The sequence below is a fragment of the Polyangium spumosum genome (genome assembly GCF_009649845.1).
Taxonomy (GTDB): domain Bacteria; phylum Myxococcota_A; class Polyangia; order Polyangiales; family Polyangiaceae; genus Polyangium; species Polyangium spumosum.
On record NZ_WJIE01000007.1, the window covers coordinates 1 to 57,671 of the forward strand.

At 69.8% G+C, this 57,671-nt stretch carries 42 protein-coding genes (1 of these 42 running past the window's edge); 21 read left to right on the forward strand and 21 right to left on the reverse strand.

The annotated features are described in order from the left end of the window. Nucleotides 1–195 precede the first annotated feature (195 nt). Nucleotides 196–1,512 carry an AAA family ATPase gene (locus GF068_RS24280; protein WP_153821847.1) on the forward strand — a complete coding sequence of 439 codons (1,317 nt, stop codon included), beginning with the start codon at nt 196–198 and terminating at the stop codon, nt 1,510–1,512. 886 nt (nt 1,513–2,398) lie between these two features. On the opposite strand, the gene GF068_RS24285 is transcribed toward GF068_RS24280, so the two are convergent. From GF068_RS24285 to GF068_RS24295, 3 genes are read right to left on the reverse strand one after another with little or no spacing between them, the layout of a single operon-like run. Next, nucleotides 2,399–3,310: an ABC transporter permease subunit gene (locus GF068_RS24285; RefSeq protein ID WP_153821848.1), complete on the reverse strand. Its 912-nt coding sequence runs from the start codon at nt 3,308–3,310 to the stop codon at nt 2,399–2,401. Continuing rightward, nucleotides 3,307–4,407: an ABC transporter permease subunit gene (locus GF068_RS24290; RefSeq protein WP_153821849.1), complete on the reverse strand. Its 1,101-nt coding sequence runs from the start codon at nt 4,405–4,407 to the stop codon at nt 3,307–3,309. Before GF068_RS24290 ends, GF068_RS24285 begins: the two co-directional genes overlap by 4 nt. Further along, on the reverse strand, nt 4,404–5,912 hold the full coding sequence (locus tag GF068_RS24295) for an ABC transporter ATP-binding protein (RefSeq protein WP_153821850.1): 1,509 nt from the start codon (nt 5,910–5,912) through the stop codon (nt 4,404–4,406). The genes GF068_RS24290 and GF068_RS24295 overlap by 4 nt, the downstream gene beginning before the upstream one ends. A gap of 95 nt (nt 5,913–6,007) precedes the next feature. Between GF068_RS24295 and GF068_RS24300 the strand changes: the two genes are divergently transcribed. Then, nucleotides 6,008–8,386, forward strand: coding sequence for a fused MFS/spermidine synthase (locus tag GF068_RS24300; RefSeq protein WP_338046549.1), 2,379 nt, complete (start codon nt 6,008–6,010; stop codon nt 8,384–8,386). A 46-nt stretch (nt 8,387–8,432) separates the two neighbouring features. Here the strand turns inward: GF068_RS24300 and GF068_RS24305 are convergent, their stop codons facing one another. Continuing rightward, entirely contained in the window at nt 8,433–9,182 is a 750-nt protein-coding gene (locus GF068_RS24305) for an OmpA family protein (RefSeq protein WP_153821852.1), read from the reverse strand. Between the two features lie 116 nt (nt 9,183–9,298). On the opposite strand from GF068_RS24305, the gene GF068_RS24310 reads away from it, so the two are divergent. Genes GF068_RS24310 through GF068_RS24320 form a run of 3 tightly spaced genes read left to right on the forward strand, consistent with a single transcriptional unit; the run spans nt 9,299 to nt 11,516 of the window. Further along, nucleotides 9,299–9,703, forward strand: coding sequence for a hypothetical protein (locus tag GF068_RS24310; protein ID WP_206079532.1), 405 nt, complete (start codon nt 9,299–9,301; stop codon nt 9,701–9,703). Nucleotides 9,704–9,725: 22 nt separating this feature from the next. Then, nucleotides 9,726–10,568, forward strand: a complete 843-nt coding sequence (gene larE, locus GF068_RS24315) for an ATP-dependent sacrificial sulfur transferase LarE (protein WP_153821853.1) — start codon at nt 9,726–9,728, stop codon at nt 10,566–10,568. Nucleotides 10,569–10,592: 24 nt separating this feature from the next. Continuing rightward, complete coding sequence (locus GF068_RS24320; protein ID WP_153821854.1) at nt 10,593–11,516, forward strand: MBL fold metallo-hydrolase; 924 nt, start codon at nt 10,593–10,595, stop codon at nt 11,514–11,516. A gap of 5 nt (nt 11,517–11,521) precedes the next feature. Here the strand turns inward: GF068_RS24320 and GF068_RS24325 are convergent, their stop codons facing one another. Then, nucleotides 11,522–12,229: a glycoside hydrolase family 16 protein gene (locus GF068_RS24325; RefSeq protein ID WP_153821855.1), complete on the reverse strand. Its 708-nt coding sequence runs from the start codon at nt 12,227–12,229 to the stop codon at nt 11,522–11,524. A gap of 171 nt (nt 12,230–12,400) precedes the next feature. Further along, the gene (locus GF068_RS24330; RefSeq protein ID WP_153821856.1) at nt 12,401–15,994 is read right to left on the reverse strand and encodes an FG-GAP repeat domain-containing protein; all 3,594 of its coding nucleotides are present in this window, start codon (nt 15,992–15,994) and stop codon (nt 12,401–12,403) included. Between the two features lie 122 nt (nt 15,995–16,116). Here GF068_RS24330 and GF068_RS24335 point away from each other — a divergent pair, with 122 nt between their 5' ends. Beyond that, nucleotides 16,117–17,115: a DNA polymerase III subunit gene (locus GF068_RS24335; RefSeq protein WP_338046550.1), complete on the forward strand. Its 999-nt coding sequence runs from the start codon at nt 16,117–16,119 to the stop codon at nt 17,113–17,115. Here the strand turns inward: GF068_RS24335 and GF068_RS24340 are convergent, their stop codons facing one another. After that, on the reverse strand, nt 17,116–17,733 hold the full coding sequence (locus tag GF068_RS24340) for a hypothetical protein (RefSeq protein WP_153821857.1): 618 nt from the start codon (nt 17,731–17,733) through the stop codon (nt 17,116–17,118). It lies immediately after the preceding gene. Then, entirely contained in the window at nt 17,730–17,876 is a 147-nt protein-coding gene (locus GF068_RS24345; RefSeq protein WP_153821858.1) for a hypothetical protein, read from the reverse strand. The genes GF068_RS24340 and GF068_RS24345 overlap by 4 nt, the downstream gene beginning before the upstream one ends. Nucleotides 17,877–17,960: 84 nt before the next feature. Between GF068_RS24345 and GF068_RS24350 the strand changes: the two genes are divergently transcribed. Further along, complete coding sequence (locus tag GF068_RS24350) at nt 17,961–19,178, forward strand: hypothetical protein (RefSeq protein WP_153821859.1); 1,218 nt, start codon at nt 17,961–17,963, stop codon at nt 19,176–19,178. Between the two features lie 30 nt (nt 19,179–19,208). On the opposite strand, the gene GF068_RS24355 is transcribed toward GF068_RS24350, so the two are convergent. The 4 genes from GF068_RS24355 to GF068_RS24370 form a co-directional block, all read right to left on the reverse strand. Continuing rightward, complete coding sequence (locus GF068_RS24355; RefSeq protein WP_153822244.1) at nt 19,209–19,799, reverse strand: Tll0287-like domain-containing protein; 591 nt, start codon at nt 19,797–19,799, stop codon at nt 19,209–19,211. A 22-nt stretch (nt 19,800–19,821) separates the two neighbouring features. Then, nucleotides 19,822–21,129: a cytochrome c3 family protein gene (locus GF068_RS24360; protein WP_153821860.1), complete on the reverse strand. Its 1,308-nt coding sequence runs from the start codon at nt 21,127–21,129 to the stop codon at nt 19,822–19,824. Between the two features lie 15 nt (nt 21,130–21,144). Continuing rightward, nucleotides 21,145–24,624: an FAD-dependent oxidoreductase gene (locus GF068_RS24365; protein ID WP_153821861.1), complete on the reverse strand. Its 3,480-nt coding sequence runs from the start codon at nt 24,622–24,624 to the stop codon at nt 21,145–21,147. Between the two features lie 262 nt (nt 24,625–24,886). Next, complete coding sequence (locus tag GF068_RS24370) at nt 24,887–25,606, reverse strand: hypothetical protein (RefSeq protein ID WP_153821862.1); 720 nt, start codon at nt 25,604–25,606, stop codon at nt 24,887–24,889. Nucleotides 25,607–25,667: 61 nt separating this feature from the next. Between GF068_RS24370 and GF068_RS24375 the strand changes: the two genes are divergently transcribed. Further along, nucleotides 25,668–27,569, forward strand: coding sequence for an ATP-binding cassette domain-containing protein (locus tag GF068_RS24375; RefSeq protein ID WP_338046551.1), 1,902 nt, complete (start codon nt 25,668–25,670; stop codon nt 27,567–27,569). 123 nt (nt 27,570–27,692) lie between these two features. Then, the gene (locus GF068_RS24380; protein ID WP_338046583.1) at nt 27,693–29,060 is read left to right on the forward strand and encodes a sigma 54-interacting transcriptional regulator; all 1,368 of its coding nucleotides are present in this window, start codon (nt 27,693–27,695) and stop codon (nt 29,058–29,060) included. Nucleotides 29,061–29,102: 42 nt separating this feature from the next. On the opposite strand, the gene GF068_RS24385 is transcribed toward GF068_RS24380, so the two are convergent. Then, on the reverse strand, nt 29,103–31,055 hold the full coding sequence (locus tag GF068_RS24385; protein WP_153821863.1) for a Hint domain-containing protein: 1,953 nt from the start codon (nt 31,053–31,055) through the stop codon (nt 29,103–29,105). A gap of 1,216 nt (nt 31,056–32,271) precedes the next feature. On the opposite strand from GF068_RS24385, the gene GF068_RS24390 reads away from it, so the two are divergent. From GF068_RS24390 to GF068_RS24425, 8 genes are all read left to right on the forward strand, one after another. Continuing rightward, nucleotides 32,272–32,823 carry a YtfJ family protein gene (locus tag GF068_RS24390; protein ID WP_153821864.1) on the forward strand — a complete coding sequence of 184 codons (552 nt, stop codon included), beginning with the start codon at nt 32,272–32,274 and terminating at the stop codon, nt 32,821–32,823. 123 nt (nt 32,824–32,946) lie between these two features. Continuing rightward, a complete protein-coding gene (locus GF068_RS24395; protein ID WP_153821865.1) occupies nt 32,947–34,422 on the forward strand; it encodes an ATPase domain-containing protein in 1,476 nt (491 codons plus the stop codon). Next, nucleotides 34,419–34,775 (forward strand): response regulator transcription factor, encoded by a 357-nt coding sequence (locus GF068_RS24400; protein ID WP_153821866.1) that lies wholly within the window; start codon nt 34,419–34,421, stop codon nt 34,773–34,775. The genes GF068_RS24395 and GF068_RS24400 overlap by 4 nt, the downstream gene beginning before the upstream one ends. 44 nt (nt 34,776–34,819) lie before the next feature. Beyond that, nucleotides 34,820–35,809 (forward strand): ABC transporter substrate-binding protein, encoded by a 990-nt coding sequence (locus GF068_RS24405; protein WP_206079534.1) that lies wholly within the window; start codon nt 34,820–34,822, stop codon nt 35,807–35,809. Nucleotides 35,810–36,055: 246 nt separating this feature from the next. Next, the gene (locus GF068_RS24410) at nt 36,056–36,760 is read left to right on the forward strand and encodes an STAS domain-containing protein (protein ID WP_153821867.1); all 705 of its coding nucleotides are present in this window, start codon (nt 36,056–36,058) and stop codon (nt 36,758–36,760) included. A gap of 11 nt (nt 36,761–36,771) precedes the next feature. Next, a complete protein-coding gene (locus GF068_RS24415; RefSeq protein ID WP_153821868.1) occupies nt 36,772–37,146 on the forward strand; it encodes a response regulator in 375 nt (124 codons plus the stop codon). Further along, the gene (locus tag GF068_RS24420) at nt 37,143–38,123 is read left to right on the forward strand and encodes a response regulator (protein ID WP_153821869.1); all 981 of its coding nucleotides are present in this window, start codon (nt 37,143–37,145) and stop codon (nt 38,121–38,123) included. The genes GF068_RS24415 and GF068_RS24420 overlap by 4 nt, the downstream gene beginning before the upstream one ends. Before the next feature lie 18 nt (nt 38,124–38,141). Next, nucleotides 38,142–40,868 carry an ATP-binding protein gene (locus GF068_RS24425; RefSeq protein ID WP_153821870.1) on the forward strand — a complete coding sequence of 909 codons (2,727 nt, stop codon included), beginning with the start codon at nt 38,142–38,144 and terminating at the stop codon, nt 40,866–40,868. A gap of 12 nt (nt 40,869–40,880) precedes the next feature. On the opposite strand, the gene GF068_RS44335 is transcribed toward GF068_RS24425, so the two are convergent. Beyond that, a complete protein-coding gene (locus tag GF068_RS44335; protein ID WP_206079535.1) occupies nt 40,881–41,618 on the reverse strand; it encodes a hypothetical protein in 738 nt (245 codons plus the stop codon). A gap of 162 nt (nt 41,619–41,780) precedes the next feature. Here GF068_RS44335 and GF068_RS44340 point away from each other — a divergent pair, with 162 nt between their 5' ends. Then, nucleotides 41,781–42,626 (forward strand): STAS domain-containing protein, encoded by an 846-nt coding sequence (locus GF068_RS44340; protein WP_206079536.1) that lies wholly within the window; start codon nt 41,781–41,783, stop codon nt 42,624–42,626. Nucleotides 42,627–42,658: 32 nt separating this feature from the next. Beyond that, on the forward strand, nt 42,659–45,784 hold the full coding sequence (locus GF068_RS24440) for a non-ribosomal peptide synthetase family protein (RefSeq protein WP_170319644.1): 3,126 nt from the start codon (nt 42,659–42,661) through the stop codon (nt 45,782–45,784). Here GF068_RS24440 and GF068_RS24445 read toward each other — a convergent pair. The 4 genes from GF068_RS24445 to GF068_RS24460 all read right to left on the reverse strand — a co-directional run bounded on the left by GF068_RS24445 (nt 45,733) and on the right by GF068_RS24460 (nt 51,230). Continuing rightward, entirely contained in the window at nt 45,733–48,060 is a 2,328-nt protein-coding gene (locus GF068_RS24445) for an OPT family oligopeptide transporter (RefSeq protein WP_153821874.1), read from the reverse strand. The two genes, GF068_RS24440 and GF068_RS24445, sit on opposite strands and share 52 nt — an antisense overlap. Before the next feature lie 22 nt (nt 48,061–48,082). Then, entirely contained in the window at nt 48,083–48,988 is a 906-nt protein-coding gene (locus tag GF068_RS24450) for an NAD(P)/FAD-dependent oxidoreductase (protein WP_338046552.1), read from the reverse strand. A 183-nt stretch (nt 48,989–49,171) separates the two neighbouring features. Beyond that, a complete protein-coding gene (locus GF068_RS24455) occupies nt 49,172–50,296 on the reverse strand; it encodes an NlpC/P60 family protein (RefSeq protein WP_153821875.1) in 1,125 nt (374 codons plus the stop codon). A 148-nt stretch (nt 50,297–50,444) separates the two neighbouring features. Beyond that, nucleotides 50,445–51,230 (reverse strand): alpha/beta fold hydrolase, encoded by a 786-nt coding sequence (locus tag GF068_RS24460; protein WP_153821876.1) that lies wholly within the window; start codon nt 51,228–51,230, stop codon nt 50,445–50,447. 198 nt (nt 51,231–51,428) lie between these two features. Between GF068_RS24460 and GF068_RS24465 the strand changes: the two genes are divergently transcribed. Continuing rightward, entirely contained in the window at nt 51,429–53,045 is a 1,617-nt protein-coding gene (locus tag GF068_RS24465; protein ID WP_170319645.1) for a response regulator, read from the forward strand. Here GF068_RS24465 and GF068_RS24470 read toward each other — a convergent pair. Further along, entirely contained in the window at nt 52,966–54,381 is a 1,416-nt protein-coding gene (locus GF068_RS24470) for an NTP/NDP exchange transporter (protein WP_338046553.1), read from the reverse strand. The genes GF068_RS24465 and GF068_RS24470 overlap by 80 nt on opposite strands. Beyond that, entirely contained in the window at nt 54,378–55,586 is a 1,209-nt protein-coding gene (locus GF068_RS24475) for a Mur ligase family protein (protein WP_170319646.1), read from the reverse strand. The genes GF068_RS24470 and GF068_RS24475 overlap by 4 nt, the downstream gene beginning before the upstream one ends. A 97-nt stretch (nt 55,587–55,683) precedes the next feature. Between GF068_RS24475 and GF068_RS24480 the strand changes: the two genes are divergently transcribed. After that, nucleotides 55,684–57,207 (forward strand): DUF2330 domain-containing protein, encoded by a 1,524-nt coding sequence (locus tag GF068_RS24480; protein WP_153821879.1) that lies wholly within the window; start codon nt 55,684–55,686, stop codon nt 57,205–57,207. Here GF068_RS24480 and GF068_RS24485 read toward each other — a convergent pair whose 3' ends face one another. Beyond that, on the reverse strand, nt 57,208–57,671 hold the 3' portion of the coding sequence (locus GF068_RS24485; RefSeq protein ID WP_153821880.1) for a hypothetical protein. The gene runs 178 nt beyond the window's last position; only the last 464 of its 642 coding nucleotides appear in the window; its start codon lies off the right edge, out of view; its stop codon occupies nt 57,208–57,210.

Consider the following 57,671-nt stretch of genomic DNA (forward strand, 5'->3'; position numbering starts at 1 on the left):
GTGGGTGGTCCCCCCGAACTCGGGCCCTGCGGGCCCTCGAACAGCAGGACCCCCCACCCACGCCCCGTTTTCTTCGCCCCTACCCCCGCGTCGTTCCGGGAGGGACTCCCGCGACTTCTGGGGGTTTTGGGGGAAGAGGGAGAGGCCGAGTTGACGGGTGGGGGCGAGGGCGGAAGGTAGGAGGCAGAGGCCGGGATGAAGCTCGTTGTCGAGAAGGTCGGGCGGATCGAGCGGGCGGAGATCGAGGTCCGGCCGCTGACGGTGTTCATCGGGGAGAACGGGACGGGGAAGACGTGGACGGCGATGGGGCTGTTTGCGTTGCTGAAGAACTCGTACGGCCGAGGGCGTAACGAGAAGCGGTCGACGGGGGATGTCGAACGGTTGCTCGTGGACCGCGCGAACGAGATCGTCGAGCAGGTAGAGAAGACGCCGGGGGAGAGCCTGTTCGAGGTTCGACGTTCGGAGCTACTCCGGATGTTGCCCGAGCAGGTCGAGGTCCGGCTGGATCGGATCGATGGGGAGAAGCTCGTAGGGGCGACGCTCGACGAACGAGCGCAGTTACGCCTCGCGCTCACGCAGCAGGCGCTGGTCCGGTATCCGGTGGATCTGCTCCTTCGGTTGAAGCTCTCGCCCCGACAGCTCTCGGCAACGCTCCTCGAAGGGGACGCCGAGCCCTTAGTCAGCACGAACTTCAGCAGTCCCGATCTGCGAGAGGCGGTTCAAAAGCAACTCGCGATCCTTCTCTTCGCCTGGATACGGCGCCTGCGCGTGCTGCCCGTGGAGCGGGATTTCTTGTCGCAGAAATTTGTGCAGCTCCTCCTCCACGGCCAAAGCATGCGGTTGTCCGTGGGGCAGCAGGCGTTCTGTGAGCTTCTGGGATTCGCCCAGGCACGAAGTGCGTCCTCGTCACGGGAGGATCCGGAGCTCGTGCGTCTCACGGGACAAGTGCTCGGGGGACGATTCAGGTTCGAATACCCCAGCGCCTCGCTCGTCTTCACGCCCCAAGAAGCGAACGCCCCGAGCACGATTCCGATCGCCGGATGCGCTTCGATGCAAAAGTCACTCGCCGGCCTCCAGTTCTTCCTCGAAACGGCCGAACGTGGTGACTTCTTGATCATCGACGAACCCGAGCTCAGCGCGCACCCGGAAGCCCAGGTGAAGCTCGTCGAGCTCTTCGCGCTGATGATCCGCCAAGGGATCCAGCTCGTGCTCATCACGCACTCGCCGTACATCATCGACCGCCTGTCCACGCTCATCGAGCTCGCGCGCCTCGACGAGGCGAAGCGGGCGCGTGTGGCGGACGCGCTCGCGTTGAAAAACGCAGGTGCTTACGTGAAACCGGACGAAGTGGCCGTCTGGCAGTTCAACAAGGATGGGAGCGTCACCAGCGTCTACGACGAGGAGAGCGGCTCCATCAACTGGTCGACGTTCACGCGGGTGACCAACCAGGAGAGCGTCACGGTCAACCGGATCCTCGACGAGGCTGACGACGGAGCTGGCGAGAGTGCTTGAAGCGCTGCTCTGGGACTGCTTCGAAGGTCCAAGCAAGTGCGAAGCCGATGGGCTCGCTGCCGCGATCCAAAGACTGCCCGCCCACACGGTCGCGCTCGGGTTCCGCCTCGACGGCTCGGCTTTCCGCAAAGCCGTAGGGCTCGCGGGTGATCGGTGCTGTGATCGCCTGCTCCTCGTTCTGCAAAGGCCTCCCGCGAAGGAGACGCGAGCAACGCTGCTCCTGATCGAGATGAAGGGAAGGAAACACGCGGATGCCCTCGAACAGCTGGAGACGACGCTCGACGCCCTGCGTAGCTACCTGCGGGATCGGCTCACGTCACACGCCTTCAGCCGAACGGACTTCATCGCGGTCGTGATCTCCGATCGCGCCTCCCAATCGGAAGAACGGACCGTCGAGGAGAAACACTTTCGACGTAAGCACGGGGCGCGTCTGTACACGCTTCGCGGACAGAGAGTCCGTCAAGGGCACCCGGCCCCGAGCGTCGACCTGACGGAGCTCCTCCGTCCCGTGACGGCGACCAGCTCCTGAGCGTCACTTTCCCACTGCACGACATGCCTCGAACGCGTTCGAGGAGCTCCCCACACTCTGTAGAGGGTGTCTCGAACGCATTCGAGGAGCTCCCCACACTCTGTGGAAGGTGTCTCGAACACGTTCGAGGAGCTCCCCACACATGGCCCGGGGTGGCTTCCACGCGTTCGAGGGACACCATCAGGTGTGCGAGACCGCTCTCGCACGCGCGCAAGACCATCCCCGCACGCTGCATCGGGTGTCTCGAACACGTTCGAGGAGCTCCCCACACATGGCCGGGGGTGGCTTCCACGCGTTCAAGGAGGATCGTGACACGCGGGCGGCCCCTCTTGCGCCCGTCCCCGCGCCTCGAGCGGCCTACTCCGTCGCGTGTTTCCCGAGCCCCTCCGGCGAGCCCGCGCGACGCGGCGCGAGCGCGAGCACGAGCAACGTCGCGACGTAGGGCAAGGTCTGGATGAGGTCGCCGATCGCCGTCTTGCGCGCGTCGTCCTGGAGGACGATCTGCAGCGCTTCGAGCACGCCAAACGCGAGGCACGCGAGCGCCGCGCGGCCAGCTCGCCAGCCAGAGACGACGACCGCGGCGAGCGCGATGAAGCCGCGGCCCGCAGACATGCCCGACTCGAAGCGCTGCTGGTCATACGCGAGGTGCGCGCCGCCAAGCGCGCAGATCGCGCCGGAGACCACGAGCGCGGAGAGGCGGACACGCGTGACCGAGATGCCCACACTCGCAGCCGCGACAGGGTTCTCGCCCGCCGCGCGCACGCGCAAGCCGAAGCGGGTGTTGCGGAGGAGGAACGGGGTCGCGGCGACCGCGGCGAGCGCGCAGAAGAAGACGGGATCGAGGAGGACGCGAAGGAGCATCGCTCCACCCGTCGCGCCCGTGGGGCCAAAGCGGAAGGCCTCGATGCCAGGAGAGTTCGAGGCGCTGTCGTAGAGGGCGCGAAGGCCCATGCGGGTCGCCGCGAGCGCGAGGAGGTTCAAGGCGATGCCGCTGATGACCGCGTGGATTCGCGCGCGCTCGGTGAGCTGGCCATGGCCGAGCGAGAGGAGGACGCCCGCGCCGATCGCCGCGACGAGGCCAAGCGTGGGGCTCTGCGTGGCGTGCGTGACGGCGACCGCAGTAAACGCCCCCGTGAGGAGGATGCCCTCGAGGCCAATCTGGATGACGCCCGCGCGCTCGGCCCAGACGCCGCCGATCGCAGCACAGGTGTAAGGCACGGCGATGCGGAGCGACTCGGCGAGCATGCCGAGGGAGAGGATCGAGCTCACGAGCGGGCCTCCTCCGAAGCTGGCGTGGAGACGGGTTTGTCGTTCGGGGACTCGGGCTCGTCCTTCGCGACGGGCACGCGCCTCGATGCGACGCGGCTCGCGACCGCGACGAGGACGATGAGCGTCGCCTCGAGGACGTCCATGGCCTCCTTCGGGACACGCGCGTTCACCACGAGGCCGGCTTGCTCGAGCGTGCCGAGGAAGATCGCCGCGAGCACGATGCCGATCGCCTTGCCACGGCCGAGCATGGCGACCGCGATGCCACTCCAGCCCGCGCCCGCGCCAAGGCCGAGCTCGTAATACCCCTTGTACCCGAGCGCGGTGGAGGAGACGGCGAGCGCAGCGATGGCGCCGGAGAGGAGCATCGCGAGCAGCAAGCGCCGCTCGACGTCGATGCCCTCGGCACGGCAAGCCTCGGGGCGAAGGCCGACCCAGCGGATCTCACGGCCAGGCCGCGTGCGCTCGAGCAAGGCCATGCCGACGAAGACGGTGACGACCGCGAGAGGGAAAGCAAAACTCGCAGCGCTGCCCGCGAGCGAGGGAGCGACACGATCGAGGCGCGGGAGAGCCGCACCAGGCGCGATGTCCGCGGTGCGGAGCGACGCAGAGCCGAGCACCGTGGAGAAGGTCCACGGCAAGACCGCGTCCACGATGCGGTTGACCATGATCGCCGTGATGATCTCGTGCACGCCGCGGCGCGCGCGCAGGATCGCAGGGACAAACGCGACGAGCGCGCCGACCGCGGCAGCCGAGGCGAGCGCGATCGGCAAGGCGATCGGCATGGGAAGCGAGGCAGGCAGCCTCGACGCGACGAGCGCGCCGACGAGGCTCGCGAGCGCGAGCTGGCCCTCGGCGCCGATGTTGAAGAGGCCAGCGCGCAGCGCGATCTCGAACGCGAGGCCCGTGAAGAGCAGCGGCGTCGCCTTGAAGAGGACCTGTCCAAGGCCATACGGCGTGCCCCACGTGCCCTCGAACGCGAGGCGGAGCGCCGCGGCCGGCGCTTGTCCGAACGCGAAGGCGATGAGGTTGAAGAGGAGGACGCCGCCCGCAATCGAGAGGACGATCGGGAGGAGCACGCGCGCACGAAGGCCCTTCACGTGTCCTCCATGCCGAGCATGGCCCGGCCGATGACGTCGTCGGAGGTCTGGGGCGGGAGGTCGGCGACGATGCGGCCGCGGTGCAAGACGAGGATGCGATGCGAGAGGCGCCGGAGCTCGTGCAGGTCCGCGCTCACGACGAGCACGCCGAGGCCCATCCCGGCAGCCTTGACGACGTGGCCATGGATCGTCGACGCCGCGCCGACGTCGACGCCGCGGGTCGGCTGTCCAAGGACGACGAGCGCGCGCTCGGGGCTCGCCTCGATCCGATCGAGCGCGCGCGCCACGACGACCTTCTGCTGGTTGCCGCCGGAGAGATCACCGACGCGCCGCGCAGGATCGGGAGGGCTCACGCCGAAGCGCTCGATGCGCCGCGTGACGAGCGCAGCCTCCGCGACGGGGCCGTCGATCTCGCCGAGCTCACCGAGCACGAGGTTGTCCCCCGTGGACGCGTCGAGCATGAGCCCGTCCGCGTGGCGATCCTCGTGCACCACGGCGATGGCGCGGCGACGCGCGCGGAGCTCCTCCGCGGATCGAGCGGCCAAGAGGCGCGCGCCGCCGAGGACGATCGACCCCGCCGCGCCCGGCTCGAGCCCCGCGATGGCGCGGACGAGCTCGCGTTGCCCGTTGCCCTCGATGCCCGCGACGCCCACGATCTCGCCCTTCTTCACGGTGAACGAGAGGCCGTCGAGCACACGCTTGCCCGCGGCGTCGACGAGCACGAGGTCCTCGAGGGAGAGCGCGACCTCGGCCTCGTCCGAGAGCGCAGGCGGGCTCGCCTCGGGCGGCGGCTCTCCGCCCATGATCGCCCGCGTGAGCTCGTCTTCGAGCCGCTGCGGATCCTCACGCTCGTCCACGAGGATCGGCCGCGTGAGCACGGTCCTGCCGCGCCGCATGATGGTCACGTGGCCAGCGAAGCGGAGGACCTCGTCCATACGATGCGTGACCACCGCGATCGTCGCGCCTCCTTCGGCGAGGGCGCCGAGCGTCGTGTAGAGCTCCTCCGCTTCGAGCGGCGAGAGCACCGCGGTCGGCTCGTCGAGCAGGATCGCGCGGGCGCCGCGGTAGAGCACGCGCAGGATCTCCAGGCGCTGGCGCTCGCCGACCGCGAGGTCGGAGGTGCACGCGTCGAGGTCCACCCGGAGGCCCGTCTTTTCCATGAGCGCGCTCGCCTCAAGCCGCGCACGAGCGAGGTCGAGCCGACCGAACGAGCGCGTAGGTTCATGCCCGAGGACGAGGTTCTCCAGCGCCGTGAACGCGGAGACGAGCATGAAGTGCTGGTGCACCATGCCAATCGCCGCGGCACTTCCTTCGATCCGCACGTCCCCCGAGACACGCGGGGCGAGGCCCACCGCCGCCTTGAGCAGCGTGGATTTGCCGGCCCCGTTCTCCCCGAGGATCGCGTGGATCACGCCGGGCTCGAGCTTGACCGTGGCGGATCGGACGGCCCAGCAGTCGCCGTAACGGACGGCGACGTTCTCGAGCTCGATCACGGGGCCACGCATCGCGCCGAGGATACCCCGGGCCACGCGCGCCGGGATCCACGCCGATGCGTTTTTCGCGCCGTGCGCTCCCGGCCCCTTCGACTATCGTCCGCGGCGTGCGCCCTCGGTTTTCCCTCGTCGTGACGCTCTTCCTCGTCTCCGGCTCGACCGGGCTGCTCTACGAGGTCGCGTTCGGCAAGCTGCTCGGTTACGTCTTCGGCGCGACCGCGTACGCCGTGAGCACGGTGCTCGCCGCGTTCATGGCAGGCCTCGCGCTCGGCGCGCACCTCGGCGGAAAACGCGCGAGCCGGATCGAGCGCCCGCTCGTCGCCTACGGGGTGCTGGAGATCGTCGTCGGCCTCGTCGTCGCCGCCTCGCCCGCCGCGCTCGAGGCGCTCACCGCGGCGTACGTCCACGTGGCGCAGCGGGCCCCGGGCTCACTCGCGATCCTCACCGCGGCGCGCGGCGCGCTCACCGCGCTCGTGGTGATCGTTCCGACGGTGGCGATGGGCGCGACGCTCCCGATCCTCTCACGCGTCGTCGCCGGCGAGGTGGGCGCCGAGAGCCGGCGCCGCCTCTCGTTCCTCTACGCCATCAACACGGCCGGCGGCGCGATGGGCGCGCTGACGAGCGCCTACCTCGTGCTGCCCGCGCTCGGCGTACGAGGCACGATCTGGGCTGCAGCGCTCGCGAACGTGACGATCGGCGTGACCGCGATCGTCGTGGGCCGACGTGGCCCCGCGGCCGCGCAGAGCGAGACGAACGAGACGAACGAAGCCAAGGCGGAGCGCACGAAGGAGCCGGCACCCGCCGCGGAGCACGGTGCTTACCGCGAGGGGACGGCGCTCGTGTTCGCGTTCGCTTCGGGCTTCATCGTGTTCGCGGCCGAGGTCGTGGAGACGCACCTGCTCGCGTTGCTCATCGGCAACAGCGCGTATGCGTTTGGCCTGATGCTCGCCGTCTTCCTCGTCTGCCTGGCGATCGGCGCGGCGCGCTCCCCTGCCCTCGCCGAGAAGCGCGGCGATCGCGCGCTCGCGCTTGGCCTCGGCGCCGCCGCGATCTCGCTCGCCGTCACGATGCCGCTCTGGGCCGAGCTGCCGCGCCTCTTCCTCTTCGCCGGCAAACACGTGCACTCGTGGGCCGGACGCGAGATCGTCCGCGCCCTCGCCGCGCTCCTGATCCTCGTGGTGCCGACGGTCTTCCTCGGGACGACGTTCCCCCTGCTGCTCCACCGCGTCGCGTCGATGCGCGACGTCGGCGCGCGTGTCGGGCGGTTGACCGTGGTGAACACGGTCGGCACGATCTTCGGCTCGATCGTCACGGGTTATTTCATCCTGCCGGCGCTCGGCTCGCAGGGCACGCTGATCGGCGTGGTCGTGGCGCTCGCGATGGCCTCGGTGCTCGCGTCACGCGTGGCGGGCGGGGAGAAGGGGTCGCCAGCGTCGCGGTTCGCGCTGCCCGCGGCCGCGATCGTCGTCGTCGTCGTGCTGCCGCGCTGGGACATGGCGCGGATGACGAACGGCGCGAACGTGTACTTCTCCGCGGGCCCGCCGCCCGATCGGATCGAGATGGTGCGCGAGGACGTGCACGGCGGCGTGACCACGGTCGCGCGGCGCGGCGAGGTGCTCACGCTCTACACGAACGGCAAGTTCCAGGGCGACGACGGGCCGGAGATGGCCGCGCAGCGCAGGTTCGCGCACTTCCCCTCGATGTTCCTCCGCGGCACGGAGAAGCGCGTGCTCGTCATCGGCCTCGGCACGGGCACGACGCTCGGCACGATCGCCGGCTACCCGTGGGAGCGCATCGAGGTGGCCGAGATCTCGCCGGCGATCGTGGACGCGTCGCGGAAGTATTTCTCGGGCCCGGCGCGAGGCGCGCTCGACGATCCGCGCACCGTGCTCGCGCTCGAGGACGGCCGCAACCACCTGCTCGTCTCGCCGGGCGGCTACGACCTCGTGACGATGGAGCTCACGAGCGTGTGGTTCGCGGGCGCCGCGAGCCTCTACAGCCGCGAGTTCTACGAGCTCGTACGATCCCGCCTCGCCGAGGGCGGCATCCTCCAGCAGTGGGTGCAGCTCCACCACATCCGCAGGCGCGAGCTCGCCGCCATCGTGCGCACGTTGCGCGAGGTCTTCCCGCACGTCGCGCTCTTCGTCGGCGGATCACAGGGCATCCTCGTCGCGAGCGAGCGGCCCCTCGTCGCGTCGCGCGCCGAGCTCGATCGCCTCGCGAAGCTGCCCGCCATCCAGGAGACGCTCGGCGGCGCCACGCTGCCGGGGCTGCTCGACGAGCTCGTGGCCTCGGGCGAGGACCTCGACAGGTTCGTCGCCGAGACGGAAGGCGAGCCGATCGTCTCCACCGACGACAACCTCTTCCTCGAGTACGCGACGCCGAAGGGCAACGTGCTCGACTACTGGCAGTCGCTGCGCGAGACGCAGGCGCTGCTGGACAGGTACCGCACGAAGGATCCGGCCGCGCGGCACCTGGGGCCTTGAGCCTCACCCCCAACCCCTCTCCACTCCGTGGAGAGGGGAGCGCGATCTACTTCTTGTCCCCGTCCTTCTTCTGGGTCGGGTCGAGCGAGATCTGCTTCTTGTCGACCTTCTTCACTTCGTTGCCCGTGGGCTTCCACTTCAAGGTCGGCACGGTGGCGACGACCGGCTTCCTGCGCGCCTCTTCCTCGGCCTTGCGCTCTTCGAGGCTCGGCACGTCGAGCACCATGCCGCCGGCGGTCGGGTCCTTGCCGAGGAAGGCCTTGCCGTCGACCTCGGCGACGTGGAACTCGGTGCGGCGGTTCTCCGCGCGGCCCATCTCGAGCTCGTTCGGCGCGATCGGCTTCGTCTCGCCGAAGCCCACGGCGATCAGGCGCAGGTGGTTCACGCCGTTGTCGACGAGCCAGTTGCACACGGCGAGCGCGCGTCGGGCGGAGAGCTCCGCGTTCTTGTCCTCCTCGCCCTTGTCGTCCGTATGCCCCTCGATGCGCAGGCGCGTGACCTCGGGGTGATCGTTGACGAACGCGAGCAACGTCTTCAGGACCTTCTCGCTCTCGCCGAACTTGCGGATGGTGGCGCTGCCCGTCTCGAAGACGATCTTGCCCTCGATGTAGATCTGGCTCTGGCCTTCCTTCGCGGTCCAGGCCTTCTCGGGGTACCACTTCGGTAGCTGGCTCTTCATCTCCGCCTTCGGCACGGGGACGGGCGGCAGGCGGTTGTCCGAGCAACCAGCGAGGGCGACGGACGCCCCCAGAGCAGCGACGAGCGCCACGGACCTTCCAAGCGAGGTGCGGTTCATGAGAGGCCCCAAGCGTCGCCCGATCCGGGCTTCTGCCGCAAGTACGTCGGTGCGAGGCGAGCACGACTTGTATTCCGGCCCCGATTTGGGCACCGTCCCGGGGCGTGGAGGCTCGTATGGCGCTCGTCGGCAAGCTCGAGGTCACCATCAAGATCAACCGACTCCCCACCGAGGTCACCACGGACAAGAACGGTTGGAAGGAGTTCAACGTCGATTTCGGCAAACGAGGCGCACGCGTGAGCCTGAGGCCACGCATGTGGAACCGCCTCGAGCAGGCCGCGAACACGCACCCCCACTGGATCGCGGTGATCACCGGCCAGATGGGCGACGACGTGCAGAAGGGCGTCTTCAAGCTGCTCGAACCGAACCTGCAGGTGTTCGAGTACACACCGAAGGCGCCCTCGGCCGAGGCCAAACCCGACGGCGCGAAGGCGGAAGCCGGGGCGGCGGCCGAGCCTGCCGCGGCCGGCGCGCCGGAGAAGGCCGAAGAAAAGCAGGCCCCGTCCCCTCCCGGCGATTGACGGCGTGGTACACCCCCTCGGCATGGCTGAAACACCTGCCATCGAGGACAAGCTCGCTCGCCTGCGGGCGCGGCTCGTCGAGCTCGGCTCGGTCCTCGTCTGTTACTCCGGCGGCGTCGACAGCGCGTTCGTGCTCGCGGCCGCGCACGCCGCGCTCGGGCCTCGGGCCATCGGCATGACGGCCGTCTCGCCGAGCCTCGCGCCGGGCGAGCACGACGAGGCGATCGCGGTCGCTCGCTCGATCGGCGCGGATCATCGCCTCGTCAGCTCGAACGAGATCGAGGACCCCGGCTACGTCGCGAACAACCCGGACCGCTGCTTCCACTGCAAGTCCGAGCTCTACCGCATCGCCTCGCAGAAGAGGGCCGAGTGGGGCCTCGCGGCGATCCTGAACGGGACGAACGTCGACGATCTCGGCGATTACCGCCCGGGGCTCGAGGCGGCGCGGCTCGCCGGGGTCGTGAGCCCGCTCGTCGATCTCGGCTTCACGAAGGCCGACGTGCGCGCGGGCGCGGCCGCGATGGGGCTGCCGATATGGGACAAACCCGCGGCGGCCTGCCTGTCGAGCCGCATCCCCTACGGCACGAGCGTGACGCGCGAGCGGCTCTCGCAGATCGGCGGCTTCGAGGCCGCGCTGAAGGAGCTCGGCTTCCGCCAGGTGCGCGTGCGTTACCACGGCGAGATCGCGCGGATCGAGCTCGCGCTCGCCGAGCTGCCCCGCGCGGCCGAGCCCGCGATCCGCGACGCGATCGTCGCGGCGGGCAAGCAGCACGGGTTCAAGTACGTCACGCTCGATCTCGCCGGCTACCGCGTGGGCAGCCACAACGAGCTCCTCGTCGGCAAGAGCCTGCGTATCGTGAACTGAGACGGACGAAGAAGGGGAGGTCCCGTGGGCCGCTTCGATCACCTCGCCACCCAGCCTCGCCGCGGCCCCGCCGAGCTCTTCCGCTGGCGCGTCCTCGATCCGCTGAAGGGCAAAAGAATCAAGGACCCGGGCGGGTTCGTCACGCCGAGCCGCGCTCCCGACGCCGATCTCGTGCGGAGCCCCGCGCCGAGCCTGTGCTGGATCGGGCACGCGAGCTTCCTGCTCACGCTGGGCAAGAAGAACATCCTCTTCGACCCGGTGCTCGGCGAGCGGATCGGCCCGATGAAGCGCCTCGTCGCGCCGGGCATCCCCTGGCAGGATTTGCCGCCGATCGACATCGTCGTGATCACGCACAACCACCGCGATCACCTCGACCCGTGGAGCATCGAGCGGCTCGGCGATCGGCCGACGTACGTGGCGCCGCTCGGCAATACACGATTCCTGAAGGCGGCGGGGGCGTCGGCGAAGGTCGTGGAGCTCGACTGGTGGGAGACGACGGGGATCGGCGGTCTCGAAATCACGCTCGTGCCGGCGCGACACTGGTCGATGCATTTTCCCTGGGATCGGAATGACGCGCTCTGGGGCGGATACGTGATCCGGGGGCCCGAAGGGAGCGCGTATCATTCGGGGGACACCGCGTACTGGGATACGTTCGAGGAGATCGGGCGCCGGGCGGGGCCGATCGACTGGGCGATGTTGCCCATCGGGGCCTACGAGCCGCGCTGGTTCATGGAGCCGCAGCACATGGGGCCCGAGGAGGCCGCGTCGGCCGCGCGATTGCTCGGCGCGAAGCATTTCGTGGCCATGCATTGGGGGACGTTCAAGCTGACGGACGAGCCTGTCGGCGAGCCGCCCGAGCGCGCGCGCGCAGCCTGGCAGGCCGAGGGGGGCGCCGAGGAGAAGCTCTGGATCCTCGACGTCGGCGAGACGCGATACCTCGGTCGTTAACCAACTCAAAGCGGGATGAACTCGACGCGGTCGATGATGACCTCGAGCTGCGTCCGCACCCCGCTCGGCTTCCGGCCGTCCTTGAGCCAGAAATTGATACGCGGGAACGTCGTCGCCCGCGGCGTCGGCACGCCCGTGGTGAAGCGCGAGGTGACCACGCTCCCGCCGCCGCCGAGGGGGACACTCGAGAAATCCACCCTGCCCGGCGACCAGACGAACGTGTGCTCGCTCCGGGACCAGGCGCTGCCCCCCAGGTTGAAGGAGCGGGTGGTCGGCTGCACCGTGTGGAACAGGTTGTTGCCGGTGTTCCCGAACTCGGCGATCTCGATATCCATCTCGTTGTAGAGCGGCTCGGCGGCGTCGTCCCACGTGAAGAAGCCGAGCACCGATTGCGAGTGGAAATTGTCGAGCGGGGTCCCGAGGACCATCCTGTACGTGCCATATCCGATGGATTCACGCATGATGATCTCGGAGCAGGTCCAGACGCCGCCGATGCGGCGGATCAACATGTGAAGTCGCCCCTGCGCGTCGACGGAGACGTTGCTCGCTTCGAACGTGTTGGGGCCGGGGCCGACCCGCGAGCTGCCGCTGTCCTTGAGGTCCCACTCGTATCCAGAGAATTCGAGCGCCCGCGCGTCTCCCGGGGTCGTCAGCACGCAAAGAAGGAGAGCCGAGGAAAAACCGAGCGAGAGCGCCTTGGAGATACTCTTCATGCCCGGGGCCACTGCCATCGTCGTGCCACGAGGCAGCCTCGAATGACGCGTGATCTCACGAAAGATGCGGGGAGCTTTGTCCCCGCATGCCCTTCGCCTCTCGCTGTCCACGAATTCAATTGGGCAACGCTTGCCCAGCGGGCGGGCCCCCGCAGACGCGGGTGCGCCCGCTCAGCGGGGCCCGCTCGAGCGCCGGCGCGCGCGACGGAAGAGGCCGCCTAGGCCGAGCCCGAGCGCCACCACGAGGGCGGACGCGCCGGGCGCGTGGCCCGAGGCGCCGCAGCCGCCGAATGTGGTGGGGCCGGACGGCGTGGCCGCGGCGCCGGGAGGCAAAATCACGGGCGGATCGATATGCGTGGGGCGACCTTCGTCATCGAGGGAAACCACGAGCGAGGCGAGCGCGAGGTTTCCGCCCGAGTCGAGCACCGAGATATGAAGGACGACGTCCTCGCCATGAAGCTCGGGGGGCGCCGCGACGTCGAGCTCGGCCTTGCCCGCGGGGCCGTCGAAGAGGCCTTCGCCGACGACGAGCGCCTCGTCGTTCGCCGCGCCTGCCTCGGACATCCGGACGATCCAATGGTCGAGCGCGAGGTCGTCCTTCGCTTCGAGAGAGAGGTGCAGGGCCGCGCCCACGGCCGTCGCCGCGGCCCCGAGCGTGGGCCCATTCGCGTCCGCGACCACGAGGGGACGGCTGAAGACGTCGGGGCTCGCGCCGTTCGGGCCGATCGCGCGCACGGCCACGCGGTACGGGCGCGCGGCGAGGATCCCCGTGAGGTCGATCGAAGCCGAGCTCCCCGGAGCGGGCCTGTAGGCCGGGGACCAGAGGGGCTGTTCGTCCGGGCCGACGAGGGCGTATTCGTAACTCACGGCCTCGGAGACCTTCGCGAACGTGATCGTGACCGGCTCCCCGGGCTTGATCACGTGCGGGGCGTCCGGCGGGCCGTCGTCTGTCTCGCCAAACGAGATCCAGGGCGGCGACGCGCAGCCGGGCACGTCGATGTGGTGGACGTAGCCGTCCGCGACGCCGACGAGGATCTCGTCCGCGCCGTCGCCGTCGGTGTCGCCCACGACGGGCTCGGCGACCGAGCCGCCGAGGAACTTCGACCAGCGCAAATCGAGGGTGCAGGCGTCGAGGGCATAGAGGTATCCATCCGTGGATCCGGCGAGGATGGCCGGGCCGCCCGCGCCGAGCGAGGCGACGGAGGTCGCATTCGAGAGCACACCCGGGCGCTCTCCCGCGGCGATCGCCGCGTCCGCGGAGGGGAAGGTGCCCCCGCCGGCGAGCGCGCGCGCGCCGAGCAGCGCGCCGGTCGCGCCGTCGAAGGCGCGCAGCGTGGGGGAGAGGACGGCCGGGGTGACGAAGCGGGGCGCGTCGCCGCAGACCACGCGGGCGCCGGCCATTCCATTGACCTGCTCGGGGCTCTCCGATTGCCACGCAATGCCGAGGTCGGCCTGGAGGAGCCGCGGCGAGGACGCGCCCGCCTGGAGCAGGAGCTCGGGCCCGGGCCCGCCCTGGAACGAGGCGAGCATGGGGAGCGAATACCACATGCCATCGCCGGGCGTCGTCTGGACGGCGCCGCTCGCCGCGTCACGCGTGTTCAGGCCGTCGTTCATCGAATACCACGCGTCCGTCCCGTCGCCGTCGAGATCACCGACGCTCGAGCCGAAGAAGCCGCCGAAGGGCAATGGATTGCCCTGCCAAACGAGGCTGCCGGTGCCGAAATCGACCGCGGACTGGACGATCTGCACGCCCGAGGTCCGCCAGTCGAGGCCGACGCGCGGGGCCGCCTGGCCCGCCACGCGCAGCGGCAGCGGCGTGCCGTGGGGGGCGCCGGGGCCGAGGTCGACGGCGCCGAGGGGGGCGCCATTCTGCGAGCGGCGCGCCACGAGGTTGTTTCCTTCGACGCCGACGACGGCCGTCCCCAGCGAGCCGAGGTCGAGGATACTCGCCGCGTGCATGCCCGGCTGCACGAAACGCGGCAGCGGCGGGACGACGAGCGAGGCGAAGCGTGTCTCCCCGACGAAGAGGCCGAGCGGCGAGCCCGGCAGGACCACGAAGGGCCCGGCGTCGTCGCCGCCGACGAGCGGCCCGCCCTGCGCGCCCCCGCTCGGCTGAAGGCCACCACCGACGAGCGAACCCGTCGCCTTGCCGCCCCAGAACACGACGCCGTTCGTCCCTTTCAAGGCCTGCGAGAGCGCGACGACCATGCCCGCGGTCGTGCCCACGGCGACCTGGGGATAGGGCCGCGTGGAGAAATCGGCCGTGAAAACACCGGTGATATCACCGACGAGCGGGACGTGCTCCCCGGCCTTCTTCGGCCCGGCGGCGTCGAGGGTGTACGCCTGGATGTCCCGGAAGGTGTGGGGGTCCTCGAGGATATCGTAGGGCAGCTCGGATTTCGGCCTCCCGACGAGGAGGGCCGAGGGTTGTCCAGGCCGCGGGAGCACGGCGAGGCGCTGCGCGAGCGGGCCCCGCTGCGCGCGCGCCGGGTCGGGCATCAAATGGGCGCGCACCTCGGGGATGGGGCCGGCCAGGGCCACGAGGGTATTGCCGTCGAAATGGTGGACGGAGAGCCCCTCGGCCGTCGCGACGACGAGCTCCGCCCCGGCGGCGAGGCCGAGATCGGCCGCGCCCTCGAAGCGCGCGCCCGGGAGCGTGGCGACGGTCGCGCCCGCCGCGCCCTTCAGGATCTCCGTGGTGAACGTGGGCGCGCCGGACGCGTGGTGCGAAAAGACGAGCTCGTCCACGCCGTCGCCGTCGAGATCCGCGGCCACGTCGGCGAGCGCGACCATTTCGGCGTCATAACCGGCCGCCTTGCGCTGGAAGAGCAGCGATCCGGTCTTCGACTGCGGATCGAAGTCGAACACCGTGATCCCGGGCGGGCCGACCTTCGCCGCGACCTGGCCGTGCGGCTGCACGATGACGAGCTCTTTGCCGGGTGAGCCGTCGATCTCGGCCGCGAGCGCGTAAGCCTGCGAGAAAGGTTTGTCCGAAGCGCCGGGCGCGCCGAGCGTCGTGATCGTCTGGCCATCGTCGCCGCGGAGGATCACGATCTCGGCCGGCGAGGTGAGCACGACCTCGGGCAGGCCGTCGCCGTCGAGGTCGACGAGGGTATCGGTGCCGCTGTGGGAGGGCGGCGGCGATGTGTTCGCCGGGCGCTTCCACAGCACGCTCGGCGCGCCGAGGCCGGCCGCGAAGGAGAAGGCGCCGGCCGCCATGGCGCCGGGCGTCGCGCAGCTCGTGCATTCGTCGATGTAGACGTCGGACAAACCATTGCCGTCGAGGTCGACCACGCGGGCGGCCGCGGGCGCGCGGAACTCGCCGAGCGGCGAGCTCCAGCGGACCACGCCGGTCCCGCCGTCGAGGACGTGCACGCGCGTCTCGGTGCGGACCACGACCTCGCGCTGGCCGTCGCCGTCGAGATCGGCGAACGCCTCGACCGAGCCGACGCCGAGGATCTCGCTCTTCCAGAGCGTCACCTGCGACACGGCGTGCCTGGCGACGAACCTGCCGCCGACGGCCACGACGAAGGTCTGGGGGTTCGCCAGGCCAAACCGTGTGATGCGGCCCGTCGGGCGCCCGCCCATGTACACGCGCCAGGTGACGACGGGCTCGACGACGGGCACGTGGCCCGCCGAGGCGCCGGTGCGCGCGGCGTCATGGCGCGCGATCGGCCAGGTGTCGGCGCCGGCGCGGCCGGATGCGGAGCCCCCCGCGAGGACCACCAGCGCGCCGAGCAAAGCAGCACGAGACGAGCAGCGCATGACGTCTCCTTTGGGTGCGGAAAGAAAATTCCCTCACCTGGGAAAGTATCAAAAAATGGTGTTGCTGTCTCGTACGACCGAGCGCACTTCAACGCGGCGGCCCTCCGTGCTAGGCCTCGCGCGTGCCGTTTTCGCGCATCCTCGGCCAGGACGAGGCCATCCGGACGCTCGTGCGGGCCCTCGAGAGCGGGCGCGTCCACCACGCCTACCGCTTCGAGGGGCCCGACGGCGTGGGCAAGGAGATGGTCGCCTTCGCGCTGGCGCAGGCGCTCGTGTGCACGGGCGGCGACACGCTCGGCTGCGGCCGCTGCGACGCCTGCCAGCGCGCGGTGACGCTCTCGACCGAGCGCCCCGAGGTGCCGAAGCACCCGGACGTGATCCTCGTCGAGCGCGGGCTCTACCCGCCGGCGACGCTCGACAAGAAGAATGAGGAGGTCCAAGGGATCTCGATCGAGCAGATCCGGCGCATCGTGCTCCCCCACGCGGCCTACCCGCCCCACGAGGGACGCGCGCGGATCTTCATCATCCGCAGGGCCGAGGAGATCACGGTCGCGGCCGCGAACGCGCTCCTGAAGACGCTCGAGGAGCCGCGGCAAGGGACACACTTCGTGCTGCTCACGTCGCGGCCCGATCGCATGCTCGACACGATCCGCTCCCGCACGCTGAAGCTGCGCTTCGGGCCCCTCTCGGACGAGGTGCTGCACGAGATCCTCCAGGCGAAGGGGACGCCGGCGGGGAAGCAGGACCTCGCGATCGAGCTCGCCGCAGGCAGCGCAGGAGCGGCGCTCGAGCTCGCGGACGCGGAGCGCACGGCCGCGCGCGACGAGTTCGTCGCGTCGATGCTCGCGGCCGTGGCGGCGCCGGATCTCGGGCCGGCGGTGGCGCTCGCGGAGGCGCTCGACACGAAGGACAAGGAGAAACTGCGCGACGATCTGCGCGCCCTCGGCGCGGCGCTCGCCCGCTCGGCGCGCGGCCGCGTGGCCGCCGATCCACGCGCGGCCGTGATCGACGCCCGACGTTACGAGTCCGTGCTGCGCGTGCTCGGGTACCTCGAGCGCAACGCGAGCCCGAACCTGTCGATCATCCAGCTCGTCTCGGAGATGCGCGAGGCCGTCCCCTGATCAGGACGCATCGTCGGCGCGGCCCATGCGATCGTACTCGTCCTCGTCGAGGCGGCGCCCGGCCCACGCGAGCGTCTTGCCTTCACTCGTGACGACGAGCGCGACCTCGCGACCGCCGGCCTCGTACGTGGCGAGTATGCCCGACGCGCCGACCATCGGCGTGCCCTGGCCGAGCCGCTCGAACATCACCGGCAAGCGGCTCCTGCGTTGCATCGCCATGCCCCGGATCTCCAGCGTCCCGGGCGGCTCGGGTGGCGTGTCCACCGAGGCCGGGCTGAGCCAGAGGACCCTGCGCGCGTCCCCCGGAAAGAGCACCACCACGTGGTGCGCGAGGCCCTCCGGCGCCACGAAGATCACCGCGGCGAGCGCCTGCTCGCGCGCGACGATGGCCCCCGAGAGCCAGCGCTCGTCGCCCTCCGCCGACACGACGTCGCCGAGCGCGAGCGTGAGCCCCGCGAGCGGATCCGCCGGCGCAGGCGCCTTCAGCGCGCGCGGCGGCTTCTTCTTGTCGTCGAGCGCCTTGCCCTCGTCCGGCGCCTCGCGCTCGCGGCGCCGGCTCGCGAGGTAGCCGAGGGACGCGGCCACGGCGGCCGTGATCGCGATGGCGACGAGGCTCATCTGTCCTCCGTTCGAGGCGTCGAGAGGCCAACCGCGTACGTCCCTCCCGGGCGCGCGGCGCGCGCGGCCTCGGCGAAGGTGATGACGTCGACTCCGCGCCGGTCGAGCGCGGCCTTGTCCACGGTGGCGTACAGACCTCGCATGCGGGCGTGGGTTTGTACGCTAAGGTTGACGCCCTCGGAAGGAAAGCGGAAAGCCCCCCTCTCGACGGACAGCCGGAGCCCCTGATGCGATCTTCGCGCGCTTCCCTCCTCGCCTCTCTCCTTTGCCTCGGAAGCCTGCTCGCGCCGAGCGCCCACGCCGCGCCGCCCGCGAAGGCCGGCAAGGGCCAGAAAGCGCCCGCGCCGCCGCCGCTGCCGCCCACGCCCGCGCGCCTCTGGATCATCGCGCCGACGATGGCGGGGCCGTGGACGATGCGGATCGACAACGACGGATCGGTCCCGATCCGCGTGCCCGCCGACGCGCGGCTGCTCCGGTTCGAGATCGAGGTGGAGGGCGAGAAGAAGCCGACGACGTGCGAGCTGCCGAAGGCGCTGCGCCCGCAGAGCTTCCCCGAGAGCCGAGCGCTCCTGCTCGGCCCGGGGCAGTCGTACGTCGAGCCCTTCGATCCGAAGCTCTTTTGCTTCGGCAAGGCCGCGGCCGCGCTCCGGCCGGGCGTCACCTTGCACGCGAAGTTCGGCTGGGATCCGCCGAAGAAGTTCACGAAGAAGCCCCCCGCGCCGCCCTTCGCCGCCGAGAGCACCGAGCGCGAGGCCACGGTCGCGCCCCAGCCCGAGCTCCGCGCGCCCGCGATCGTGCTCGGCGAGAGCCCGCCGCCGCCTCCGCCGGCCACGAACACGAACGCGAACGCGCCCAAGCCGGCCGACGGCAAGCCCGCCGCGCCCGCGTCGGTCGTCGACGAGCGCGCAGGCAGGCTCGAGCTCACGGCCGACGCGTTCAAGGACGTGACCACGCCGCGTGGAGCCTCGGTGACGGTGAAGGCGACAAACGCGGGGCTCCGGCCGATCGTCGTCGCGCTGCGGCCCTGGATGCTCTCGTTCCACGTCGACGGGCCTTACGGCCACAGCAAGGATTGCCCCGGGGATCCGCCGCGTGGGCTGCCGAAGGACGCGTTCCGCGCGCTCAAGCCCGGCGACTCCACCTCGTTCACCGTCCTGCTCGGCGAAATCTGCCCGGGGGGCACGTTCCCGCGCCCGGGCCTCTATCGCGTGACCGCCACGCTGAACGCCGGCGAGACCAGCGAGGGCGTCGAGGCGTACACGGCCGAGGTCAGCACGAAGACGCCCACGCTGCTGCGGCTCGCGTCCGCGCCCGAGCCCTTCTTCGCCGACCCGCCCAAGGCGCTGCCCCCGCCGCCGCCCCCGAACAGCTCGTCGCCCGACGCGCCTGCGTCCCCGCCTGCGGCTGCGCCTGCGCCTGCGTCTCCCACGCCGGCTGGCCAATGACCCCCCCGCTCGGCCCCCCCGGCCGAGCCGTTACTTGTTCACGGGGATGCGGATCACGAGGCCGCCCATCATGTCGCCTTCCTTGAAGTCCTTGCGCGGGCTGTCGGCGTGCTCGTTGTGGCAGTTCGCGCAGGCGGCGGCGACGGCCTTGTCCGGATAAACCGCGGTGAAATAGGTCTTGTCCGCGATTTTCTCCTCCGTGTAGTAGTTCTTGCCCGGGTTCTTCGCGACGAAGTCGAGGCCCGCCTTCTCGGCGTCCGTCTTCGCCTTGTTCTGCTGGTTGATCGGCCACTGCGAGAGGAGCGCGTACGAGAAGCTCGAGTTCGTCTTTTGCGCGTGCTCCGCGCCCATGCGCAGCATCTGCGCCGGCAGCGGGAGCGTCTTCTCTTCCTTGAACCGCTCGGTCGCCTTGATCGCCTTCTCGGCGACGAGGCGATCCACGACCTGACCCGCGTAGATCGCGCGATCGGCCGCGATCACCGCATAGAGCGCGTCCGCCATCTGCTGCGGCGCGATACCTCCCGCCGCGCCGCCCTCTCCACCTTTGCCGCAGCCTGCCGCCGTCACGCCGGCGAGGGCCAGGGCACCACACAGCAACGCGCCCGCCTTCGAGTGTCCCATCTTCACGTCGTTCTCTCCTTGCTCAGCGCTTCCCCTGCGCTGCGCGCTTCTCGACCATGTCCACGCTCGCCACGTGTTTCTTCGGGCGACCGGCGAAGTTGGCCCGGACGAGCTCCGGGTCGGCGATCGAGTCGAGCGAGAAACCCACGCCGTGACAGCTCGTGCACACGTTGCGGACCATCTTCTCGCTCGGCCTCAAGTTGTCGTTCTGGTTGTGCTGTACCACGACAGGAGCGCTGTTCGACTGCTTCTCCCTCGGCATGTGGCACGTTGCACACGATACACCCGTCCCGGCCGCCGCCGCGCCGTTCATCTCGGCCTCCCACAACTTGAAGTGCGGCGACCGCTGATAGGACCGGCTGTGTTCGTCGTCGTGGCATCCGAGGCACGAGTCCACCGCTGCTTTGCGGGCGTTCACCGAGTGCCCGCCGTGACAGCTCTCACAGCCGACCTCGAGCTCCTGGGCCTCGGCGCGCATCGGCAGCCGCGCCGCGGCGGGGCTCATGGGGCCGAGGCCCACGGCGCTGCGCATTCCGTGCTTTCCCTGGCCAAACCCCTTGTTTTGTTCGGCGTGGCATCCCGCGCAGAGCGTGAGCGGCGGTTTGTTCGTCCACGGGGTCCCCGGCGTCCCGCCGTGACAACCCGAGCAGTTCACGCCCGCGCGCGCGTGCGCCGACGCCTCCCACTCGGAGACGAGCGCCGCCGAGAACGCCACCGTGCGCGGCGCGTCCTGGTCCTTCGCGCCGAGCGACTTCGTCTCCTTCGCGACCACCGCGACCCCGCGCGGCAAGACCTTCGCGGACGCGAGCACGACGGGCTCGCCGAGGTGCTTCTTCAGGTAATCTTCCCAGAGCGCGCGGTTGTCGTGGTAGTTGTGGCAGCCCGCGTCGCTGCAGGTGTTGAACGCCATCCCCGCGTGGCTCGGCCGCTCGGTGCCCACGTCGCCGTGGCACTCGACGCAGAAATCCACGGGCAGCGTGTAGCCCTCGCGGTGCGTCCCCTCGGGCCAGTGCTCGACGTGGCAGGTGACGCAGCGGCGCGCGTCGATCTTTTCGAGATTCCCGGCGTTGCGCGGGTCGTTGAACTTCGAGGCCGGGTGCGAGTCGGCCGCGGTGCGCTGCTCGCCATGGCAATTCGTGCAGGCGTCGTCTTGGACCCCGCCGAAGGGCGTATGGCAGGACGAGCACGCCATTTCGATTTGATGGTGCCCGTGGGAGGTCTCGTCGGGCAAATAAAGCGTCTGATCCGACGAGGTCAGCCGGAAGGCCCCGAACCCGCCCACGAGCCCCGTGAGCAGGAGCCAGGCCACAATCGAGGTACGCGTGCTCATCTGGAGGCCCGCCTCTCAGTAGTAGTACACGGCAAGCACATGAAGCGCGATGAGGATCGGCAAAGGCCAGGTCAAGAGGAGGTGGACGAAGGAGGCGCGTAAGCGGCGATCCCGCGCCGCCACGGGGCTCCACCGGGAGCTCACCGCGAAGACGCCACCCGCGAGCGCGCCGAGGAGCACGACGGCGAGGAAATCGATCGTCAGGACGAGGTTCACCCGCGTGCCCGCGGAGAGCCCCGTGTGGAGGAAAAACAAAACCAGGGTGGCCGCGCCGAGCACGGCGTGGACCACGCGCCAGAACGGCACGTCCGCGGACCGGAACCGCCTCCAGCGCTTGCGCAAGGAGACCCCGAGGCTCGCCACGGCGAGCGCGACGAGGGCGTAGCCGCTCACCTGCTTCGCCACCCCCGGGCGCAAGAGCGCGTCGAGGACGACGCCCGTCCGGATGGAGCGGGAAGGAGGGATCGAGGGGGCGAAGGCCAGCACCAGGACGCAGGATACGGCCAGGACCGACGCAATGAGGAGAATCTTGCGACCGCGCTCCGGCGGAGGCGCGATCGAAGGCCGTACCGGCGGCACCGAGGGGGTCTGCAGCGCGCCCGGCGGGATGCTGAGGCGCTTCGGCGGCACCCAGCTCCGCCGCGACATCGGCGCACGGTCCGCAGGAGGGAGGAGCGAGTCGCGCGAGACCGAGAGGACGTCGGCGATCTCGGCCTCGTCGATGCCCCCGAGCAGCGAGATGCGCGGCCGCGACGCCGAGGAGCTCTCCCTTCGCTCCTCCGTCTCCGCGAGGGCCGCCTCGATCGCCGAGAGCCGCCGCGCCGAGGAGGGCGGGATCTCCGAGGGCGACGTCGCGTAGAGGGTCGGCTCGATCGAGGGCAGAGGGGCGGGCGGCGGCAGCGCGTCCTCGACCGCGACGATGGCCACGTGCGAGGGCGGGAGGATGACGCCGCTCGAGATGGCCCCGCTCGAGATGGGGCGGGACGAGACCGGCGGCATGGACGAGGGCGGAGCCGAGCGCGGGGAGGACGCCGGCGGGGCCGACACGACGCGCACCGAGCCGGCCGGCGGGGTCGATCGGCGGATGGGCCCTTCGGCCCTGCCACGCGCAGCAAGGCCGAGGACGAGCCCCGTCGCGGGCGTCGGCGTGTGCGCAGGCGGCAGCGCCTCGCCGCCGAGCCCGATGAGCGCGATGCCCGCAGGCGGGGTCGAGGTCCGGCGCGGGCTGCGTGGCGTGATCAGCACGCCCGAGGGCGGCGTCAGCGAGGAGGCGCGGACCGACGCAGGTGCTTGCAGCTCCAACGAGCGGGCCGAGCGCGGCACGACCGGGATGCCCGTGGGCGGCGTGGGCGCCGTGTCGTCGCGGGGGGCGGGCTCGAGCGAGAGGCGCGCCGAGCGCGGGGCGATCTCGGTGCCGGCCGGCGGCGTCTCCGAGGCGAGCGCGGCGCCGCGGCGCGCGACGGGCGCCTCCTCGGGCGCCTCGAACGCAGCGGCGACGCCGAAGCCGGCCTGCGCGCTCGCCTCGGCCGAAGGGGGCGGCGGGATCGACGAGCGGAGCGTGCTCGGGGGCGGCAGGTCCACGGCTGCGCGCGCGACCAGGCTCGCGCTGCGCATGGACATCGGCGCCGGCTCGATGTCGTCGTCGTCGTCGGCAGGCGCGAGCGGGAGGCTCCGCCGGCCGAGATCCAGCGCGCCCGGGAGCTCCGGCGTCCGCTCGGCGATGGTGACCGAGAAGCGCTGAGAGCGCGGCGCGTCGTCGAGCCGCGACGAGGGCACGGAGGCGAGCGAGGACGGCGGCGGGACGCTCGCGTGTTGCGAGGAGTCGAGCCGCGACGAGGGCGAGAGGTCTCCGCCGCGACGGCTGCGTGGACCCTCGCCCCGGCGCGACCGAGGCCCGCCGTCGCCGCGCCGGCTGCGCGGCCCCTCGCGCCACGACGCGGGCATCGGCTCGAAGACGCTCACGGGGCCGTCCAGGCCGAGCAGCTCCGAGAGCAGCGGCTTGCACGAGCCGCAGAGCGTGCCCGCGCCGGTCTTCGTCCCGAGCGCCTCCACGCTCTGACAACCGCCGTCGATCGCCAGCGCGAGCGCGCCCCGCGTGACGCGCAGGCAGCCGCAAACGATCGCGTCTTCGGCCCACTCCGTGACGGGCGCGGACTCGGACTTCGGCCACAGGTTGCCGGTGCCGCGGAACCTGCGCATGTCCCAGAACGAGAGCGGCAGCGGCGCCTTGAGCAGCTCGCGGATGCGGTCGAGGTTGTCCCACTCGCCGACGGTCACCGCGCCGATGAGCCGTCCGTCGCGGACCACGAGCTTGCGGTAGACGCCGCCGCCGTTGAACACGAGCGCGTTGCCGCCGAGGCGCTGATCGCCGTCGTGCTCGCCGAGGGCCGCGACGGTCACGCCGAGCAGCTTGAGCTTCGCCGAGGTGTCGGCGCCGTCGAAGGTCCGCTCGGCGCCGAGCAGGTTCGCCGCGAGCACGTCGACCATCTGGTAGCCCGGCAGGACGAGGCCGTACGTCGTGCCCCGGTGCGACGCGCACTCGCCGATCGCGAAGATCTGCTCGTCGGGGTTGCGTGTCTTCTTGTCGATGGCCTGCAGCCGATCGTCCACCACGATCCCGCCATTCGCGGCCATCTGCAGGCCCGCGGCCTTCGCGAGCTCGCCGCGCGGACGGACGCCGGCCGCGAAGATCACCATGCCCACGATGAGCGTCTCGCCGTCGTCGAAGTGCAGGCGCAACCCCAGCTCGGGCGTGACGTCCTCGTCGTCCTCGGCGGCGGCGCGGTACGAAACTGGCTGGTACGACCCGCCCGCGAGCCCGAGCGAGACCTCTTCGATCCGGACGAGCTTCTTGCCGCAGCGGACCTTCACGCCCATCCGCTCGACCTTGTCGCGTAGCGCCGCGCCGCCGTCGGCGTCGAGCTGGCGCGGCATGAGCCACGGCGACACCTCCACGACGTGCACGTCGAGCTCGAGGTCGAAGACCGCCTTCGCCGCCTCCAGCCCGAGCAGGCCTCCGCCGATGACGGCGGCGCTCTTCAGCGTCGCGGGATCATAGGCGTACTCCTCGATGTCGCAGACGTCGTCGAGCGTGCGGTAGACGAAGCAGCCCGCCAGGTTCGCGCCCTCGATCGGCGGCACGAAGGGGCTCGAGCCCGTGGCGAGGATGAGGCGGTTGTACTCGACGCGGCGCCCCGAGCGCGAGACGACCACGCTGCTGCCGCGGTCGATCTCGACGACGGGATCTCCCGTGAAGAGCTCGATCCCGCTCTGCTCGTACCAGTCCGGCGGCGCGAGCGAGAACGTCGAGAGGGGACGTCCGGCGAAGAACTCGGTGAGGTGCACGCGGTCGTACGCGGGGAACATCTCCTCGCCGAACACGACGATGCGGATCTCGTCGTTCGCGCCGTACTCCACCATTCGCTGGCAGAGCTTCCAGCCGACCATCCCGTTGCCGATGATCACCAGGGTCTGGGACTGGTCGCTCAGGTCCACCGTCGGTCTCCGCTCACCCCTCGTACCCTCGGCCCTCGCGGCGCTCGGCCCTTATACTCCATCCCGGTATTTCCCGGACGAAAGCAAAGGCTCAAAAGATCTCGCAAGCCGATTGGACAGGCAATGACGCCCACGGAAATGGGCCGCATTCCGCGCTCACCTGCCCTGCCCTGCGCCACGGGCCTCGAGACAGGCTGGGCCCGCCGCGCCGCTCGTGCAAGCCGAACTGCAAACCTCCGGGAAAAGGAGCACAAAGCGTCAATCAATCGACGGACGGAACGGTCGCGTTCACCCAGGTGGCCACGCCTCGCGCGGCCGCGGGCGCGCGGAACCCCGCGGCCGAGAGCTCGCGTTGCATGCAGTTTGCCGCGGCCTCGTAGCGCGGCTCCGTGCCGCTCGTGCTGATCGACGAGGGCACGATGTAGCCGTCCACGTCGATCTTGAAGCGGAGCACGATCGTGTCGGGTGGGAGGATCTTGCCGTCCGCGCCGCGACAACGCGTGACGAGCGGATAATAAAGTTGCGCCCGCGCCGCGCGCTCGACGGCGGACGAAGGGATGCCCTCGTGCACGTCGGGGCTCCCCGCCTGGATGTGGATTCGTTTTCGCGCGCGCGGGAGGGCTGACGCTGCGGCTGCCGCGTCGACGCCGCCGTCGAGGCCTCCGCCCGCCTCGCGAGCCTCCTCGCGGACACCCGTCTCCGTACCCACGAGCGTGCCTCCGTCCGGCCCCGTCGGCGTGGTCGACGCCTTCGGCGCAGCGGCGAGGATCTCCTCGAGCACGCCTGGCACCGCCTCCTTCGCGACGGGCGCGCCGCCGTCCTCGGGCTCGGCGAGCGGCAAGCGCGCGGCGGCCTCGGGCGAGAACACGGACGAGCTCGCGCGTGGCGAGGGCAGAGGCGCGGGCGCTTGCTCCTCGCTCGTGCACGCCACGAGCGCGACGACGAGGACGGCCACGACGACGACGGTTTGCGCGCTTCGCACGGTGCGTAGGGTCCACCGAAAGCGCGCGGCTTGCAACGGACTGGGATAACCTCCGCGGCCCGTGCGCGACCTCTGGCTGATCCTCCGCGCCGTCCGTCGCTCCTTGCGCGGCGGCCCGCTCTTCGGCTTCGTCCTCGCGGTGGGCCTCTCGTCGCTCTCGGGCGTCATGGCCGGCGTCTTGCCGGGCCTCGTGGGCGTCTCGATCGGCGCCGTCCTCGATCGCCCGGCGTCGCCGAGCCCGGGCCTCGCGGGCCTGTTCGCGCGGCTCGTGTCGGGCGAGGGCCCCTGGGTCGTCATCGCCGCGACGCTCGCGGCCGTGACGCTCACGGTGGGCGTGACGATGGCGCAGAGCCGCGCGGGCTCGGAGCTCTCGGCCGAGCTCACGGCGGCGCTACGCGTGGAGCTCGTGCGCGCCGCGCTCTGGGCCTCGCCGCGCGCCGTGGACGCGGCCGGCGCGCGCGCGCTTTCGCCGAAAGGCGCTCCTCCCGCGCCGCCCGGCGTGAAGGCGCCCCAGGTGCGCGGCTTCGAGGCGGTCAAGCTCGTCATCGCGCGGGACGCCGCGGCCGTATCGGACTTCGCGGTCGCGGTGATCACGGGCCTGCCGCAGGCGATCGTCACGTTGCTCGTCCTCGCCTTCGAGCTCGCCTCGGGCGGCGCGTGGCCCGTGCTCGTGGGCACGGCGCTGCTCTTCGTGCTCTCGCGCTTGCTCTCCGATCGCGCCTCGCGCCGCGTGGGCGAGCGGATGCAGGTGATGCAGCGCGCGGACACGGCGGTCTTCGGCGCGCTCGGCGAGATGCTCGCCGGCACCGAGGAGCTGCGCCTGCTCGGCGCGCGGCAGACGGCGCTCGTGGAGGTCTCCGCCGCGGCGCATCGCGCGGCCGACGCGCGCCGTAGTTTCGCGGCTGCGCTCGCGGCGTCGGGGCAGATCAAGAGCGTGCTCGCGGCGATGTCGCCGCTCGTCATCCTCGTCGCGCTTCGCTTGTCTGGCCGCGCGCACGAGGCGGGTGACGTGGCGAAGCTCCTGCTCGTCACGCCGCTCCTGCTCGCGCGCTTCGAGGCGCTCGACGGCCTCCGCTCGGGCTTGCTCGAGCGCGCGCCGCTGCTCGCCTCGCTCCGCGATCTGCTCTCCTTGCCCCCGCATCCGCCCGAGCCCGAGGACCCGCTGCCGCTCGCGGCGCTCGCGAGTGACGAGGTCGTGATCGAAGGCGTCGGCTACCGGCCCGAGGGGGCGCAGGACGACGTGCTCTCGGACCTCTCGCTCCGGATCCCCGCGGGCGCGGTGGTGGCGATCTGCGGCGCATCGGGCTCGGGCAAGTCCACGCTCGTCCGCCTGCTCTTGCGGCTCGACGATCCGACACGTGGCAGGATCGAGGTGGGCGGCGTCGACCTCACGCGCCTCTCGCCGAAGGACCTCGCGCGCCTCTTCGCGGTGCTCGGCCAGGCGTCCGTGCTCTTCGAGCGCTCGGTCGCGGAGAACCTCGGGCTCGGCCTCGCAGAGCCGCCGGACGAGGCTTCGATGCAGCGTTTGCTCGCGCGCGTGCGCCTCGACGCTCTCGCCGCGGGCAAGGACGGCCGAGGGCTCGATGTGGTGGTGCGCAAGGTGCCGCCGAACTTCTCGGGCGGCGAGCAACGCCGGCTCCTGCTGGCGCGCATGCTCCTCCGCGACGCGCGCCTGCTGGTGCTCGACGAACCCGAGGCGGGGCTACCTCAGGCCACGGCGGAGGAGCTGCTCGGCAACGTCGTCGAGCTCGCGGCGGGTCGGACGACGATCGTCGTCACGCACGCGCCGCACCTCGTGAAATCGACGTTCAACGTGGTGCTCGACAAGGGCCGTATCGCGGCGATGGGCACGCACGAGGAGCTCGTGCGGACGTCGGAGGCCTATCGGGCGTTGTTATCGGAAGGGCAACGCAAGCAAGCGGCGGGGCCGGGGCCCTCGGCTCGAGCGACGGTCGCACCATAGCCGCGATACCCCTTACACACTGTAGGCAGAGTGCATCCCGAGACACGCGCTCTTGCTTTTCCGTGTATTCCGGCTGTAAGGTGAGCAAGCGTGAAGGCTTCTGTCTCGCTCGAGCTCGTCATCGTGACCGCGGATGCGACCCGCTTGCGGCCGTTACCAGCGACCGGGCGAGTCACGATCGGCCGAGGTGAAACAAACCATATCGTCCTTCAGGATCCTTCGATATCGAGACGCCACGTCGTCCTCGATATCGGCCCGCCCTTGCGCGTCGAGGATGTGGGCAGCTCGAACGGCCTCCGTGTATCTCGGTCCGAGGACGCGGACGGGACGGCGCGTATCGTGGAGTATCGAGTTCCCCCCGGCGAATCGATGGATCTCGCGCTCGGGGATGGCGTCCAGCTCGGCGCCACGCTCCTCGTGGTGCAGCGCGCCAACGCATCCGAGGACAACCCCGCCTCCTCTCGCGTCGTTCGGTCCTACTCCGTGCCCGTGATTCACGACAGCGGCATGCGGAAGCTGTACGAGCTCGTGGATCGGGTCGCGCAGAGCAACATCAACGTGCTTTTGCTGGGCGAGACGGGGGTGGGCAAGGAGGTGATGGCGGAGGCCATTCACCGGCGCTCGCCGCGGGCGCGAGGGCCGCTCGTTTGCCTCAACTGCGCGGCCATCCACGAGTCGCTTCTGGAGAGCGAGCTCTTCGGCCACGAGGCGGGCGCGTTCACGGGCGCGGCGAAAACGAAGCCTGGGCTCTTCGAGGTCGCGGCGGGCGGGACGGTGTTCCTGGACGAGGTCGGGGAGCTACCGGTCTCGGTGCAGGTGAAGCTCTTGCGGGTGCTGGAGGAGCGGAAGGTCATGCGGGTCGGAGCGGTCCAGAAGCGGCCGATCGACGTTCGATTCGTCTCGGCGACGAATCGCGACCTCGAAGAGGAAGCCGCGAGCGGCGTGTTCCGGCAGGACCTCTATTTTCGGTTGAACGGGGTGACGATCGAGATCCCGCCGCTTCGGGAGCGCGTATCGGAAATCGAACCCATGGTGCGGAGCTTCGTGGCGCGCGCGGCGGTGCAGATGAACATGCGATCGGAGCCGCGGCTATCGAAGGCGGCGCTGGAGGCGCTGCTCGGTCATGGATGGCCGGGGAACATCCGCGAGTTGCGCAACGTGATCGAGCGCGCGGTCGTGCTGAGCGCGGGAGAGACGATCCAACCGGAGCACCTCGGGCTGGGTGGTCGTGGGACGGCCCGAAAGTCGAACCCGGAGCTCGCGACGATCCCGCCGCCGCGGCCGTCGCAGCCTGCGTCCGGGGTGGTCTCCTCGTCGATCGCACCCCTGCGGGTGCCGGTCGGGGAGGACGAGCGGCAGAGGATCTTGCTCGCGCTGGAGGCGTGCGGGGGGAATCAGTCGAAGGCGGCGGAGATGCTGGGGATCTCGCGGAGGACGCTGCTCATGCGGCTGGATCTGTACGGGATCACGAGGCCGCGGAAGGGGCGGTGACAGGGGGGCGCAGGAATACCCTATCGCCCTCCTGGCCTGGCCTTAGCGCTTCGCGGCGCGCTTCTGCTCACGGATCATCGAGAGGCGGTAATCCTCTTTGAACTCCACGGGCAGGGAGGCCACCCGGTCCGCGAGCGCCGCCTCGTCCGAGCGAAGCTGCGTGATCGCGCCCTGAAGGCGGCTGTCACCCACGAGCACCCCATTGGCGAACATCGTCGTCCCCTGCTTCGAGACACCGCCAAGCTCGTCGGCCGTGCCGAGCACGAGGTTGTAGACCGGGCCCTCGTATTCGATTCGCTCCACGGAGACGATCGTGGAGAGGCCGTCTTTACCGATCACCTGGTCGCCGACCTGCATCTCCTGCGCCTGCACGATATGGGCATTCGCGAGGGGGACCGCGTGTGTCGTGGTCATCGTGAGCACGTGGCCTCGATCGTCGACGACGCGCACCAGCGGCCTGCGCTCCGCGCCCTCGACCACGTCGACGACCGTGAGCGTGCGCCCGTGGTCGTCGGAGACGACCTGCTGGCCGACGCCGATCCGCTCGATCGGCGCGCGCTTACCATCCGCGAGGGAGATCTCGGTGCCGGTCGGGAGGCAGCCCCACCAAATGGACATCGGGGGCGCGCTCGGGTTCTGTGTGGTCGGGCGCGTGGTCCAGTTATAGACGAGCGTCTCCCCCAACGCGTTGTTGGGTTGATAGAGGGTCACCTCGACGTCCAGATCGATCTGCTTGCCATTATCGGTGCAGTGATCCTCCCAGGCCACGTTCCCTAGCGCCGGAGCGAAAGGATTGATGACGATTTGATACCTCTTCTGAAAGGCCACGATGCCCTCCTTTAGGACGACCTTCGGGGCTCCGGTGAGATCGGTCAGGCTGCCCTCGCAGAGGCCGCCCGCGGGCGTGTCGGCCCCTGCCGTCCTCATCGTCACCCATGCTTTAGCGCTTTGGATTTCCCACGGGTTGTCCGCGTTCACATTGGGGCCGTGAATCAGCTTGCTCGACCCTTGCATGGGCATGTACAACTTCGAGAAGTCGTACGTCGGCGTATTGACGGGGAATTTCGCCGTATTTCCTTCACAAAGCGCCAGGCTGGAGCAGGCTCCGGTGTCGGTGTGCTTGTAGTCGCAATCGGTGCTATATGTATTACGATCGAGGCACATCATGATCGACTTGTCGCCCGTGAAGTCTCGGGGGGCGTCGAGCGTGTACTGGTGGTCCACCGCCGACGCCATCTCCGGCCCCTTCACGGCCTGCGCCCCCGGGAGCTCCGGCGCCATCGCGGACGAGGGCGCGTCGAGGATCATATGATTGACGAGAACACTCGTCGCATAGTAGTAGGCCTCGACCGTCGTCGTGGTCTCGTGGTACACGACCCCCTCGGCGAAGACACCCTTCGTGGACGGCGGCACCGCCGATAGCCTCACATCGGCCGCGATGCCCTTGTTCCACTCCTCCTTGTAATCGAAGTCGAGCATGTTCCAGCTCGCGTCGTACAGGTACTGATCCACATAGCTGTAGGTCGCTCCGCCGATACAGCTCCCGCGGGCCATGCTGCTGAACGCCGTGGCGTCGAGCCGCTCGTTCACGATGTAAATTCCACACCGATCCGCCGCTCCCGCGCTCGCGGTCGCAACGCTCGGGTGCACCTTGCCCGTCTTGATGGCGACCGCCTTGTCGCGCGCGAGCTGCAGACGCTCGAAGACGCGGGGCGCCGTCTCGGCGTTGATGTCGTTGCGGGCCATTCGCTCCTTCAGGAAGCCGAACTGGCGATCGTCGGCGAGGTCGATCTTTACCGCTCCTTGCTTGCCCGCCTTCTCGACCAGGGCTCGCATGTACGGGCCGTCCGCGGGCTCGACGCGGCTCTCCCCCTCCTCCGCGCCCATCATCTCGATCGGATCGGCCGTATCCGGCGCGCCGGAGCACCCCATGGCCGCGACGCCAATGCCGAAGAAAACCAGGCCCATACCGAAGATCGAACCAGCGCGCTTCATGTCTCTTGCTCCGTCGTTCAGGTATCGAGGGTGCGTCGTGAGGACGACCGTTCTTCTTGTCGACACCCAAAGCATCACGCATGCCAGCACATCGATCTCTTGTTTTGCCGCGCGAAACCACCCGCCCCCATTCGCGTCTGTATAGACCTGCGCACCCTCTGTATACTTCTGCGCAACCTGCGCAAGGCTCGTTCCCCCAGGCTCACCATCAACGCCTTGACACCCCCCTTGCCCTCCCCCCTCTCACCTACCCCCTCCCACGCGCACCCTCTCCACGGCGACCTCGAGCTGGCGCTGCACGAACTCACCGGTGAGCGCGGGCCCCGCCTCCCTCCGGCTGGCATCACGGAGCCGGGAGCGGAGCCGCATGTGGCGAGGTCACCGAAACGAGCCGCGGAATCAGCGACGGTGGGATCCGCGGCGCCGGAACGAGCCGCGGAATCGGCGACGGCAAAGTCGGCGACGCCGTGACGAGCCGCGGAATCGGCGACGGTGGGATCGGCGGCGCCGGAACGAGCCGCGGAGTCGCGGCGCGCGGATCCCCCACCGCCGGAACAACCTCGGCGCGCGCTGCCCTCTCGTCCGGGAGCGCCGGATCGACCTCGGTTCTCGGCTGCCGGGGTCTGTTTCGCCGCCGAACGACCTCCGGCAGGGCTGCCGGGGGGCGGTTCGAAGGCGAAACGAGCTCGGTCCACCGTGCCGACACAGTACGGGATGAGACAACCGCGGGGCGCCCGCGTGGCCCGAAGCTGTTTCGCGAAACCGGGGCGGGCACGCAGCCGACGCCGCCCTCGTTCCGCGCGGAGATTGCCCCCGGCAAGTCGTCGCGCCGTCTGTCGTGGGTCAAAAAAAGGAACGTGGCACGGCGGACGGACCTCGTTTCCGCGGGGAACAGGGGGCGGCGCTCGTGCCGGAGGCCGGTCGGGCGAAAACAAATGCGGCGGACCTTCGCGACCACATCTGTTCCCCGCCCAATCTGGGGGTGGGCAGCACGCGCGGGGGGTGTTTTGGAGATCGGAAGGGCAGAGGGGCGGGACGCGTCGGGAGGGGAGGACACGCAAGAGCTCGGGCGGCTCATCCCGAGGGAATCGACCGCGCGAACTCAAGAGCCCCTCCCCGACCGATCCCGAGGAGACCGCCCTCCTCGGCATGCCTCCTGTACCCGTGGGTGCTACGCCCCGCGTCCCCCAGACGATCGAGGCGAGGAGGTTCGCCCATGCAACAGACGTTCGTCCGCAAGCTCCGGCTCTTCCTGATCACCCTCTCCCTGCTCCTCGTGATCCCCTCGGGCGCGGCGATGGCCCTCCCGAGCGTGGGCCAGGCCGTGCGGCGGGTCGTCGTCGAGGATCCGGACGGACGCGTCATGGACCTCTCCTTTCCGCGGGCCAAGCCGACGCTCATCCTCTACGAGGATCGCAGGTCGTCGGCGCAAAACAAAGCGCTGAAGGACGAGCTCAACCGCGCGGCGGATACGAAGGCCGAGGCGAAGCAGATCCAGTTCGTCGCCATCGCCGACACGAGTGATTATCGCGGCTGGCCGCTGCGCGGCTTCGCCGAGCGCAGCGTGCGCAAGAAGTCCCAGGAGACCGGGCAGATCATCTATTGCGACTGGGATGCCTCGTTCCGGAGGGCGTATCGCCTGCGCCGCGGCGTGAGCAGCGTCGTCCTCATCGGCAAGGACGGGCGGGTTCAATATGCGGCGGAGGGCAAGCTCGACGCCCCGGCGCGGAGCAGATTGTTCGCGCTCATGTGGAGGCAGGTGCGCTAGCGGCCCGCCGAGCGAGGCTCCGAGCGTACCCGCGCCTGGCACTCTCCTCGCTACATACCTCGCCCCGGCAGCACGACGAGCCACCTCGTGCCGGGAGGGGACAGCTACGTGCCGAAGAGGGCGATGGCGTTCAAGCGAGTGACGACCGGTGTGCCAGGGCTCGACACCATCACGCTCGGCGGGCTCTTCGAGGGCTCATCCGTCCTGATCTTCGGCCCCTCGGGCTGCGGCAAGACGATCCTCGGCACGCAGATCGCGTTTCACCACGTCCGGCAGGGTGGCAGGGTCGTCTTTGCCACCATCCTGACCGAGACACATGGACGGATGCTCGGTTATCTCCGCCCGTTCGTGTTCTTCGACGACGCCTTCATCCCGGACTCCTTGACCATCGTCAGCGCTTATCAGCATTTGATGAACGAGGGCACGGAGGGTTTTCTCCACCTCGTACACAAGGAGATCCGGGACCGCCGGGCCACGATGCTGGTGATCGACGGGTTCTCCGTCATCGCCACCGTCTGCGGCTCTCCCCTGGAGTTCCAGAAATACATCCAGCAGCTCACGACGCTCCTCAGCGCGTCCGGCTGCACGGTCCTCCTCCTCGCCAACAGCGACCCGGAGAGGGCCTTCCCCGAGCATGGGATGGTCGATACGGTCATCGAGCTCTGTTATCGCTTCGTCGGGCTTCGGACCGTCCGTCAGCTCGCGATCACGAAGCTACGCGGCTCCGGTTATCTCGAAGGGCGACACCTCTTCCGGATCACGGACGCGGGGCTCGTCGCATTTCCTCGCCTGGAGTCGCTCGTCGCGCGGACCGCGCCCGTCGCGGCCGAGCTTCGTACGCGCGACTCGACGGGCATCGAGCGGCTCGACGCGATGCTCGAGGGAGGCCTGCTCTCCGGCTCGACGACGTCGATCCTCGGCGCGCCGGGCGCCGGCAAGACGCTGCTCGGGCTGAGCTTCCTCGCCGCCGGGGCGAGGGCCGGGCAGCAGGGGCTCTATTTCGGTTTTTACGAGACGCCGCCGCGGCTCATCGGCAAGGCCGACGCGATCGGCTTGAAGTTCGGCGAGCTCGTCGAGCAGCAAACGATCGACGTGAGCTGGCGGCCGCCGTTCGAGCGGTTCCTCGACGAGCTCGGCGAGGAGCTGCTCGACAACGTGCGGCGGCGCAAGGTGCGGCGGCTCTTCATCGACGGGATCGACGGCCTGAGGCGCGCGGCGACGTTCCCCGAGAGGCTCGTGGACTTCTTCACCGCGATGACCGAAGAGCTGCGCGGATTGGGCGTCACCACCGTGTTCAGCGAGGAGATGTCGCTCTTCCACGAGGACATCGAGCTGCCGATCGAGGGTGTCTCCGCGATGATCGAGAACATCATCGTCCTGCGATACACCGAGCACCGAGCCCGCCTCCACAGGCTCATCTCCATCCTGAAGGTGCGCGAGACCGGCTACGACCACAGCCTGCGCGAGTTCACCATCTCGAGCACGGGAATCGAGGTCGCCGCGACCGTCGATAGCGCCGAGGCCGTCCTCGCGGGCGGCGCGCGATCGCCTCGGCCCTCTTCGATATTTTCCTCCCGACGGAGCCGGCGGAGGCCATGAAGACGATCCTCGTCATCGACGACGAGTACAGCATCGTCGAGATCCTCGTGCTCGTCCTCTCGGACGCAGGGTATCGCTGCGTGCACGCCGCCGACGGCCGCGAGGGGCTCCACCTGCTCGGCCTCGAAAAGGTCGACCTCGTCATCACCGATCTCATGATGCCCATCGCCGACGGCCGCGACGTCTTGCTCGCCATCCGCGCCGAGCCGTCGACGCAGGACCTGCCCGTGATCCTCATGAGCGCCGCTCGCGGGGCCGTGAAAGGGGAGAACCTCGGCGAGGACGTGTTCGTGCAAAAGCCATTCTCGCTGGACGAGCTGCTCGGCCACGTGAAGCGCTTGATCGGCGGCTAGATGGATCTTGCGGCGCAATCGCCGCCGTGGGATCCATGCCGCGCATGAAGATGGCGCCTCCCCCCCGGCTTTCTCGCCGCACCCTGCTCTCCCTCTCCCTCGGGCTCGCCGCGACGGCCGCGGGCTGCAAGGGATCCGGGGGGGGCGGCGGCGCGCCTGCCGGAAAGGTCAAGCTCACGCTCAACTGGGTGCCCGAGCCCGAGTTCGGCGGGTTTTACGCGGCCCGCGAGGGGGGCGCCTTCAAGCGCGCCGGGCTCGACGTGGAGATCATGCCCGGCGGCGCGGGCGTGCCCGTGATGCAGATGGTCGCGAGCGGAAAGAGCGACTTCGGCGTCGTGAACGGCGACGAGGTCCTCATCGCCCGCGCCCGCGGCGCCGACGTGATCCCGATCTTCGCGACGTACCAGACCTTCCCGCAGGGCATCATGGTCCACGCCTCGCGCGGGGCGAATACGATGGCCGACGTCTTCCGGGGCGGCACCCTCGCGATCGAGCCGGGCACGGCGTACGCGGCGTATCTCAAGAAAAAGTATGGCTTCGACAAGGTGAAGGTCGTCCCTTACGACGGCGGCGTCGCGCGGTTCCTCGTGGACAAGGAGTACGCGCAGCAATGCTTCGTCACGTCGGAGCCGCTCGCGGCGCGGAAGAAGGGCGCCGAGCCGAAGGTCTTCCTCGTCGCCGACGAGGGGTACAACCCTTATTCTCAGGTCGTCGTCACGCGCAAGGCGCTCTGGCAGGAGAACCCGGAGCGGGTCCGCGCCTTCGTGCGCGCCACGCGGGAGGGCTTTCGCGCCTACCTCGACGACCCGGGCCCGGCCAATGTGGTGATGGGCAAGCTCAACACCACGATGGACGCCGAGACCTTCGCCGGGGCGGCTGCGGCGCAGAAGCCGCTCATCGAGGACGCGCAAACGACGAAGCTCGGGATGATGACGCGTGAGCGCTGGGAGACGCTCGGCAAGCAACTGAAAGAGCTCGGCATCCTCGACGCGGTGCCGCCGGTCGAGGCGTTCCTCGTCGCGATCGACGCATGAACCGCGGCCGTCGCCGGGCGGCGCCGCGCCGCGTCGGTGCGCCCCCTGGTGCATGCAGCGACCACGGCAAAAGCGGCGCGGAGGTATGGCCGTACGCCAGATTGCCTCCTCGGTACAATCCTCGCGTAATCCACGGGATACCGTCAGAAAAACGTCATCTCGGTTAACGTCGGTTGGGCTTGGTCGCCCCGCGGACCTCTGGTATCTTCGCCGAGGGATAGGGGGTGGGCAGGAGCGGGGGGACCGATGCCCGAGTGGTCGGCACAGGAATTTTTTAGAGCAAACGAGATTCCCGAGGGCGCCGTCCTCACCGGCAAGGAGCTCGAAGCTGCGTTCTGGCAAATCCGGAAAATGCAGCGGGAGTCACAGCACCAGCAGGCCTTCTGGAAATCGGTCAACGACTCGCTCTCGGACGCGTACAAGAAGCTCGCGTCCTTTCAGAAGGAGCTCGAGGCGTCGCGGGAAGCGCTGCGTCAAGCCAATGACGAGCTCGAAGAGAAGGTGCGGGAGCGGACCGCGGAGCTCACCGACAAGCTCGCCAAGATCGAGGAGCAGCAGCGGACGATCCGCGCCCTCTTCACGCCGGTGATCCAGGTCTGGGACCGGATCCTCGTATTGCCCATCGTGGGCGGCCTCGACGCGCGTCGGGCCTCCGAGATGATGGGCGGCTTGCTCGAATCGGTCGTCGCGACGCAGAGCGCGTTCGTGATCCTCGACCTCACCGGCGTCGACGACGTGGACGCCGAGACCGCCGACCACCTCGTCAAAATGAGCCGCGCCGCCGGCATGCTCGGCACGTCCTGCCTTTTGTCGGGGCTGTCGCCGCGCGTCGCGAACGCCCTCGTCGCGCTCGACGTCGCGCTCGGCGAGATCGTGTCCTTCGGAAAACTCCAGGCCGCGCTGCAATACGCGCTGCGGCACATCGACAAACCCACCGGAAAGAGCCGCTAGGAGCCCGCGCCATGCACGACATCCTGATCGTCGAGGACAACGACATGAACAGCGAAATGCTCTCGCGCCGCCTCACGCGCCGGGGGTTCTCCGTGCGTATCGCGGTGGACGGGCTGTCCGGCCTGCGCTCGGTCGACGAGGTGCTCCCGGACCTGATCCTCATGGATATGACCTTGCCGGACATCGACGGCCTGGAGGTCACCCGGAGGCTCAAGGCGGACGCGCGGACGCGCGGCGTGCCGATCATCGTGCTCACGGCCCGCGCGATGCCCGAGGATCGCGCGCGCGCATTCGAGGCCGGCGCGGACGATTACGACGTCAAACCCGTGGACATGGACCGCCTGCTCGAAAAGATGCGGGCGCAGCTCGGGAGGAAGGCGTCATGACCCAGCCCGAGCGCCCCGACGCCTTGCCCCCGAGCCGTCCGCCGCTCGGCGAGGAGGAGCTCAGGCGCCTCGTCGCGCACCTGCGCCACGAGCTGCGGACCTCGCTGACGGCCGTGATCGGCTACAGCGAGGACCTCCTCGAGACGCTGGAGGGCCCCGAGGAGATCCGGGCCGAGCTCAAGGCCTTGCGCAGCGCCGGCGCGGCCGTCCTCGCGATCGTGAACGAGCGGCTCGGCGCCGAGGCGCTCGGGGAGCTCTCGGCCTCGACCTTGCCGCGCCTCGTCCGCGACCTCGGCGACGCGTGCGCCGAGCCCGCCTCCGCCATCGCGCCCCTCTGCGCGCGCCTCGTGGCCGCGGCCGAGGGCGCGGGGCATTACGCGCTCATCCCCACGCTCTGCCGCATCCAGGCGGCGGGCGTGATGCTGAACGATCTCCTCGCGGGATACGCGCTCGATCGCTTGCCGCACGCGCCCGCGCTCGGCGGGATGCCGAAGCTCGCGGCTCCGGGGGGCGACGCGAGCGCCCCGCCTTTGCCCTCCGCCGAGCGGGGGCACATCCTGCTGGTCGACGACAACTCCGTCACGCGCGACGTGCTCCGTCAATGGCTCGTCCGCCAGGGGCACGAGGTCGAGGAGGCGACGGGCGGCGATGCGGCGCTCGAGCTCCTGCGCAACCGCGAGTTCGATCTCGTCTTGCTCGACCTCATCATGCCCGATCGGAATGGCATCGAGGTTCTCGACGTCCTCCGGGCGGAGGGTCGCCTCGGGCGCGCGCCGGTGATCGTCCTCTCCGCGCTCGACGAGTTCGACGGCGTGGTCTCGGCGCTGGAGCGGGGCGCCGACGATTACGTGACCAAGCCTTTCCACATGGTATTGCTCCGGGCCCGCATCCGCATGGCCCTCGAGCTCCGCCGGCACCGCGAGCGCGAGCGCGCCTACCAGGGGATGCTCGCGGAGCTCCGCGGCGGCGCGCGCTGACATTCCGGAAAAAGCAAGATGCAGCTCGTCAGGCAAATCGTCCGGGAGCGCCGCGAGTACAATAGCTGGGTCGCCAACGAGACGATGGAGGACTACTCGCTGCGTTATGCGCCGAGGTCCTTCCGCAAATGGTCCCCGCTCCTGCTCGCCAACACCGCGCTCGGGGGGATCTCGTTCCTCGCGCTGGAGGCGATCGGCGGCTCGCTCGCGGTCAATTACGGGTTCTCGAACTCCTTCTGGGCCATCCTCGTCTGCAGCGCCATCATCTTCGCGACCGGCGTGCCCATCACGTATTACGCCGCGAAGTACAACCTCGACATGGACCTCCTGACCCGCGGCGCCGGGTTCGGGTACATCGGCTCGACGATCACCTCCCTCATCTACGCCTCGTTCACGTTCATCTTCTTCGCGCTGGAGGCCTCGATCATGGCCCAGGCGCTCGAGCTCTGGCTGGGTTTGCCGCTCGTCGCCGGCTACCTCGTGAGCTCGCTCTGCATCATCCCGCTCGTCCTCTTCGGCGTGACGCTGATCAACCGGTTCCAGCTCTGGACCCAGCCGATATGGCTGATCCTCATGGTCCTGCCCTTCGTCTACGTCTTCCGGGAGGACCCCGCGGCCCTCGAGGGCTGGACGAGCTTCGCCGGGAAATCCCCGAGCGGCGCCCATTTCGATCCCATCCTCTTCGGGCTCGCGGCGAACGTCTCGTTCTCGCTGATCGTCCAGATCGGCGAGCAGGTCGATTACCTCCGGTTCATGCCGGACAAGACGAAATCGAACCGCAAGGTCTGGTGGTTCGCGCTGCTCGCCGCGGGCCCGGGCTGGATCCTCCTCGGGGGCGCGAAGCAGCTCGCCGGGGCGTTCCTCGCCTCGCTCGCGATCCGGCACGGGACGAGCGTGGAGCAGGCCCTCCAGCCGATCTGGATGTACGTGACGGGTTACGAGTACGTCTTCTCGAGCCGCAGCGTGATGATCGGGGTGGGCATCCTGTTCGTCCTCGTCTCGCAGCTCAAGATCAACGTGACGAACGCCTACGCGGGCTCGCTCGCGTGGTCGAACTTCTTCTCGCGCCTCTCGCACAGCCACCCCGGCCGCGTGGTCTGGCTCGTGTTCAACGTGGCGATCGCGCTGCTCCTCATGGTGTTCGGGGTGTTCCACACCCTGGACAAGGTGCTCGCGTTGTATTCGAACGTGGCCATCGCCTGGATCGGGGCCATCGTCGCCGATCTCGTGGTGAACAAGCCGCTCGGCTTCTCGCCGAAATACATCGAGTTCAAGCGGGCGCACCTCTACGACATCAACCCGGTCGGCTTCGGGTCGATGGGCGCGGCCTCGGTCGTGTCGATGCTCTGTTATGCCGGCGTCTTCGGCCAGGCGGGCAAGGCATATTCGTCGTTCATCGCCCTCGGCCTCGCGTTCGTGCTCTCGCCGCTCATCGCCGTGGCCACGAAGGGCAAGTATTACATCGCCCGCCCGAACGAGCATTTCACGAACGACAAGGCCCACGGCAGCGAGGCCTGCTGCATCTGCGAGCACGCGTACGAGCCGCAGGACATGGCCCATTGCCCGGTCTACCAGGGCTCGATCTGCTCGCTCTGCTGCACGCTCGACGGCCGCTGCCACGACGCCTGCAAATCGAAGCCGACGGGCCGACGGCGGATCACGACCTTCCTCGAAGGCAAGCTCGCGCCGCGCCTCGCCTCGCGCCTCTTCCGCTTCGCGGCCGTGTATGCGGGGATGGCCTTCGCCGGGGCCATGGTGTTTTTCCTGTTCCACCAGGCCTCGGACGTCCACGGCGAAGCGCGCGCCGCGCTCGGGCGGACGCTGACCGGGCTTTATGCGGCGACCGTGGTGCTCATCGGGGTGGGCGCGTGGTGGCTCGTCCTCTCGTGGGAGAGCCGCGAGCTCGTCGAGGAGGAGCTCGATCGGCAAAACACCGAGCTCGAGCAGGAGATCAAGGAGCACGAAAAGACGGAGGTGGCGCTCCGGCACGCGCGCGCCGAGGCCGAGGCGCTGGCCCGGGAGGCGGGCGCGGCGAACCAGGCGAAGAGCCAGTTCCTCGCGAACATGAGCCACGAGCTGCGCACGCCGCTGAACGCGATCATCGGCTACAGCGAGATGCTGGAGGAGGAGGCCGAGGACGGCGGGTACACGCCCATCGTCCCGGACCTCGGCAAGATCCGGCAGGCGGGCAAGCAGCTCTTGATGCTCGTCGACGACGTGCTCGATCTCTCGAAGATCGAGGCGAACCGCATGGTGCTCGATCCGCAGCGGTTCAACCTCTCGGCGCTGCTCGAGGAGGTGCGGGCGACGGTGCAGCCGATGGTGGATCGCAATGGCAACACGCTCCGCGTCGAGACGACCGACACGCCGATCGAGATGGTCGCGGATCGCAAGCGCGTCGTGCAGACGCTGAACAACCTGCTCAGCAATGCGGCCAAATTCACGAAGGGCGGGCGTATCGTCCTTCGCGCGTCACGCGCCGAGGATCCGGGCCGGCCTCGGGTGCGGCTCGTGGTGGAGGACGAGGGCATCGGGATGTCGCCCGAACAGCAGGCGCGGCTCTTCCAGCCCTTCACGCAGGCCGACCTCACGACGAGCCGCAAATACGGGGGGACCGGGCTCGGCCTCTCCATCACGAAGCGGCTCGTGGAGATGATGGGCGGCACGATCGAAATGACGAGCGAGCTCGGCGAGGGGACGACCTTCACGGTGACCCTGCCGCTCGCGGCGGCGGCGGACGAATAGGGGGTTTTTGCCCTACTCGCGGGTGATGACCTCGGTGTTCTCGAGCCAGAGGTCACATCCATTCGAGTGCAGGGGCGCCCTCGTGTCGGTGAAGATCTGGCTGCGCCGCACGATGAGGCGCGTCCCCGGGCCCTCGCAGCGCAGGCCCGAGCGATACGAGTAGCGGCCGATCTCGAGCCCGTCGAGCACGACGTGCGCGCCGCCGCGTACGCTCATCCCGCCCACGTCCTCCTCGGTCACGTGGGCGATCCCGCCCTCGCCGGCCGGGCCGTGGACGGCGAACGGCTCGCCGCCGTTCACGTGAAACGGCATGTAGAACCCGGGCGCGACGCGGATCACCTTCTTTCCCTCCCCGAGCGCCGGAATGGCGTCCCGGATCTGGCAGAAGGGATCGCTCCTCACGCCGGTGGCGCGTTCGCACTCCTCATAATGGGAGATGTTGTCGCGGCCCACATAAAGAACCTCCTTTTCGGGGATACACCGGCCGCCCTGGTAAAGGTCGCACACGTCGCTCGCGCAGTGTGCGTGACGATTGCACGCCGAGCAGACACCGGCGACGCAGCCGAGCCCGCCGGCGCAATCGGAGGCGACCTCACACCGTCGCGCGAGCGCGGACACATCTTCGTCGATGAATTCGATTTCTTCGTCGATGGCTTCGGTGCCCTCGTCGAGAGACGTGGACGTCTCGGCGACGCAGGCGGGGAGAAGGAGCAAAACCAGGATGGATCCGAGGGAATTTCGAGGAGACATCGCGAGGACGGTTCGCAAGTTCCGCGCCCGATTCGTCCACGGCACACCCTCCAAGGAGGACGTCGAGGTCTCCCTCCTCTCCCCAATGACGTTGAATTCCGGATATTCCGCATGCCGCGTCGGCCGACCGTGAGCCATTCTCGGCAGTTCAGGGGGCTGTACATGGCGTTTCCGTCGGATTCGGACATCCTGCATTTGAAGATCGAGGCGCAGGCGCGCGACATCGAGCGCCTCACGACCGCGCAGGCGCTCGTCGAGAATGCTCTCGACGGAATCACGCTCGTTTCGATGGAGAACCGCCTCGTCTACGCGAATACGTCCTTCAAGGCGATGTGCGGGTACGGCCATGACGCCGTCGGCCGCTCGCTGGCCGATTTTTATTCGCCGGAGGAGCTCGATCGGCTCACGAGGGAGGTCGTCCCGGAGTTGCTCGGCAAGGGCACGTGGAGCGGCACCCTCGAGGTCCGGCGCCCCGACGGCAGCACGTGGATGGGACAAACCTCGGCGTTCGTCGTCCGGGACGCCGCGGGCGCCCCCACGGGCATGGCCGCGTTTTTCCGCGACGTCACCGCGCAACTCGAGGCGGAGCAGGCGCGGGAGCGCCTCCAGGAAGAGCTGATCCAGGCCCAGCAACGCGCCCTGCGCGCGCTCGGCACGCCGCTCTTGCCCATCGCGGACCGGGTGCTCGCCATGCCGCTCATCGGCGACATCGACGCCGAGCGCGCCCAGCAGATCATGGAGACGCTGCTCGATGGCATCACCCGGCACCAGGCGGCGACCGTCATCCTCGATATCACGGGCGTGAAGGTGATGGATACCGCGGCGGCGGACGCGCTCGTCGGCGCGGCGCGCGGCGCGCGGCTGCTCGGCGCCGAGGTCGTCATGACCGGCACGAGCCCGAAGGTCGCGCGGACGCTGGTGGATCTCGGCGCCGATCTGCGCGGCATCGTGACGCGCGGGGCGCTCCAGAGCGGCATCGCCTGGGCGCTCGCGCGTAATCACGGATGAAGAATGTGGTCTTCCAGCGGAAGGGTCTCGAAATGCGGACCGAGCAGAGCGCCTCCTCCACCGCCGTGTTCGCCGAAAACACGCGCACCGAGTACCCGCGCGACGCCACCGTGCACGCGCTCTTCGAGGCCCGGGCGCGCGAGGCGCCTGGCGCCGTCGCGGCCGTGCTCGACGGACACCGGCTCACCTATGGCGAGCTCCTCCGCCGCGCCGAGGGGCTCGCGCGTCGATTGCGGCGGCGGGGCGCGGGCCCGGGCGTGCCGGTCGGCATCTTCGTGGAGCGCTCGTTTCCGCTGCTCGTCGGCCTCGTGGGAATCCTCCTCTCGGGCGGCGCTTATGTTCCCCTCGATCCAGCCTATCCGGACGAACGGCTGCGGCTCATGCTGCGCGAGGCCGGCGTCCGGCTCCTCGTCGCCGAGCCCGCGCGCGCGAAAGACCTCTCGTTTCATGGCCCCGTCCTCGCCCCGGACGACGAAGGCGGCGACGACGGCGACGGCCAGGGCGAAATGCCGCGCCCCTCCTCCGCGGGGGACACCGCGTATATCATGTTCACCTCCGGCTCCACGGGCAAACCCAAAGGCGTGGCCATTCCGCACCGCGCCGTCGTGCGTCTCGTCGTGGGCACGCATTACGTGAACCTCGGCCCCGACGATCACGTGGCGCAGCTCTCGAACCTCTCCTTCGACGCGTCGACGTTCGAGATCTGGGGCGCCTTGCTCCATGGCGCCCGCCTCGTCGTCTTGACGCAGGAGGCGCGGGTCTCGCCCTCGGCCTTCCGGGCCGCCGTGCGCCGCGAGGGCATCACCGTGATGTTCTTGACCACGGCGCTCTTTCACCACCTCGCGGCCGCCGCGCCGGACGCATTCTCGACCCTCGACGTCCTCCTGTTCGGCGGCGAGCAACTGGAGCCGAGCCGGGCCCGCGCCGTGCTCCGCGCCGGCGGACCGAAGAGGCTCCTGCACGTGTATGGCCCCACGGAGAATACCACGTTCTCCACGGCCCACCTCGTGACCGACGTCCCCGAATGCGCGAAGAGCGTCCCCATCGGCAAACCCATCTCGAACTCCACGGCCTACGTGCTCGACGAAGCACTCTCGCCATTGCCGCCGTTCGTCGCGGGAGAGCTCTACGTGGGCGGCGACGGGCTCGCCTCCGGCTACGTCAATGCGCCCGAGCTCACCGCCGAGCGATTCATCCCCGATCCTTTCTCGCGCGAGCCCGGCGCGCGGCTCTACAAGACCGGGGATCGGGCGCATTACCTGCCCGACGGGAGCATCGAATTCTTGGGTCGCCTCGATCGTCAGGTGAAGATTCACGGGTATCGCATCGAGCTCGGCGAGATCGAGGCCGCGCTGCTCGCTTGCCCGTGGGTGCGCGAGGCCGTGGTCACGGTGCGCGAGGACGGCGCCGGCGACAAACGCCTCGTCGCGTATGCCGCCACGGACGCGGACGCGGCGAGCCTGCGCCTCCATCTGGAAAAGCAGCTCCCGCCCCACCTCCTGCCTTCGAGCTTCGTGGTGCTGCCCGCCCTGCCCGTCACGCCCAATGGGAAGATCGACCGCGACGTCTTGCCACTCCCCGACCGGCGCAGCTCCCCGAGCCTGCCCGCCTGCCCGACCCCGCCCGAGACGAAGACCGAGGCAGAGCTCGCCCTCCTCTGGTCTCGCCTCTTCGGTGTCGAGTACATCGGACGGGACGACTCCTTCTTCGACCTCGGGGGCGACTCCCTGCACGTGGCGAGGCTCTTGCTCCATATTCAGGAGGCGCTCGGCGTCGACCTGCCGGCGCATCACGTCTTCCATGCCCCGAGGCTCGCGGACCTCGCGCGTATCGTGGACGAGGTGAAGCGGGCGGACACGCCGAGCGCGTCCGCCCCCGCCAGCGATTGGGCGCGTGAGGCGGTGCTCGATCCCGACATTCGCCCGTGCGGCAGGCCCGTGGACGAGAGCGCCCCGCTGCGTCACGTCTTCTTGACCGGCGCGACGGGATTTCTCGGGGCCTTCCTCCTGCGGGATCTCTTCCGGGAGACGGACGCGCACATCTATTGCCTGGTCCGCGCCGCGGACGCCCGCAGCGGCCTCGATCGAATCCGGGCGAACCTCGAGAAATACGGGCTCTGGGATCCACGCTTCGCCGCGCGTATCGTCCCGGTGCCGGGGGATCTGGCGAAGCCCCTCCTCGGGCTCTCGCGGAGCCATTTCGAGGCCCTCGCCGCGCGGGTCCAGGCCATTCATCACAGCGGCGCGGAGATAAGTTATGTGAAACCCTATCTCGCGCACCGGGACACGAACGTGCTCGGCACCCGGGAGGTCCTGCGGCTCGCGTTCACCGTCGCGGACAAACCCGTGCACCACGTCTCCACGATCGCCGTCTTCGGCCCCGTCGGCTCGTTCCGATCCGTCCGCGTGATCGGGGAGGACTTCGATCTCGACGAGAGCGCGCCCTATCTCGACAGGGACACGGGATATTCGCAGAGCAAATGGGTCGCCGAGAAGCTCTGCGCCGAGGCGCGCTCGCGGGGCGGGGTGGTCACCGTGTTCCGGCCGGGCTTCATCATGGGCGACGCCACGTCGGGCGCAGGGAACGCCGACGATTTCATCGCGCGCCTCCTCCGCGGCTGCATCCAGGCGCGCGCCTACCCGGACCTCGCCGGCCAGCGCAAGGACTTCGTGCCCGTCGATTACGTGAGCGCCGCCATCACGCGGATCTCCCTCTCCAGAGGCGCGCGGGGCATGGCCTACCACCTCGTACCGCCGGCCGCGGGGAACATCGATCTGCGCCGCTTCTTCGAGCTCCTCCGCGGCCAGGGCTTCGCGCTCGAGCGCCTGCCTTACGCGGCGTGGTTATCGCGGGTGCGCGCCTCGATCGAGCGCTCGCTGGACGCGCCGCTCTTGCCGCTCCTGCCCATGCTCGGCGAGAAGGTCCACGAAGGGCGCACGCGCTGGGAGCTCTACGAAGGAATGCCCCTGCACGACGACACGAGCACGCGCCACGCGCTCGCCGGCAGCGGCATCACCTGCCCGCCCATGAACGCCGCGCTCCTGCGCAAGTATCTGCGCTGGCTCGGGCAAGAGCCCCCGAGCGGCGGCCCTCGCCCGCGCCCCTCTCACCCCTCGGCCTTGCCGACGGCCGATTTGCCACGAATGGCAGCCCAGTAGAGAGCGCCCGCGATGACGCCGAACGCGACCACGCCCGAGAGGTTCGAGGTCGTGAACGTCGTGAATACGGTGGAGAGGTCGAACCTGTGCTCCATGCCGAGCCCCGCGACGAGCGCCGCGACGAGGCCCGCAATGGCGCCGCCGGCGATGTACCCCGAGCTGAGCAACGTGCCGGGGCTGAACTCCTCGTCGCCGCCCGCCTGCCCTCGCCTCCGATCGACCAGCCACCGCACGAGCCCGCCCACGAAAATGGGCACGCTCGTCGAGATGGGCAGGTACACGCCGACCGCGAACGGCAAGGAGGCGACGCCGCAGAGCTCCATCACGAGGGCCAGCATCACGCCGATGAGCACGAGGCTCCAGGGGAGCTTGCGCGTGAGGATGCCGTCGATGATGAGCGCGAACAGGCTCGCCTTCGGGGCGTCGAGCTTCTTCACCTCGCGCAGCTCATAAACGAGTTTCCCGTCCTCGCCGAGGTATCGCCCCGCGGCGAGGGCCCCGCCCTCGGCCACCTCGAAGACCGTATACGACCTCCGATCCGGGCCGAGCATCGCGCCCTTGCTCGCCGCGCCCGCGGGCACGGCGCTCGCCTCGGCGAGCCTCTTCGGCTCGTGCGGCACGCGGCCGCCGATGCCCGGGTCGATCACGAAGGCCACCCTCCCCGACGCCTCGACCAGGTATTTGCCCTGCGGAATGGCCGCGCCCGAGTCAGGCTGGTACGCGACGCGATACTCCTTCCCGTCCGGGCCCGTCTCCACCTGCGCCGTGATCGACTCCATCGGAATGGGCACGTCGTAGGCCTCGGCGGCCCGCGTCGTGTACGACGCATTGAGGAAGAGCAGCGTGTATCCGATGACGAGCGCGCTCGTCACGACCCCGACGAGCAGGCCGATCTGCTGCCTGCGCGGCGTCGCGCCCACGAGATAACCCGTCTTCAGATCCTGGCTCGTCGCCCCGCCGTTCGAGGCCGCGATACACACGATCGCCGCCGTCGACAGCGCCATCGCCCGGTGATCCACGCCCACCCAGCCCATCGCCAGGAAGAGCAGGCAGGTGATGAGCAACGTCGCCACCGTCATGCCCGAGATCGGGTTCGACGACGATCCGATCTCCCCGCAGATCCGCGAGGACACGGTCACGAACACGAAGCCGAAGAGCATGATCAGGATCGCCGTGGGCAAGGAGATCCCGAGCGTCGGCGCGAGCCATATCGCGAGCAGGAGCGCGATGAGGCCATACACGACGACGGAAAACGGCAGGTCCTTCTCCGTGCGCGGCGCCTGCTTCTCGGCCGCCTTGCCCGCGCGGAAGCTCTTGAGGCCGCTCCGGAACGCCTTCACGATCGTGGGCAACGCGCGCCCGAGGCTGATGAAGCCACCCGTCGCCACCGCGCCCGCGCCGATGTAGAGCACGTACCGGCTGCGGATGTCGTTCGGCGACATGTCGCGGATGAGCGTGGTCGCCGGGAAAATGGGGCTGTCGATCTTGTCGCCGAAGAACGCGATCAGCGGGATCAGCACGAGGTACGCGAGGACGCCGCCCGCCATCGTCGTGCTCGCCGTCTTTGGGCCGATGATGTACCCGACGCCGAGCATCTCCGGCGTGAGCTCCCCCGCGACGCTCGCGCCCTTCCAGCCCGAGAACCGGTGCGCCGGGTTCATGTTGAAGAGCTTCAGCGGGTCGCCGACGAGCTTGTACAAAAAGCCGAGCCCGAAGCCCGCGAACACGGTCTTCGCGTTCGTGCCGCCCGTCTCGCCGACGATGAGCACGTCGGCGCAGGCCGTGCCCTCGGGATATTTCAATTTCCCGTGCTCCTCCACGATGAGCCCGTGCCGGAGCGGGATCATCATGAGGACGCCGAGCAGGCCGCCGAGCACCGAGAGCAAGAGCACCCGGCCCGCGACGAGGTCGTAGCCCATGAGCAGCAGCGAGGGCAGCGTGAATGCCACGCCCGCCGCGATCGACTCGCCCGCCGAGCCCGTCGTCTGGACGATGTTGTTCTCCAGGATCGTCGCGCGCCCGAAGAAACGAAAGATCGTGATTGACATGACGGCGATCGGAATCGACGCCGAGACGGTCAAGCCGACCTTGAGGGCGAGGTACACGGACGAGGCGGCGAAGACGATGCCGAGCAACGCGCCGAGCGCCACGGCGCGGACCGTGAGCTCGCGGGGGCTCGCAGACGCGGGGACGTAAGGCTCGTGCGACGCGTGGGAGGCAGGCGCTTCGGGGGCGGCCTCGACTTCGGGGACCGGTACGGGCGCGGACGCGGACATTGCCGCACCCTAACACGACGCTCTAACGCAAAGCGAGGTCCTCCTCCTGCAAGATCCCATTGATGCGGACCGCGGCCGCCGCCCCTTCGGCCTGCGCCACGGCGACGAGCTGCACCCGCGGCGACGCGTCGCCCACCACGAAGACGCCCTCGGATTCCGTGCTGCCGTGGAACTCAGCGTCCGTGGTCCCGTCGCCGTTCACCGTGCATCCGAGCCTCGTGGGCAGGTCCGAGCGCGGCACCTCGCCCGTCTTCAGGAAGATCGCCCGACGCGGCACGACCTCGCAATCCTCGAGCACGACCCGCGAGAGCTCCTCGCCGTCGCCCTCGAGCCGCGTGATGGGGCATTCACGCAATCCGATGCGATATCGCTCGAGCAGGCGCCGGTCGTCGTCCGTGAGCGCGGCCGGGCCGTGCGTGAACACGATGATGTCGTCGCTCCAGCGGAGCAGCAGCAATGCCGTCTTGATCGCGCGGTGGGCCGGGCCGAGGACGCCGAGCGGCTGGTCCCGGTTCTCCCAGCCGTCGCAATACGGGCAATGGTAGACGCCGCGCCCGTAATATTCGAGGATCCCCTCGATGGACGGGATGACGTCGAGCATCCCCGTCGCGAGGATCACCTTGCGCGCCTCGATCTTCCCGCCGTCCCGGAGCTCGGCCTCGAATCGCTCGCCGCTGCGGCGCACGTCGCAGACCTCGACGTCGCGGATCTCGACGCCGTACCGCCGCGCCTCCTCGCGCCCCCTGCGCAAGAGCTCCGTGGGCGGCAAGCCGTCGTGCCCCAGGAGCCCGTGGACCCCTCGGGAAGGCGCATTTCGAGGCGCTCCAGCGTCACAGACGAGCACCTTGCGGCGGCAGCGCCCCAGGATCAGCGCCGCCCCGAGCCCCGCAGGCCCCCCGCCGACGATGAGCACGTCGAAGCCTTCCACCCCTCGCCTCCCCCCCTCGTTTGTCCCCGAGGGGAGCCTGGCACCCGGAGCCCCCCGCGGGAAGCCCCAGCGACCGAACGCACACGAGATTCCGGATCCTCGATCCTGGGACCTCGGTGATCCACCTGGATCACCGAAAATCCACGTATGGCTCACGGGACCGAGGCTTCGGGGCCTCGGCTTTTACAGCCGCCGGGCCGCGCGGAAGCGCTGGGGGTACGAGCCCGAGCCGTCGACGCCGCCGTTGAAGACCGACCAGCCGCCGGTGTTGCCCACGGTCGGGCCGTTGGCCGTCGCGCGGCTCGAGATGAAGCGGTAGTTCCCGCTCGTGTCGCGATCCACGAACATGCCGACGTGGCTGATCACGCTGGGATCCTTGCCACAAGCGAGGGCCGTGGAGGCGACGTAGCTGCACGCCGAGTCGAAGAAGACGAGGTCTCCAGGCTGGATCCTGGCGAGCTCGGTCGTGGTCGGCGCGCCCTGGAACGCGGGGGCGCCCGCGGGCTGCGTGCGGAAGGGGACGACGAGCTTGCCGGGGCCGAACCGGTACATGTCCTCGCTCGAGCGCGGCAGGTGGCCGGTGACCGCCTTCAAGGAGAGCGGGATACGCGCGCTCTCGCCGCCGAAGTCGAGGTTCGTGCGGCTCCCCCAGACGAGGCGCATGTAGCCCGAGCAGTCGAGCGAGCCCTCGTGCCCGACGTCGGGCAAGATCGACTTCGCATCGACGGGATCCCACGAGAGGCCGAGGTAGTCGTGGAAATCGGCGCCGAGCGCGTAGCGCGCGTCCTTCTTTGCGCCCTCCACGTACTCGTAGGCGATCGCGAGGACGTCCTTCGTGCCCGCCTCGCAATTGACGCCGCGGGCGGCGTCGAGCCACGCCGCGAGCTCCGCCTCGGAGGCGCTCGCCGCGTCGAACGGCTCGCTCATCGTCCGCACCCACGCCGTCGTGACCACGCCCGGCGCCGTCACGCTCCCCGCGCTGAACGAGCGCGAAGGCCCGGCCATCCGCACGGTATACGCGCCGTCGGTGAACCAGGCGACGGGCTCGCCGTCGACGGCGGCGATCATCGTATCGCCCGACCTCTCGAACGTGAACACGGCGCGCTTGGCGCACACGCCGGCGCTGTGTTGCTCGCCGACCTCCACGACCGCGTCATGGCCCGTCTCATCGGGCTCCGCGCCCTCTGCGAGCTCGGTGTCCTCGTCGCCGAACGAGGGCTCGTCACCGCCGCCGAGGCAACCGGTGAGGGTCGCGGCGAGCGCGACGCAGGGGAGCAAGGAGCGAAGGGCAGCGAGGATCGTGGCCATGGGAGGAACCTCCGGGGTCGGGGTGCCTGTCGCCGGGAGAGCGACGTGGTTCGGCAACGATACACTGCAAGGGGTGTGCCGGACGAATTTCTCGCGTGCCGCTAGAACCGCCGCCCAGCGCGGCGTCACGCGCGACGAGGCGGCCCTCTCACGCGTACTCTCGGAGGAACGCGAGGAGCGGCGGGTTCACCTGGTCGGGATGGGTGAGGTTCGACGCGTGCGCGGCGCCCTTCACCTCGACGAACGCCTTGCAGCCCGGGAGGCTGGAGGCGAGCGCCCGGCCTCGCTCGATCGAAATGGCCGTGTCCGCGTCGCCGTGGAAGACGATCGCGGGGTGGGGGATCTCGGAGAGCCTCGCCGTGAGGTCCTCGCGCTCGATGAGGGCGAGCGTGGGGGCCACGAGCGACTCGACCTGGGTCTTGCGCCAGCGCGAGACCCAGGGCTCCCAGTGCTCGCGGGCGCCGAGGATGAGGCCCGCGATCGTGTGGACGATCGGATCGATGGGGCCTTGCGCGCGCCAGGTCTCCAGCATGCCGCGGTAACCGGCGAGCGTCGCGGCGTCGTCGACGCCGGCTTGTGTGGAGATGAGGACCAGGCCCTTGACGCGATCGGGCCACTTCAAGGCGGCGCGCAGGCCGAGGAAGCCTCCCTGCGACATGCCGCCCACGACGGCGCGCTCGACGCCGAGGTGATCGAGCAGCCGGATGTAGTCCTCGGCGGAGTCCCAGTAGGTGAAGCGCTTTCCGTCGCTCTGCGTGCGGCCGAAGCCGCGGGCGTCGAAGCGGATCACGCGCAGCTCGGGCGCGAGGGCCGAGACCTGCGGGTCGAACATCGACAGATCCATCAAGAAGCCATGCGCGAGCACGACGGGCGGTCCCTCCCCGCCGGTGTCCTCGTAGAAGATGTTCTGGCCATTCAGCTCGACGTGGGGCATGGCGCGAAAGGAAACCGAAAGACGCCTCCCGGTCAAGGCTTCTCGTGGCGGTGGGTCGACGTACCCCTCAGGCGCTGGGTGAACGAATTGCGCCGATCCCTCGACCCTTCTCCAGGGGAATCCCCTCATTGCGATCAGCAAATCCCCGAGCGGCGGCGCGTTGCTCTCTCCGCGCATATCGTGTATTGCCAGTGTGATATGGACTCCTCGGGTGCCGAGCTCTCCCCTCCTTCGCATGCCCTCACCGCACGCGAGCGGGCGCTCGAAGCGGCGCTCGCGGCCGAAAAAGCGCGCGCGTCGGCGGGGCTCATGCTGGCGAGCGCCCTGTCGCAGTCGCTCACGCCCGAGAAGATCGTGTCGGTCATGCTGCATTACGTGACGCCGCTGCTCCATGCGCCCGTCGCGAGCGCGTTCCTGCTCGCCACGGGCGCAGACGCGCTCGAGCGCGTCGAGCGGCGCGACAAGGAGGCGCCCGGCGTGGCGAGCTCGACGTTCCTGCCGCTCTCGGCGCCCCTGCCCGAGTGCGAGGTCGTCCGGACCGGAAAGGCCGTGTGGATCGAATCCCTCGACGATATGGCCGAGCGGTTCCCCGTGCTCTGCGCACGAGCGCGGAGGACCGGGCGCCACGCCTTCGTGTGCCTGCCGCTCGCCGTGGAGGGGCGCGCCTACGGGGTCATCTCGTTCGAACTCGCGGGGGCGCGGGCCTTCCCGGCCTCCGAGCAGGCCTTCCTCCTCGGCCTCGCGCAGCAATGCGCCCAGGCGCTGGACCGGGCGCGCCTCGAGGCCGCCGAGCAGCGCCTCCGGCTCGCGCTCGACGCGGGGGCGATCGGGATCTGGGACCTCGACCTGTCGGCGGGCCAGGTGGAGGCGGACGCGCGCTGCCGGGCCGTGATGGGGCTCCCCGCCGCGGGGGAGGTCGATCGGGACGGGTTTTTCGGACAAGTACATTCCGACGACGCGGAGCGCGTGCTCGCGGCCGTCCGGCGCGCGCTCGAGCCGGCGAGCGGAGGCGCGCTCCTCGAAGAGCTCCGCGTGGACGAAGGTCAGCCCGAGCCGCGATGGGTGGCGCTGCGCGGGCAGGTCACGTTCGACGCCGAGGGGGCGCCGACGCGCCTCGTGGGCGGCGCGGCCGACATCACCGAGCGCATCCGCGCGGAGCAGGAGCGGGCGCGGCGCCTCTCGAAGCTCGGCCACGACCTCCGCAACCCCTTGTCGCCGATGCTCACCGCGCTCCAGCTCATGCGAATGCGCGCCCCGGACGTGCTCGTCAAGGAGCGCACGATCCTCGAGCGGCAGGTCGCGCACCTCTCGTGCCTCGTGGACGAGCTGCTCGACGTCTCGCGCACCACCCTCGGCAAGGTCGAGCGCCCGCGAAAGCCATGCGAAACGGCGGTGGTCGCCGGCCCTCCGCAGGTCGCGGCGCCGGAGCGCAGGCGGATCCTCCTCGTTGACGACAACCGCGACGCCGCGGAGATGCTCGCCGAGGGGCTACGCGTGTTCGGCTACGAGGTCACGGTCGCCCACGACGGCCCTTCGAGCCTCTCGATCGCGAATGAGGCGGCGCCGGATCTCGCGCTGCTCGACATTGGTTTGCCCGGGATGGACGGATACGAGCTGGCGAGGCGCCTGCAGGACATCCCGGGGCTCTCGGAGGTCCTCCTCGTGGCGCTCACCGGCTACGGGCAAAAAGGCGCGCGCGCCCGCTCGACGGAGGCCGGGTTCCGGGCGCACCTCGTCAAGCCGGTGGAGCTTTCGCGGATGGTAACGCTTCTGGAGACGCTGGGGCTGCCTCCGGCGTCACCTCCCCAGCCATGACCTTCTCCCGGCGGGCGAGGAAAAGCGCCACGCCGAGCCAGAGGCCCGCGAGCGGCGCCGCGACGAGGGAAATGGACGAGAATGACAGACCCAGCGCGATGAGCCCCGCGTGCGCCCACGCGCTCGCGGCGTCGCCGCCGCGGAAGACCACGGTGTCGATGAAGCTCTTCGCCTTGTATTTCGCCTCGCGGGGGAGCACCGTGTACAGGACCTCGCGCGCCGGGCGCTCGATCGCGTATTGCGCCGCGCGGCGGAGCCCCTCGACCACGGCCACGACGGCGAGCGAGGGATACAAAGCGAGCGCCGAGAACCCGAGGCCGGAGAGGACGGGCAACACGGCGAGCGCCGCGGCGAGGCCGAGCCGGGTCATCAATCGACCTGTCAGGAAAAACGAGAGCGTGGCGGAGAGGACGCTCACGGCCGTATCGTTCCAGGCGAAGAGGGCCGTCTGCGCGGCCGATCCCTGCGCGGCGCGGCGGACGAGGTCCGTCTTCTGGAGATACAGGAACGTGTTCATCGTCGTCAAAAGGAGCATCACGAGCGCGATGCCCGCGAGGTAAGGCGACGACGCGACGAGGCGAACCCCGGCGAAGAGCGAGCCACCGACGGGTTTGTCCGACGAGGCGCGCGCGTGCGATTCGCGCCTCGAGCCCGCGTGAAGCTCGGCCTTTCGCGCGCAGAAGACGCAGGCCTCGAGGGTCAGGGCCGAGAGGACGAGGAGCCAGAAGAGGTGCGTCTGTCCGAGCCTCTGGCTCACGGCCGCGGTGACGAGCGGGCCCGCGATCGCGCCCGCGCTGCCGCCCGCGGCGATGACGCCGAAGAGGCGCTTGCCCTGCTCGCTCGTGAAGACGTCGACGAGGAAGCTCCAGAGGACGGAGACGATGAAGAGGTTGTAGACGCTGGTCCAGACGAAAAAGACGCGCCCGATCAGGGGCCGCGGGACGCCGAGCATCACGAGCGCAAAAAACAGCAGGAGGTTCGCCGCGAAGAACCGGTACACGAAGGGGACGAGGCGGCGGCGCGAGAGGCGCGTGACGAGGGCGCCGTAGAGCGGGACCGCGCAGAGCATGGCGACGAACGTGGCCGAGAAGAGCCAGGGCAGGGCCTTCTCTCCGCCGGCGATGCCCATCGCGTCCCGGAGCGGGCGAATGAGATAATATCCGGAGAGGAGCAGGAAGAAGTAGACGAACGACCAGAGGACGGCGCCCATCTCCTCGGGGCGCACGAAGGCGGCGCGCTGGATCAGGCGCAGGACGAACCCTTGCTGCATCGGCGGCATCATCGCCGGATCGAAGCGCCTCGGGAACGGGGAATGCCGGTCCTTTTTTTGCTTCACGCGCCCCGACGCGCGAGCGCCTCGGCCGCGACGGCCGCGTCCACGAGCGGGCGTCTTCCCGAGGCGAAGACCTGCTCCGTCTCGGGCCCGCGGCCCGCGAGCACGACCACGTCGCGCGGTCCCGCCTCCGCGATCGCGCCCTCGATCGCCTCCGCGCGGTCGAGGACACGCCGGACGTCCGGGTGATCGCCGAGGCCTATGCGGATCTCCTCGGCGATCGCGGCCGGATCCTCGCTCCTCGGGTTATCGGTCGTGAGCACGACGCGGTCGGCGCCGCGCGCGGCCTCGCCCATCGCGGCGCGTTTGCCCCGGTCGCGATCACCGCCCGCGCCGAAGACGACGACGAGCCGGCCCTCCGTGAGCCCACGCGCCGTGGCGAGCGTGCGGGCGAGCGCGTCGGGCGAGTGCGCGTAATCGACGACGGCCCGGGGCCCCTCGCCGAGGACCTGGAACCGCCCCGGAGGCGTGGGCACGCGGGAGAGCGCCTCCACCGCGTCCGCCGGGGGGACGCCCATCTCGATCGCCGCCGCGAGCGCGGCGAGCGCATTTTCGAGGAACGGCTCGCCGATCGCGCGAATACGAATCTCGGCGGGCATTGTTCGATACTGCGGGGAAGGCACGAGCCGGGCGCGAGTCCCTTCCCAGCCGACGGAGATCCCCTCGGCCGTGAGATCGGGCCGGAGGACGGGCCGGCCCGGCGCGCGGGACGTAATGCCGTACGTGACCGTACGCGCGCCGCTCGCGACGACCTCGGCGAGCAGCGCCGAGGCCGGATCCCAGGCATTGAGGACCGCCACGCCGCCCGCGGGCAGGTGCACGAAGAGCTGCGCCTTGCTGGCGAGGTAATGCTCGACGGAGCCGTGCGCGTCGAGGTGATCCCGCGAGAGGTTCGTGAAGACCGCGACGGAGATGGGCCACGCCTTCGCGAAGCCGAACGCGAGCGCCTCGCTCGTGGCCTCCACGGCGGCGTGACGCGCGCCCGCCTCGAAGCCGCGGCGCATACATTCGAGGAAGGCGTCGTGCGAAGCGGAGAACGGGAGCGGCGTATCGTCGAGGAAAACGCCGAGCGTGGTGACGCGCAGGACGGGCCGGGCGAGGCGGCCGAGCGCGGCCGCGAGGAACGTCGTGGTCGTGGTCTTGCCGTTCGTGCCGGTCACCGACGCGGTGGTGATGTGGCGCGACCAGCGGGGCGGCGGCGGGAACATGGGCCCAGGGTAGCAGGCGAAAACGCGATCGAGGCGCTCGAGTTGTTCTAGGATGGCCCTCGCGCCGCGCCTCTTCCCGGCGTGATTGGAGACCTTCATGAAGACGTCCTTGCTCGCGCCCCTCCTGCTCTCGGCGCCGCTCGCGCTCCTGTGCGGCACGCCGAGTGATGCCCACGCGTGCGGCGGATGTGTCGTCCCGCCGATGACGAACACCATCGTGAACGCGCACCGGATGGCGCTCTCGGTCTCGCCGAAGCAGACGGTGCTCTGGGATCAGATTCGATACGACGGCGACCCGGAGAGCTTTGGCTGGCTCCTGCCCGTGAAGCCGGGCGCGGTCATCGAGCTCTCGACGGACGCCTGGTTCGAGACGCTCGACGCGGCGACGTCGACGACGGTGTTCGCGCCGCCGCTCAATTGCAACAGCGGACCGGATTTCGATTGCGGATGCGCGATGTCCGACGCCGCGGGGGTCGGGGGCGAGCTCGGGGGCAACGGCGGGGTGACGGTCGTGCACCGCGGCACCGTGGGCCCGTTCCAGACCGTGACGCTCTCCACGCAGACGCCGGGCGTGCTCGACGATTGGCTCACGAACGCGGGATACGTGATCCCCGAGGATTCGGCGCCGGTCATCGACGCCTACGTCGCGGAGGGCTTCGATTTCATCGCGCTCCGGCTGCAGCCGGGCCAGGGCGTGCAGGACATGAAGCCCGTCCGCGTGGTGCAGCCCGGCATCAGCCCGACCTTGCCGCTGCGCATGGTCGCCGTCGGCACGGGCGCGAACGTGGACATCACGCTCTTCCTGATCACCGAGGGGCGGTGGGCCGCGAAGAACTTCGAGAATGCGCTCGTCCCGACGGACCTCGTGTCGTGGGATTTCGCGACGAACAGCTCGAACTACGCCACGCTGCGCGAGAAGGTGCTCGCCGGCAGCGGCGGCGCCACGTGGCTCACGACGTTCGCCAAGCCGAGGGCGCTGCTCGCGCCGATCCGGGGCGCGGTGCGGGGGAACGTGCCCATCACGCTCGAGACCGACGAGTTCGGTTTCCCCCTGCGCACCGCCGACAACATCGCGGCGGGGTACATCGGGCAAGGCGTGCTCAACGAGGAGACGACCGACGCCGTTTGCGTGGCCGCATTCACGCAGTTCGCGAGCGACACGCGGATGGTGTCGGACCCGTGCCCGGCGGGCAAACCGTCGAACGATCCGTCCTGCGGCGAGGTGGCCGCGGGGGAGATCGACGCGCGGGTCTTCGAATGCGGCGCGGCCGACACGATCACCGAGACGACGATGGACGACGTCGCCACCGCGCTCACGGGCCTGCACCCGGCCGACGTGTGGCTCACGCGGCTCGAGGCGAAGCTGCCGCGCGCGGCGCTGGCGAACGACCTCGAGCTCGAGCCGGCGGAGCATCAGGTCGAGGTCGAGCACGAGATCCGGGCGCGCTCGTCGACGAACGTGGAGTCGATCTGCCCCTCCGGCGTGGTGCTCTTGCCGGGCAGCAAGGGCTCGGATCAGGATCGCGGGACGCGGCTCGTCCTCGTCACGACCCTCGGCGCGGGCCTCCTCGCCTTCGCGCGCAGGCGGCTCCGCGGCGTGCGTTCTCCGCTGCCCGCCTGATCACTCCACCGAATACATACAATAATCCACCGAGCAGCCCTCGGTGACGCAGGCGATCATGTTCCGCCGGTTCTTGCCGTTCACCGACGACACGAGCGCCTGGCAATCCTTCATGGCGAGCCTGCCGCCGCACGCCTTGACGACCTGCGCGCACGCCGATTGCGTCGAGGGCTCGATACACGCCGCGCGCACGGCGGACATCGCGCACTGGTTCGCCGCCTGGAACGAGCAGATCGACTGCTTGCCGCTCTTCGCCAGCAGGCAATCCACCATCTTCTCGGCCACGCGTGGCCTGAGCCCGTGCGCGAGCGTGCTGCACATGTCGCGTGTATCCGTGAAGCTCTCGCATTGTGGCCCCGGCGCGCGCAGGGTATTGCACCCCGTCGGCGCGACGCCGTCGTCGTCACACGTGACGAGATCCTCGAATCCCGTGGGCGTCGTGCCGTCGAGCGACGCGATGACGG

Coding starts and splice junctions, on each gene's coding strand:
- GF068_RS24310 (WP_206079532.1), top strand. CDS start 9,299: ATGGCGCTCGTCGGCAAGCTCGAGGTCACCATCAAGATCAACCGACTC.
- GF068_RS24330 (WP_153821856.1), bottom strand. CDS start 15,994: ATGCGCTGCTCGTCTCGTGCTGCTTTGCTCGGCGCGCTGGTGGTCCTC.
- GF068_RS24440 (WP_170319644.1), top strand. CDS start 42,659: ATGCGGACCGAGCAGAGCGCCTCCTCCACCGCCGTGTTCGCCGAAAAC.
- GF068_RS24305 (WP_153821852.1), bottom strand. CDS start 9,182: ATGAACCGCACCTCGCTTGGAAGGTCCGTGGCGCTCGTCGCTGCTCTG.
- GF068_RS24385 (WP_153821863.1), bottom strand. CDS start 31,055: ATGAAGCGCGCTGGTTCGATCTTCGGTATGGGCCTGGTTTTCTTCGGC.
- GF068_RS24280 (WP_153821847.1), top strand. CDS start 196: ATGAAGCTCGTTGTCGAGAAGGTCGGGCGGATCGAGCGGGCGGAGATC.
- GF068_RS24350 (WP_153821859.1), top strand. CDS start 17,961: ATGCGATCTTCGCGCGCTTCCCTCCTCGCCTCTCTCCTTTGCCTCGGA.
- GF068_RS44335 (WP_206079535.1), bottom strand. CDS start 41,618: ATGTCTCCTCGAAATTCCCTCGGATCCATCCTGGTTTTGCTCCTTCTC.
- GF068_RS24460 (WP_153821876.1), bottom strand. CDS start 51,230: ATGCCCCACGTCGAGCTGAATGGCCAGAACATCTTCTACGAGGACACC.
- GF068_RS24420 (WP_153821869.1), top strand. CDS start 37,143: ATGACCCAGCCCGAGCGCCCCGACGCCTTGCCCCCGAGCCGTCCGCCG.
- GF068_RS24410 (WP_153821867.1), top strand. CDS start 36,056: ATGCCCGAGTGGTCGGCACAGGAATTTTTTAGAGCAAACGAGATTCCC.
- GF068_RS24295 (WP_153821850.1), bottom strand. CDS start 5,912: ATGCGTGGCCCCGTGATCGAGCTCGAGAACGTCGCCGTCCGTTACGGC.
- GF068_RS24345 (WP_153821858.1), bottom strand. CDS start 17,876: ATGCGAGGTCTGTACGCCACCGTGGACAAGGCCGCGCTCGACCGGCGC.
- GF068_RS24445 (WP_153821874.1), bottom strand. CDS start 48,060: ATGTCCGCGTCCGCGCCCGTACCGGTCCCCGAAGTCGAGGCCGCCCCC.
- GF068_RS24455 (WP_153821875.1), bottom strand. CDS start 50,296: ATGGCCACGATCCTCGCTGCCCTTCGCTCCTTGCTCCCCTGCGTCGCG.
- GF068_RS24425 (WP_153821870.1), top strand. CDS start 38,142: ATGCAGCTCGTCAGGCAAATCGTCCGGGAGCGCCGCGAGTACAATAGC.
- GF068_RS24475 (WP_170319646.1), bottom strand. CDS start 55,586: ATGTTCCCGCCGCCGCCCCGCTGGTCGCGCCACATCACCACCGCGTCG.
- GF068_RS24405 (WP_206079534.1), top strand. CDS start 34,820: ATGAAGATGGCGCCTCCCCCCCGGCTTTCTCGCCGCACCCTGCTCTCC.
- GF068_RS44340 (WP_206079536.1), top strand. CDS start 41,781: ATGGCGTTTCCGTCGGATTCGGACATCCTGCATTTGAAGATCGAGGCG.
- GF068_RS24465 (WP_170319645.1), top strand. CDS start 51,429: ATGGACTCCTCGGGTGCCGAGCTCTCCCCTCCTTCGCATGCCCTCACC.
- GF068_RS24325 (WP_153821855.1), bottom strand. CDS start 12,229: ATGAAGAGTATCTCCAAGGCGCTCTCGCTCGGTTTTTCCTCGGCTCTC.
- GF068_RS24355 (WP_153822244.1), bottom strand. CDS start 19,799: ATGGGACACTCGAAGGCGGGCGCGTTGCTGTGTGGTGCCCTGGCCCTC.
- GF068_RS24340 (WP_153821857.1), bottom strand. CDS start 17,733: ATGAGCCTCGTCGCCATCGCGATCACGGCCGCCGTGGCCGCGTCCCTC.
- GF068_RS24360 (WP_153821860.1), bottom strand. CDS start 21,129: ATGAGCACGCGTACCTCGATTGTGGCCTGGCTCCTGCTCACGGGGCTC.
- GF068_RS24415 (WP_153821868.1), top strand. CDS start 36,772: ATGCACGACATCCTGATCGTCGAGGACAACGACATGAACAGCGAAATG.
- GF068_RS24395 (WP_153821865.1), top strand. CDS start 32,947: ATGGCGTTCAAGCGAGTGACGACCGGTGTGCCAGGGCTCGACACCATC.
- GF068_RS24390 (WP_153821864.1), top strand. CDS start 32,272: ATGCAACAGACGTTCGTCCGCAAGCTCCGGCTCTTCCTGATCACCCTC.
- larE (WP_153821853.1), top strand. CDS start 9,726: ATGGCTGAAACACCTGCCATCGAGGACAAGCTCGCTCGCCTGCGGGCG.
- GF068_RS24480 (WP_153821879.1), top strand. CDS start 55,684: ATGAAGACGTCCTTGCTCGCGCCCCTCCTGCTCTCGGCGCCGCTCGCG.
- GF068_RS24400 (WP_153821866.1), top strand. CDS start 34,419: ATGAAGACGATCCTCGTCATCGACGACGAGTACAGCATCGTCGAGATC.